At 70.0% G+C, this 57,671-nt stretch carries 44 protein-coding genes and 3 pseudogenes (2 of these 47 running past the window's edge); 27 read left to right on the top strand and 20 right to left on the bottom strand.

The features are described from left to right. Together OG798_RS24930 and OG798_RS24925 are read right to left on the bottom strand one after the other, a co-directional pair. Window positions 1-183: the 5' portion of a hypothetical protein gene (locus tag OG798_RS24930; RefSeq protein ID WP_328757704.1), read on the bottom strand. The gene continues 30 nt to the left of window position 1, outside the view; 183 of the gene's 213 nt are visible here — the first part of the coding sequence; the start codon lies at window positions 181-183; its stop codon lies beyond the left edge, outside the window. A gap of 62 nt (window positions 184-245) precedes the next feature. Further along, window positions 246-863 (bottom strand): helix-turn-helix domain-containing protein, encoded by a 618-nt coding sequence (locus tag OG798_RS24925; RefSeq protein ID WP_267062149.1) that lies wholly within the window; start codon window positions 861-863, stop codon window positions 246-248. 85 nt (window positions 864-948) lie between these two features. Here OG798_RS24925 and OG798_RS24920 point away from each other — a divergent pair, with 85 nt between their 5' ends. From OG798_RS24920 to OG798_RS24900, 5 genes are all read left to right on the top strand, one after another. Continuing rightward, window positions 949-1,794 (top strand): alpha/beta fold hydrolase, encoded by an 846-nt coding sequence (locus tag OG798_RS24920; RefSeq protein WP_095854072.1) that lies wholly within the window; start codon window positions 949-951, stop codon window positions 1,792-1,794. A gap of 95 nt (window positions 1,795-1,889) precedes the next feature. Further along, a complete protein-coding gene (locus OG798_RS24915) occupies window positions 1,890-2,648 on the top strand; it encodes an SDR family oxidoreductase (RefSeq protein ID WP_267062148.1) in 759 nt (252 codons plus the stop codon). A gap of 43 nt (window positions 2,649-2,691) precedes the next feature. Further along, window positions 2,692-3,609, top strand: a complete 918-nt coding sequence (locus tag OG798_RS24910) for an SDR family NAD(P)-dependent oxidoreductase (RefSeq protein WP_267062147.1) — start codon at window positions 2,692-2,694, stop codon at window positions 3,607-3,609. A 29-nt stretch (window positions 3,610-3,638) separates the two neighbouring features. Further along, window positions 3,639-4,409 carry a TetR/AcrR family transcriptional regulator gene (locus tag OG798_RS24905; protein ID WP_267062146.1) on the top strand — a complete coding sequence of 257 codons (771 nt, stop codon included), beginning with the start codon at window positions 3,639-3,641 and terminating at the stop codon, window positions 4,407-4,409. Between the two features lie 81 nt (window positions 4,410-4,490). Further along, window positions 4,491-4,817, top strand: coding sequence for a hypothetical protein (locus tag OG798_RS24900; RefSeq protein WP_257017436.1), 327 nt, complete (start codon window positions 4,491-4,493; stop codon window positions 4,815-4,817). 21 nt (window positions 4,818-4,838) lie between these two features. On the opposite strand, the pseudogene OG798_RS24895 reads toward OG798_RS24900, so the two are convergent. Both OG798_RS24895 and OG798_RS24890 read right to left on the bottom strand, forming a co-directional pair. Continuing rightward, window positions 4,839-5,153: pseudogene (locus OG798_RS24895) on the bottom strand (winged helix-turn-helix transcriptional regulator); the annotation flags it as partial. 211 nt (window positions 5,154-5,364) lie between these two features. Beyond that, entirely contained in the window at window positions 5,365-6,495 is a 1,131-nt protein-coding gene (locus OG798_RS24890) for an ABC transporter permease (RefSeq protein WP_328757703.1), read from the bottom strand. Between the two features lie 124 nt (window positions 6,496-6,619). Between OG798_RS24890 and OG798_RS24885 the strand changes: the two genes are divergently transcribed. Then, the gene (locus OG798_RS24885) at window positions 6,620-7,225 is read left to right on the top strand and encodes a TetR/AcrR family transcriptional regulator (protein ID WP_328757702.1); all 606 of its coding nucleotides are present in this window, start codon (window positions 6,620-6,622) and stop codon (window positions 7,223-7,225) included. Window positions 7,226-7,296: 71 nt separating this feature from the next. Here the strand turns inward: OG798_RS24885 and OG798_RS24880 are convergent, their stop codons facing one another. Then, window positions 7,297-8,844, bottom strand: coding sequence for a CehA/McbA family metallohydrolase (locus OG798_RS24880; protein WP_095854078.1), 1,548 nt, complete (start codon window positions 8,842-8,844; stop codon window positions 7,297-7,299). Between the two features lie 240 nt (window positions 8,845-9,084). Here OG798_RS24880 and OG798_RS24875 point away from each other — a divergent pair, with 240 nt between their 5' ends. The 5 genes from OG798_RS24875 to OG798_RS24855 all read left to right on the top strand — a co-directional run bounded on the left by OG798_RS24875 (window position 9,085) and on the right by OG798_RS24855 (window position 18,568). After that, window positions 9,085-11,670, top strand: a complete 2,586-nt coding sequence (locus OG798_RS24875) for a bifunctional FO biosynthesis protein CofGH (protein WP_267062145.1) — start codon at window positions 9,085-9,087, stop codon at window positions 11,668-11,670. A gap of 92 nt (window positions 11,671-11,762) precedes the next feature. Further along, window positions 11,763-12,338 carry a hypothetical protein gene (locus tag OG798_RS24870; RefSeq protein WP_095854080.1) on the top strand — a complete coding sequence of 192 codons (576 nt, stop codon included), beginning with the start codon at window positions 11,763-11,765 and terminating at the stop codon, window positions 12,336-12,338. A gap of 91 nt (window positions 12,339-12,429) precedes the next feature. Next, complete coding sequence (locus tag OG798_RS24865) at window positions 12,430-14,550, top strand: LamG domain-containing protein (RefSeq protein WP_328757701.1); 2,121 nt, start codon at window positions 12,430-12,432, stop codon at window positions 14,548-14,550. A 145-nt stretch (window positions 14,551-14,695) separates the two neighbouring features. Continuing rightward, window positions 14,696-17,332, top strand: coding sequence for a tetratricopeptide repeat protein (locus OG798_RS24860; protein WP_328757700.1), 2,637 nt, complete (start codon window positions 14,696-14,698; stop codon window positions 17,330-17,332). A gap of 120 nt (window positions 17,333-17,452) precedes the next feature. After that, entirely contained in the window at window positions 17,453-18,568 is a 1,116-nt protein-coding gene (locus OG798_RS24855; RefSeq protein WP_095854082.1) for an ADP-ribosylglycohydrolase family protein, read from the top strand. 189 nt (window positions 18,569-18,757) lie between these two features. On the opposite strand, the gene OG798_RS24850 is transcribed toward OG798_RS24855, so the two are convergent. Both OG798_RS24850 and OG798_RS24845 read right to left on the bottom strand, forming a co-directional pair. After that, the gene (locus tag OG798_RS24850; RefSeq protein ID WP_328757699.1) at window positions 18,758-20,338 is read right to left on the bottom strand and encodes a sodium:solute symporter family protein; all 1,581 of its coding nucleotides are present in this window, start codon (window positions 20,336-20,338) and stop codon (window positions 18,758-18,760) included. A 358-nt stretch (window positions 20,339-20,696) separates the two neighbouring features. After that, window positions 20,697-21,482 (bottom strand): SDR family oxidoreductase, encoded by a 786-nt coding sequence (locus tag OG798_RS24845; protein ID WP_095854084.1) that lies wholly within the window; start codon window positions 21,480-21,482, stop codon window positions 20,697-20,699. Between the two features lie 91 nt (window positions 21,483-21,573). On the opposite strand from OG798_RS24845, the gene OG798_RS24840 reads away from it, so the two are divergent. Then, a complete protein-coding gene (locus OG798_RS24840; protein WP_054234377.1) occupies window positions 21,574-22,413 on the top strand; it encodes a hypothetical protein in 840 nt (279 codons plus the stop codon). Window positions 22,414-22,670: 257 nt separating this feature from the next. On the opposite strand, the gene OG798_RS24835 is transcribed toward OG798_RS24840, so the two are convergent. The 3 genes from OG798_RS24835 to OG798_RS24825 form a co-directional block, all read right to left on the bottom strand. After that, a complete protein-coding gene (locus OG798_RS24835; protein WP_054234376.1) occupies window positions 22,671-22,880 on the bottom strand; it encodes a DUF397 domain-containing protein in 210 nt (69 codons plus the stop codon). A 248-nt stretch (window positions 22,881-23,128) separates the two neighbouring features. Continuing rightward, the gene (locus OG798_RS24830) at window positions 23,129-23,986 is read right to left on the bottom strand and encodes a helix-turn-helix domain-containing protein (RefSeq protein ID WP_067372209.1); all 858 of its coding nucleotides are present in this window, start codon (window positions 23,984-23,986) and stop codon (window positions 23,129-23,131) included. Window positions 23,987-24,388: 402 nt separating this feature from the next. Then, window positions 24,389-25,144: a GOLPH3/VPS74 family protein gene (locus OG798_RS24825; RefSeq protein WP_054234374.1), complete on the bottom strand. Its 756-nt coding sequence runs from the start codon at window positions 25,142-25,144 to the stop codon at window positions 24,389-24,391. A gap of 230 nt (window positions 25,145-25,374) precedes the next feature. On the opposite strand from OG798_RS24825, the gene OG798_RS24820 reads away from it, so the two are divergent. Next, window positions 25,375-28,122, top strand: a complete 2,748-nt coding sequence (locus OG798_RS24820; protein ID WP_328757698.1) for a D-alanyl-D-alanine carboxypeptidase — start codon at window positions 25,375-25,377, stop codon at window positions 28,120-28,122. Window positions 28,123-28,428: 306 nt separating this feature from the next. Continuing rightward, the gene (locus tag OG798_RS24815) at window positions 28,429-30,384 is read left to right on the top strand and encodes an MFS transporter (protein WP_328757697.1); all 1,956 of its coding nucleotides are present in this window, start codon (window positions 28,429-28,431) and stop codon (window positions 30,382-30,384) included. A gap of 214 nt (window positions 30,385-30,598) precedes the next feature. Here OG798_RS24815 and OG798_RS24810 read toward each other — a convergent pair whose 3' ends face one another. Continuing rightward, the gene (locus OG798_RS24810) at window positions 30,599-31,447 is read right to left on the bottom strand and encodes a MerR family transcriptional regulator (protein WP_413253551.1); all 849 of its coding nucleotides are present in this window, start codon (window positions 31,445-31,447) and stop codon (window positions 30,599-30,601) included. A gap of 81 nt (window positions 31,448-31,528) precedes the next feature. Further along, on the bottom strand, window positions 31,529-32,038 hold the full coding sequence (locus OG798_RS24805) for a glutathione peroxidase (protein ID WP_121415823.1): 510 nt from the start codon (window positions 32,036-32,038) through the stop codon (window positions 31,529-31,531). Window positions 32,039-32,105: 67 nt separating this feature from the next. On the opposite strand from OG798_RS24805, the gene OG798_RS24800 reads away from it, so the two are divergent. After that, window positions 32,106-33,038, top strand: a complete 933-nt coding sequence (locus OG798_RS24800) for an SMP-30/gluconolactonase/LRE family protein (RefSeq protein ID WP_257016737.1) — start codon at window positions 32,106-32,108, stop codon at window positions 33,036-33,038. 48 nt (window positions 33,039-33,086) lie between these two features. Here the strand turns inward: OG798_RS24800 and OG798_RS24795 are convergent, their stop codons facing one another. Next, entirely contained in the window at window positions 33,087-34,052 is a 966-nt protein-coding gene (locus tag OG798_RS24795; RefSeq protein ID WP_121415825.1) for an ArsR/SmtB family transcription factor, read from the bottom strand. Window positions 34,053-34,155: 103 nt separating this feature from the next. Here OG798_RS24795 and OG798_RS24790 point away from each other — a divergent pair, with 103 nt between their 5' ends. Further along, on the top strand, window positions 34,156-35,358 hold the full coding sequence (locus OG798_RS24790; RefSeq protein ID WP_328757695.1) for an MFS transporter: 1,203 nt from the start codon (window positions 34,156-34,158) through the stop codon (window positions 35,356-35,358). A 149-nt stretch (window positions 35,359-35,507) separates the two neighbouring features. After that, window positions 35,508-36,350 (top strand): calcium-binding protein, encoded by an 843-nt coding sequence (locus OG798_RS24785; protein ID WP_328757694.1) that lies wholly within the window; start codon window positions 35,508-35,510, stop codon window positions 36,348-36,350. Window positions 36,351-36,445: 95 nt separating this feature from the next. Here the strand turns inward: OG798_RS24785 and OG798_RS24780 are convergent, their stop codons facing one another. After that, on the bottom strand, window positions 36,446-37,129 hold the full coding sequence (locus tag OG798_RS24780; RefSeq protein WP_257016739.1) for a GntR family transcriptional regulator: 684 nt from the start codon (window positions 37,127-37,129) through the stop codon (window positions 36,446-36,448). A gap of 211 nt (window positions 37,130-37,340) precedes the next feature. Between OG798_RS24780 and OG798_RS24775 the strand changes: the two genes are divergently transcribed. The 10 genes from OG798_RS24775 to OG798_RS24730 all read left to right on the top strand — a co-directional run bounded on the left by OG798_RS24775 (window position 37,341) and on the right by OG798_RS24730 (window position 50,304). Continuing rightward, window positions 37,341-38,075, top strand: a complete 735-nt coding sequence (locus OG798_RS24775; protein WP_218902150.1) for a rhomboid family intramembrane serine protease — start codon at window positions 37,341-37,343, stop codon at window positions 38,073-38,075. A gap of 316 nt (window positions 38,076-38,391) precedes the next feature. After that, window positions 38,392-39,603, top strand: a complete 1,212-nt coding sequence (locus tag OG798_RS24770) for an acyltransferase family protein (protein ID WP_121415828.1) — start codon at window positions 38,392-38,394, stop codon at window positions 39,601-39,603. Between the two features lie 221 nt (window positions 39,604-39,824). Next, complete coding sequence (locus OG798_RS24765; RefSeq protein ID WP_121415829.1) at window positions 39,825-41,213, top strand: S53 family peptidase; 1,389 nt, start codon at window positions 39,825-39,827, stop codon at window positions 41,211-41,213. Between the two features lie 389 nt (window positions 41,214-41,602). Beyond that, the gene (locus tag OG798_RS24760; RefSeq protein ID WP_121415830.1) at window positions 41,603-43,099 is read left to right on the top strand and encodes an FAD-binding oxidoreductase; all 1,497 of its coding nucleotides are present in this window, start codon (window positions 41,603-41,605) and stop codon (window positions 43,097-43,099) included. 1,098 nt (window positions 43,100-44,197) lie between these two features. Next, window positions 44,198-44,818: a DUF6230 family protein gene (locus OG798_RS24755; protein ID WP_121415831.1), complete on the top strand. Its 621-nt coding sequence runs from the start codon at window positions 44,198-44,200 to the stop codon at window positions 44,816-44,818. 77 nt (window positions 44,819-44,895) lie between these two features. After that, complete coding sequence (locus OG798_RS24750; RefSeq protein ID WP_267062134.1) at window positions 44,896-45,378, top strand: DUF6114 domain-containing protein; 483 nt, start codon at window positions 44,896-44,898, stop codon at window positions 45,376-45,378. Beyond that, the gene (locus OG798_RS24745) at window positions 45,368-46,081 is read left to right on the top strand and encodes a hypothetical protein (RefSeq protein WP_120985316.1); all 714 of its coding nucleotides are present in this window, start codon (window positions 45,368-45,370) and stop codon (window positions 46,079-46,081) included. Before OG798_RS24750 ends, OG798_RS24745 begins: the two co-directional genes overlap by 11 nt. Window positions 46,082-46,210: 129 nt before the next feature. Continuing rightward, window positions 46,211-48,424: an MMPL family transporter gene (locus tag OG798_RS24740; RefSeq protein WP_267062133.1), complete on the top strand. Its 2,214-nt coding sequence runs from the start codon at window positions 46,211-46,213 to the stop codon at window positions 48,422-48,424. Window positions 48,425-48,428: 4 nt separating this feature from the next. Then, complete coding sequence (locus tag OG798_RS24735; RefSeq protein ID WP_328757693.1) at window positions 48,429-49,613, top strand: sensor histidine kinase; 1,185 nt, start codon at window positions 48,429-48,431, stop codon at window positions 49,611-49,613. A gap of 1 nt (window position 49,614) precedes the next feature. Then, a complete protein-coding gene (locus OG798_RS24730; RefSeq protein ID WP_095854103.1) occupies window positions 49,615-50,304 on the top strand; it encodes a response regulator in 690 nt (229 codons plus the stop codon). A 121-nt stretch (window positions 50,305-50,425) separates the two neighbouring features. Here OG798_RS24730 and OG798_RS24725 read toward each other — a convergent pair whose 3' ends face one another. The 6 genes and pseudogenes from OG798_RS24725 to OG798_RS24700 all read right to left on the bottom strand — a co-directional run. After that, a complete protein-coding gene (locus OG798_RS24725) occupies window positions 50,426-51,049 on the bottom strand; it encodes a DUF4232 domain-containing protein (RefSeq protein ID WP_121415835.1) in 624 nt (207 codons plus the stop codon). A 190-nt stretch (window positions 51,050-51,239) separates the two neighbouring features. Further along, window positions 51,240-52,835, bottom strand: coding sequence for a trypsin-like serine peptidase (locus OG798_RS24720; RefSeq protein ID WP_328757692.1), 1,596 nt, complete (start codon window positions 52,833-52,835; stop codon window positions 51,240-51,242). A 1,249-nt stretch (window positions 52,836-54,084) separates the two neighbouring features. Next, window positions 54,085-54,294: pseudogene (locus OG798_RS24715) on the bottom strand (chaplin); the annotation flags it as partial. Continuing rightward, a pseudogene (locus tag OG798_RS24710) lies at window positions 54,292-54,684 on the bottom strand (DUF7933 domain-containing protein); the annotation flags it as partial. The pseudogenes OG798_RS24715 and OG798_RS24710, both read right to left, overlap by 3 nt. 1,277 nt (window positions 54,685-55,961) lie before the next feature. Then, entirely contained in the window at window positions 55,962-56,351 is a 390-nt protein-coding gene (locus OG798_RS24705) for a hypothetical protein (protein ID WP_267062129.1), read from the bottom strand. Window positions 56,352-57,115: 764 nt separating this feature from the next. Further along, window positions 57,116-57,671, bottom strand: partial view of a SpoIIE family protein phosphatase gene (locus OG798_RS24700; protein WP_328757691.1) — the 3' end only. 1,943 nt of this gene lie beyond the right edge of the window; 556 of the gene's 2,499 nt are visible here — the last part of the coding sequence; the start codon falls outside the window, past its right edge — the gene reads right to left on this strand; it ends in the stop codon at window positions 57,116-57,118.

The following is a 57,671-nucleotide window of genomic DNA, read 5'->3' as shown; positions in this document are numbered from 1 at the left end:
CAGGGTGGCGTCCTCGCTCTCGGCGGGTTCCGAGGCCGTGGTCACGATTCCGGCCTCGGCCCGCATCCGCGCGGACTTCTCCCATTCCTCGGCGAAGTTCTGCCGCCGCAGGATCCGGGCGGTGTACGGGGAGGCGTTCCCCTTGGCCTTCACGAATGCGTCCATATCCTCGGGCAGGTTCATGGTGTTGAGTGTGGCGGCTGCAGGAACACCGGCCCTGGTGCGGCGGGTGAGCGAGCGTCGGCTCAGGCCTCGTCCCTGAGGCGGGCGCGCTGGATCTGGCGGGCGAGGGTGCGGCGTACGGAGGCCGATTCGGTGGTGGCTCCCGGGGGGACGGGAAGGTCGAGGGCGCGGCTGATCTCGTCGTAGGCGTGCCGGTGGCCGTCGGGCAGAGCGGTCCGGTGCAGCCGCAGGTCCTCCTCGACCAGGCGTCGGAGCTCGTCGACGTTCTGGGGTGTGAAGTGTTTCCGGCCCCGGGCGACGGCGTTGACGTAACGCGTGCAGTGGGCGGCGTCGTGGAGGGTCTCGGAGATCTCCTCGGCGAGGCCCCAGAGGCGTCCCTCGAGCCAGGGGGTGTCGTGCCGGTCGAGTGCGAGGCGTGGCGGGGGCGACGGGTCGTCCCCCTTGTGCTTGGTGACCTGCTTGGACACGGCGGGCTGACTCATGCCGGTGAGGCGGGCGATCCTGTCCTGGGTCCAGCCGAGGTCGGCGAAGAGCCTGATCATCTCGGCGCGCAGCCCGCGCATCTCCTCGCCCGCGCGGATGACGTCGTTCATGTCGGCGAACATCCGCTCGGCCTGCGCCTCCGTCAGGGGCTCGGTCGGGGGCTCGGGGGTTCGACGCGTGTCCTCTTCGACTGCCATAGCTCGGTTATATACCCAGGCCGAGTGCCCCAACGTCACCATAACCCGGTTGTATAACCCGGTTATTACTGTCAGGATCCACGTCATGCCCACCTTCACCGCACCTGACGGAACCCGCCTCGCCTACCGCCTGATGGGAGGCGGGAGCGGAGACGGCGGCGGCGATCCGGTCCTCTGTGTCCCCGGCGGCCCCACGGACTCCCGCTACCTCGGCGACCTCGGAGGCCTCTCCCGGCACCGTCGGCTGGCCGTCCTGGACCTGCGCGGTACCGGCCGGTCCGCACTCCCGCACGACACCGCCGGCTACCGCTGCGACCGCCTGGTCGACGACGTCGAGGCGCTGCGCGCGCACCTCGGGCCGGCCCGGCTCGACCTGCTCGGCCACTCCGCCGGAGCGAACGTCGCGACGCAGTACGCGGCCCGGTATCCGGAGCGCGTCGGCAGGCTCGCCCTGATCGGCCCCGGCACCCGGGCCGTCGGCATCGAGGTCACGGGGGAGGCGCGGCGCGCGCTCGCGCGGCTCAGGGAGGGTGAGCCATGGTTCCCGGCGGCGTTCGCCGCGCTGGAGGCGATCGGTGCGGGGACGGGCAGCGACTGGGAGGCCGTCGCCCCCTTCTTCTGGGGCCGTTGGGACGCCGTGGCGCGGCAGCATCATGCGGCCGCCCGGCCGGGCAACGAGGAGGCCGTGGCCTTCTTCGGGGCCGAGGGTGCCTTCGACCCGCCCGCCACCCGCGCGGCGCTCGCCGCCTGCCGAGCCCCCGTCCTGCTGCTCACCGGGGAGTTCGACCTGAACAGCCCGCCCGGGGCGACGGCCGAGTTCGCGGGGCTGTTCCCCGACGCGCGGCTCGTCGTGCAGCCGGGCGCCGGTCACTACCCCTGGCTCGACGACGCCGGGCGGTTCGTGGCGACCGTAGCGGCGTTCCTGGGCTGAGCGCGGTTGCCCGTAGCGCTGCTACCGCGATGGTGTTAGCGTTGCTTCGTCGGGTGGTGAACACCGCTACCCCCGCCCCATCGAGGAGCATCGTCATGACCGAGCACTCCAGCACGTCTCGAACGCCCCGCCGAGTGGCCGTCGTCACCGGCGGATCCCGCGGAATCGGCCGGGAGAGCGCCGAGCGCCTCGCGGCCGACGGTCACGCCGTCGTCGTGAACTACGCCGGCAACGAAGCCGAGGCCGACAAGACCGTCGCCGCGATCACCGAGGCGGGCGGAGTGGCGATCGCCGTCCGCGCCGACGTGGCCGACGAGACCGAGGTGGCCGCCCTCTTCGACGCCACCGAATCCGCGTTCGGCGGGGTGGACGTCGTCGTCCACGCGGCCGGTGTCATGGCGCTCGCGCCCCTGGTCGACCTCGACCTCGACGCGCTGGACCGCATGCACCGCACCAACATCCGCGGCACGTTCGTCGTCGACCAGCAGGCGGCACGACGGCTGCGCGCGGGCGGCGCGCTCATCAACTTCTCCAGCTCCGTGCTCGCGCTCGCGATCCCCGGGTACAGCGCGTACGCCGCCACCAAGGGTGCCGTCGAGGCCATGACCCTGATCGTCGCGCGTGAGCTGCGCGGCCGGGACGTCACCGTCAACGCCGTGGCCCCCGGCCCGACCGCCACCGCCCTCTTCCTGGACGGCAAGGACGAGGAGACCATCGCGCGGATGGCGGCCCAGCCGCCGCTGGAGCGCCTCGGCACCCCCCGGGACATCGCCGAGGTGGTGTCCTTCCTCGCCGGTCCCGCAGGCCGCTGGGTCAACGGCCAGGTGCTCCGGGCCAACGGCGGCATCGCGTAACTCGCCCGGATTCAACTCGCCTCGATTCAAAAGGAGTTCAGTCATGGATGCTGCCGCGCGCAGGACGATCGTCATCACGGGGGCCGGATCCGGCTTCGGCGCGCTGTCCGCCCGTGCCCTCGCCCGCGCCGGGCACACGGTGTACGCCGCGATGCGGGACACCGGCGGGCGCAACGCGGCCCGGGTCGCGGAGGCCGAGGCGTACGCCGCCGAGCACGCGGTGGACCTCCGTACGGTCGAACTCGACGTCCTGTCCCAGGAGTCGGCGGACGCGGCGATCGCCACGGTGCTGGCGCGGGCCGGTGGGCTGGACGTGCTCGTCCACAACGCCGGGCACATGGTGACCGGCCCGACGGAGGCCTTCACGCCCGCCGAACTGGCCGCGGTGTACGACACGAACGTGCTGGGCACCCAGCGGGTCAACCGGGCCGCGCTGCCGCACCTGCGGGCCCAGGGCCACGGTCTGCTGCTCTGGGTCGGCTCCACCTCCACGCGCGGTGGCACCCCGCCGTACCTGGCGCCGTACTTCGCCGCCAAGGCCGCGATGGACGCGCTCGCCGTGTCGTACGCCGCCGAACTGGCCCGCTTCGGCATCGAGACGACGATCGTGGTGCCGGGCGCGTTCACCTCGGGCACGAACCACTTCGCGAGCGGCGGCCACCCCTCCGAACAGACCGTGCTCCCCGCCTACGAGGAGCACTACGCGGGCCTGATGGACCAGGTCGCGGGACGCCTGGCGGCCCTCACCCCGCCCGATGTCGACGTGTCGCTCGTCGCCGACGCGATCGTCGACGTGGTGGACACCCCGTACGGGAAGCGCCCCTTGCGGGTGCACGTCGACCCGGCGGACGACGGTTCGCAGGAGGTCAGCCTGGTCGCGGACCGTGTCCGCGCCGAGTTCCTGACCCGGATCGGCCTGGCGGACCTGTTGTCCCCCGTGGCGCGGAAGGGGGCGGCGTGACCTCGGACGACTCGGATAACGTCGCTACCGTGAGCACGTCCGTGAGCAGTACGAAAGCGCGCATCCTCGAAGTGGCGGCCGAGCTGGTGGCGAACTCCCCCGACGGGGATGTCTCCACCCGGGCGGTCTGCGAGGCGGCGGGGGTCGGCGCCCCGGCCCTCTACCGCCACTTCGGGGACAAGGAGGGCCTGCTGTCGGCGGTGGTCGACCACGGATACGAGCAGTACCTGACGACCAAGCGCAGCCGCAGGCCCGGCACGGACCCCATCCAGGACCTGCGCGACGGCTGGGACACCCACACCGACTTCGCCCTGCGCAACCCCAACCTCTACCGCCTCATGAACTCCCCGGCGATGCGTACGCCACCGGCCGCCGCCCTGGAGTCCCACCGCATCCTCACCGCGGACCTCCGGCGCGCGGCCGAACAGGGCAAGCTGCGCCTGGCACCCGAACTCGCCGCCCAGATGATCATGTCCGCCAACGTCGGCGTCTCCCTGATGCTGGTCTCCCGCCCGACGACCTTCACGGACGAGACCCTGTCGCGCCGCATCCGGGACGCGGTGCACGCGGTGGTCTTCACCCCGGAGGCGAGGGGGCCGGAGACCACGTCCGCCGGCGACGAGGAAGCGCGAGCGGGAGAAGCGGGGGCGGAGGAAGCGGGAGCGGAAGAAGTACTCCCCGCCACCGCCACTCACCTCGCCGCCCTCCTGCGCCGGACCCCGAGGCCGGACTTCACCCCGGGCGAGTCCGCCCTCCTGGGCGAGTGGCTGGACCGCCTCTCCAACACGACATCGGAGTAGCCGTACTCAGGCCACGGCCTCACGGCGACCTGAGTACGACATCGGATGCCGACCGGTCGACACCTTCGTAACGTCGGCCGCATGGCGAACACCCACACCACCCGCTCCCGGCGCACTCCCCTCGACTGGGCCGGCCTGACCGCCCTCGCGATGCTGGTGCTCGTCACCGGAGGCCTGGTCGCCACCTTCGGCCCGCTCCTCGCCATCGCGTGCGACACCTGCCAGGACGGCGTCCGCACGCCCCACTTCGAGAACGCGCTCATCCTGGTCGCCTGGCTGGGCGTACCGCTCACCACGCTGCTGACGGTCGCCGGGATCTTCCTCCCCCGGGGTGGCGCGAAGGCGGGCGGAATCGGCCTGGGCGTCCTGACGGTCCTCATGGTGACGCTGCTGGTCCTCGGTCGGTGAGCCGCTCGCCGGGAGGTGGTCCTCCGCCCACACGAGCAAGGCGGCCAGGGGGATGAGGAAGGCGTTGCCGTGCGGAGAGAGTGCGTAATGGGATCGCGAGGACGGGCCGGTTCGGACGTCTCGAGCGACGAGGCCGACCGCGGTCAGTTCCTGGAGGCGCTGGGCGAGCATGCGGTCGCTGATGCCGGGGACGCGCTCGCGCACCTGCGCGAAGTGGGCCGGGCCTTTGGCCAGGGCCACAAGGATCAGGGCGTTCCAGCGTCTGCCCAGCAGGGCGAAGGCCCGAGTGGCGGCCGGAGGGGGCCCGGCCGGCCGCGGGCGCTGTGAGGTGGTCATGGTGGGTGTCCGTTCCGGTACGGCGCGAGGCATCGCGGTTCCACGCCTCGCGCCGTAGGCCGTACGCGTGGCGATGGCGGGAGTCGGCCCGTGTGTCGTCCGGGCCGCGCCTCCCAGGTGGCGGTGCGGCCCGCTGGGAAGGGGCCGCCCCCCTTGCGAGGTCAGCTCGTGTGGACGGCCGCGATTGCCGTCCCGCATGAAGCGTTCGGCATCAGTAGTCATCGTCGCTGCGACGTGCGTGAGCGTGTGCGTGCGCGTGCGCGTGACGCCGGTCCGGCGAAGCGGCGCCGGACGTCGGCAAGGACGAGAGCGACGCTCCGGAAGCCGTCGCACCGGTCTTCGCGCCGGGTGCTCGCCCGGTGATCCGCCGGCCGAACATGACCGCTGTGAACCCGCAGACGCTCCACAGGGCGAGGACGGCAAGGTGGCCGGAGCCGCCGTTGCCGTCGAAGTGCGCGGTGTCGCGAAGCAGGCTGGCTCCGGCGCCGGGGGGCAGCCACTGGCCGACGTAGTCCACTCCCTTGGGGAGCATCTCCGGAGCGGAGCCGGCGCCGGAGAAGGGGTTCCCGACGAAGACCATGAGCGCGGCGCTGAGCCCGAGGCCCGCCTGCCCGAGGAGTCGGACCAGCCCGGCGGCGGTGGTGCTGATGGAGATCAGGACGAGCGACAGGACCGCCCACGTGGCCACGTGATCGTGGGGCAGCGCCCCGAGGAAACCCTGGGCCACGAGGTAGGCGCCGAGCCCCGCGACGGCGCATGCGACGAGCAGTGTCAGCAGTCGGTGCCATGGGCGTCGCAGGCCGCGAGCGGTCGAGACGAACGCCCCGATCAGGATGCCGCAGATCGTGAGCGGGAAGACCGCCGAGCTGAACACCACCCCCCTGGGGTCCTCCGCGGCGACGGGCACCACGTCGAGTGCCGTCACGTGGATCTTGGCCGAGGGCCGAGTACCGGTGGTCCCCTGCTGGGCGGCCCGCTCGGCCAGCTGCTGTCCGACCTCACCCAGAAGCTGGGCCACGGAGGTGCTGGCGGCAGGGGCCGTCAGCACGGTGATGTCGTGGGCCGAGATGGCGAGGGCGCCGTAGACGTCCCGGTTCTCGATCGCCGACCGCGCGGCCTGCTGGTCGGGGTAGAGGTGGAAATCGAACGCGCCGGGCTTCTCATGGACCAGGCCCTCCACCGCGCGCTGGCTGGCCGCTCCGGTGCCCACGATTCCGACCGGGACATCACGCGGCGCGGTCCGTCCCGCCGGCCAGGCGAACGACAGCACCACCAGGGTGATCACCAGGGGCAACACCAGGACGGCAACGGCCGCTTCCCGCCCTGCCGGGTGTCCTGACAACGGGCTCCTCACGGTCAGCCCCTCTCATAAAAAAAGAAATGATCGTTCTATTAATTCCCCAGCCTGACCCGCTGCACGAGCAAACGTCAACACGAATGTTCGTTTTTCTTGATAGGGTGAGCCCATGCCCAAGGTCACCCAGCAGTACATGGACGCCCGCCGTGAGCAGATCTTGGACGCGGCGCGACGCTGCTTCCTCCGCGACGGTTTCCACTCCGCGTCCATGCAGGACCTGTTCACGGAGGCGGGGCTGTCCGCGGGAGCGGTGTACCGGCACTTCACCAGCAAGGACGAGATGATCCTCGCGATCGCCGAGGAGAACATGCGTGAGGTCCTCGACATCACGCTCACCGTCGCCACGAACCGGCAGGGCCAGTCCATGGGGGCGGTCATGGCGGAACTTCTCGACGTGATCCGGGTCAAGTCCGCCGAGGGGAACCTGGCCGGGCTCGCGGTTCTGGTCTGGGGAGAGGCCATGCGCAACCGCTCGGTGGCTCACAAGCTCGACCAGCTCATGGGCCGCATGCGCGCCGACCTGGTCATCATGGTCCGTGACCACCAGGACCACGGCGACTTGCCCACGACCGTGACCGCCGAGGCGATCGCTTCGGCGATGCTCTCCGTCCTCCCGGGCTACATCCTCCAACTGGCCGTGCTCGACCCGGCTGTCGTGGCCGAGGTGCCTGAAGCGGTGCGGGCGTTGTGGCCGGAGCCGACCGGTGAGCGCTGAGCGGTCCCGCCGCTTCTCGCTCAGCAGTACCCATCGGCCGACGGCCCCATCAGGACGTCAAACCAGCCGACTCAAGTCCCGAGGAAAATCGGGTTCGTGAACGCCGCCAACGCCCCCGGTACCGGACCCGCCGCCGTCTCGTGGCGCAACTCCGCGCGTACGTAGGCCGCGTACTGCGCCGTCGTGTTCCACTCCACCGTCCCGGAACCCGACACCGGCAAGGGGGCGCTCGTGAAGAGGACGCCCTGGTCGGTGACGAAGCGGACCGTGCAGCGGGGGACACCGGTGGCCTCCAGGCGGACGGTGACCGGGGTGTCGGGGGCGACCCGCAGGCGTTCGCCGATGCCCGCGTGCTGGCCCTTCGCACCGGCTGCCGAAAACGTCAGGGACACCAGCTTCGACTCCGCCACGTACGAGCGGCCCGCGCGCAGACCCTCCTGGATGGCCTCGCGGGTCAGGTCGTCGGCGAGGACGACCGTCTGCGGGCTGCCGACCGGGTCGGGGTCGCGGTGGGCGTCGCTGTTGCCCATCGCCGGGAGCCAGGAGCGGTCGGCGTTGCCCGAACGGACGGCCGCCACCAGCGTGTTGTCCCAGTCCGCGAGCGTCACCTCGTCGTCGGGGGTGTACGGGCCGTTCCACACCTCCACCGCGTCCGCCTCCCCGAAGCCGAACTTCCAGCCGCAGCCGACGCAGGTGGCGTGCGGGTGGGCGGGGACGACGAGGCCGCCCGCGCGGCGGATCTGGCGGGCGAAACGGCCGAAACGGTTGTCGCGGGCCCGGTAGCGCCAGTCGACGAACGTGCCGGGGTCCGTGCCGAGGGCCACCACGTGGCCGTTGCGGGTCGTGACCTCCTCGCCCAGCAGGATCAGCAGTTCGCCGTCGGGATGGGGGCCTGCCTGGTCCGCCCAGTGGGGGTGCGAGCTGTGCGTGTTGTGGTCCGAGCTGTTGATGAAGTCCAGACCCGCGGCGCGCGCCAGCGCGGCGATCTCCGCGGGGGTGCGGCGACCGTCCGAATACCAGGAGTGGAGATGGCAGTCACCCCGGTACCAGGCGCGGCCCCGGCCCTTCGCACGGGACGGCGGGTACGCCGGGACCGGGGCGGCGTCCTGCTCCCCGTACGTCAGCGTGATCGTGACCTCGTACGGCAGGCCCTGCGGCGCCACCGTGTAGGGGCCGAGCGCGATGTGCCAGGTGCCGGGGCGGATCCGGCCGGGGATGTACCCCGGCGTCGCGTCGTCCGCGCGGACGAAGAACTCGGTGCGCGCGCCGCCCGACCAGCCGCGGAAGCCCTCGCCGCCCAGTGCAGTGCCGCGTTCGTCGAAGAGGCCGATGTCGAGCGCGTTGCCCGCGGTGCCGGCCGGGACGGACGGCTTCTCGTAGGTGTACGCGACGTGGATCTCCCGCACCCCGCGCGGGATCTCCACCGGGAGGTACACGAAGTCCGGTGAACCGGTGGGCAGGGTGCCGGACACCGTACGGGTCTCGGTACGGTCGGTCGCGTCGGAGCCGCTCGCGAAGGTCACGCTTCCCAACGTAAGGGCGGCTGCCGCCCCCGTCACGAACAGCGCGCGTCTGCCGATGCCGTCGAAGCTTTCGATGCCGTGCTCGTCCTCGCACATGCTGCTGCTCCCAGGGTGTCGTGAGAGTGACATGGGTGGTGCACGTTGGCACGTACAACCCTGGTAGTCGGCTGTGAACTGCGGGGCAAGAGAAGGAAATCGCCAGCTTTCGGGGAGGCGGCGCGCCTGCCGGGGCCCGGCCCGCGCGGGGCGCCAGTGGCACCCTGTAACGATCTGCGGCCCCGGAGGAATACGGCCACGCCCTGTAACGCCTGATCACCGCGATCGTATGCTCGAAGGATGACGACCACCGCGACCTCCGGAACCGGCCCGACCGAGAACTCCATGCGTCGCGCCCTCAAACGCGCCCGTGACGGCGTCGCCCTCGACGTGACCGAGGCCGCGGTGCTGCTCCAGGCGCGCGGCGAGGCCCTCGATGACCTCGCCTCGTCCGCCGCCCGGGTGCGGGACGCGGGGCTGGAGGCGGCCGGCCGCCCCGGCGTGATCACGTACTCCAAGAGCGTCTTCATCCCCCTCACCCGCCTCTGCCGCGACAAGTGCCACTACTGCACCTTCGTCACCGTGCCGGGCAAGCTGCGCCGCGCCGGGCACGGGATGTTCATGTCGCCGGACGAGGTCCTCGACGTCGCCCGGCGCGGCGCGGAACTCGGCTGCAAGGAAGCCCTCATCACGCTCGGCGACAAGCCCGAGGAGCGCTGGCCCGAGGCCCGGGAGTGGCTGGACGCGCACGGGTACGACGACACGATCGCGTACGTCCGTGCCATCTCCATCCGGATCCTGGAGGAGACGGGACTGCTGCCCCACCTCAACCCGGGGGTGATGTCCTGGACCGACTTCCAGCGGCTCAAGCCCGTCGCGCCGAGCATGGGCATGATGCTGGAGACGACGGCGACGCGGCTGTGGAGCGAGCCCGGCGGTCCGCACCACGGCTCTCCGGACAAGGAGCCCGCCGTACGGCTGCGGGTCCTGGAGGACGCGGGGCGGTCGTCCGTTCCCTTCACCAGCGGGCTGCTGATCGGGATCGGGGAGACGTACGAGGAGCGCGCCGAGTCGCTGTTCGCGCTGCGGCGCGTGTCCCGCTCGTACCACGGCATCCAGGAACTGATCATCCAGAACTTCCGCGCCAAGCCGGACACGGCGATGCGCGGGATGCCGGACGCCGAACTGGACGAACTGGTCGCCACGGTGGCCGTCGCCCGGCACATCATGGGACCGGCCGCCTGCCTCCAGGCCCCGCCGAACCTCGTCGACTCCGAGTACGGGCGGCTGATCGGCGCGGGCATCGACGACTGGGGCGGGGTCTCGCCGCTCACCATCGACCACGTCAACCCCGAGCGGCCCTGGCCGCAGATCGAGCAGCTGGCCGAGCAGTCGCGCGCCGTCGGCTTCGAACTGCGCGAGCGGCTGTGTGTGTACCCCGAGTTCGTGCAGCGCGGGGAGCCCTGGCTCGACCCGCGGCTGCTGCCGCACGTACGGGCGCTGGCCGACCCGGAGACGGGGCTCGCCCGCGAGGACGCCGTCGTCGAGGGACACCCATGGCAGGAGCCGGAGGAGGCGTTCACGGCGTCGGGGCGCACCGATCTGCACCGCACCATCGACACGGAGGGACGCACCGGCGACCGCCGGGACGACTTCGACCTCGTGTACGGCGACTGGGAGGCGCTGCGGGAGGCGGCGGCGCCCGGGATGCTGCCCTCCCGCATCGACACCGACGTCAGGGCGGCCCTCGCGACCGCCGCCGACGACCCGACGAAGCTCACCGACGACGAGGCGCTCGCGCTGCTGCACGCGGACGGTCCGGCGCTCGACGCCCTCTGCCGGATCGCGGACGACGTGCGCAGGTCCGCCGTCGGCGACGACGTCACGTACATCGTCACCCGGAACATCAACTTCACCAACGTCTGCTACACCGGCTGCCGTTTCTGCGCCTTCGCCCAGCGCCGCACGGACGCCGACGCGTACACGCTGTCGCTGGACCAGGTGGCCGACCGCGCCCAGCAGGCCTGGGAGCTCGGGGCCGTCGAGGTCTGCATGCAGGGCGGCATCCACCCGGACCTGCCGGGTACGGCGTACTTCGACATCGCGAAGGCGGTGAAGGAGCGCGTCCCTGGCATGCACGTGCACGCCTTCTCCCCGATGGAGGTCGTCAACGGCGCGACGCGTACGGGGATGTCCATCCGTGAGTGGCTGACCGCCGCGAAGGAGGCGGGCCTCGACACCATCCCCGGCACGGCGGCGGAGATCCTCGACGACGAGGTCCGCTGGGTCCTGACGAAGGGCAAGCTGCCCGCGGCGACCTGGATCGACGTCGTCACGACCGCGCACGAACTCGGCATCCGCTCCTCGTCCACGATGATGTACGGGCATGTGGACCAGCCCCGACACTGGCTCGGCCACTTCCGCACGCTCTCTCGCATCCAGCAGCAGACCGGCGGCTTCACCGAGTTCGTGACGCTCCCGTTCATCCACACCAACGCGCCGGTGTACCTGGCGGGCATCTCCCGCCCGGGCCCGACCACCCGCGACAACCGCGCGGTGGTGGCCATGGCCCGCCTCCTGCTCCACCCGCACATCCCGAACATCCAGACCAGCTGGGTGAAGCTGGGCGCCGAGGGCGCGGCGGAGATGCTCCGCTCCGGCGCCAACGACCTCGGCGGCACGCTGATGGAGGAGACCATCTCCCGGATGGCGGGCTCCTCGTACGGCTCGTACAAGTCCGTCAAGGACCTCATCGCCGTCGCGGAGGCGGCCGGGCGTCCGGCGAGGCCGCGGACGACCCTGTACGGGGAGGTCTCCGAGGAGCGGCAGCGGGCGGCGGAGGTGTCGGACGGGCACCTGCCGGAGCTGCTGCCGGTTCTGGAGTGACGGCCGAAGCGTGCGGTGGCCCCGGGCGTGTCGGAGTACGATGATCCGACCCTCGGTGGAGGGCCCGAAGCCCGGTGAATCCGAGGAGTTGCGTGTCCGTGCCTGCCCGACGGCTTCCCTCCTGGATCTGGGTCACCGGACTGACCACGGCGGCGATCGTGGGCGTCACCGCCCTCGCCGCGCAGGCCGACCAGGGGGCGCACCCGACCGCCGCCCACGCCGCCGGGGCGAAGCCGTCCGCGTCGGCGAGCCCGCGGCCCTCCGCCTCGTCCAAGAAGGCCGAGCCGGTCGCCGTGCCCGACGCCTCGGGCACGGGACGGCGGATCGTCTACTCGCTCGCCCAGCGACGCGTGTGGCTCGTCGACACCGGCGAGGCCGTCCGCCGCACCTTCGCGGTGTGGCCGGGCACGGTGAGCCCGGCGCCGGGCCGGTACGCGGTGTCGACCACCGTCCCCTCCACCACGGGAACGGACGGCACGAAGGTCGAGAACATCGTCTACTTCACCGTCGCGTCCGGCGTGAACATCGCCTTCTCCAACGCCCAGGACGGCTCCTCGCCACAGCCCGCGGCGGGCGTGAAGACCGGCGGGATCCGTATGCACAGCGCGGACGGGGACGCGGTCTGGGCATTCGGCACCAAGGGTACGAAGGTCTCCGTGGTGAAGTAGCTCAAAACTCGCTACGGCGTTGCCAGTTGCCCCTGTTAGCCTCCAGCGGCCCGTGTGATCCACGGGCTCGGGGATCACAGGGGAGGATCAAATGGCCTACGAGAAATGGGTAGTTGGAGGAAGACGGCTGGCGGTGGGGTGTTGTGTCGCGGCCGTCGTGGCGGGCGCGTCCGGCACGTCGTACGCCGCGGGCAACCTGCCGCCGAGGCAGCCGCTCGTGCAGGATCTGCGGACCGGGACCGAGCCGTGTGCGACGGGTGACGACACGGCGTACGTCGCGCAGTCGCCGAAGCTGAGCGCGGTGCTGTCCGACCCTGACGGCACCCAGGTCAGCGGTGAGTTCGAGGCCGGATGGACGGACACCGCGGGCGCCGAGCAGCACAGGACGTACACGACCACCGCGAAGGCGTCGGGCAGCCCGTTCAGTGTGCAACTGCCCTCGGACATCCCGTCGGACACCGTCGTCTCGTGGCGGGTTCGTGCCAACGACGGCAAGGCCACCTCTCCTTGGAGCTCCGAGGGCGACAGCGGCTCGCTCTGCGCGTTCGTGTACGACGCCGTGAACCCGGAGAAGGCGACGATCACCTCCCCCGAATACCCGCGGCCGGAGGACGTGTTCTGGGTGGACGGGGTGGGCTTGTACGGCCACTTCACCATGGACTCGCCCTCCGACGACGTGGTGGCCTACACGTACGGTTTCATCGGCGGCCCCTACGGAACAGTCCGGGCGGAACAGCCCGGCGGTGCCGTGACCATCCCCTACCTGCCGCTCCGTCGGGGCGTCCAGATACTGACGGTCCACGCGATCGACCGCGCCGGACGCAGCAGCGGCCAGTCGACGTACGACTTCAACGTGAAGGAGGGTCACGCCCCTGCCGCCCAGTGGAAGCTCGCCGACGCGGCCGGCGCCACGAGTGCGGTCGCCGAGACGGGAACCGACGCTCGCGCCGGCTCCGGAGTGACCTTCGCGGGAGCCGCGCCGGAGGGCACCGGCCTCACCACCACGGCCCACCTCGACGGCGGTGACCAGGCGTTCCTCACCCCCGACGCACCGGCCGTCAACACGGGCGGGACCTTCGCGGTCGGCGCCTGGGTGCGCCCCGAGCGCACCGACCGCGACATGGCGGTCGCGAGCCAGGGCGCGAACGGCTCCAGCGGCCTCGCACTCGGACTGCGCGCCGGGGACGCGCACCCCGTCTGGTCGTTCACGGTCGGCGGCCAGGAGATCTCGGGCGGCGTACCGGAGACCGGCGAGTGGGCCCATGTCCTGGGCCTGTACGACGCCGAGACCGGACTGGCGCAGCTGTACGTCAACGGCCACGAGACCGGTACGAAGACACGGGTCACGCCCGCGGCGACCACCGACGCCTTCCGCATCGGCCAGGGCCCCGGGGTGTCGGCCTGGCAGGGCGACATCGGCGACGTCCGCGCCTACGACCGGGTCGTGGTACCGACCGAGGCCGCTGAACTCGGCTACCGCACACCGCGGTTGCTCGGACACTGGTCCCTGGAGACGGCGTCGGACGGTGTCAGCCCCGAACAGGGCGGCGGCGCTCCGCTGAAGCTCGGCTCGGGCGCGACGATCCACCGCGGCCCCGACGGCTCCTGCATCCCGGACCTCGACCCGGACTGCCCCGACGTGCCCTACGCCCTGGTCGGTGACGGTCACCTCCAGCTGGACGGTGAGACGGCCTACGCGGCCACCCAGCAGCCGGTCGTGGACACCGGGGACAGCTTCACCATCGGCGCCGTCGTACGGCTGGCGGACTCCGAGCCCGCCCACCCGATGACCGTGCTGTCGCAGGCCGGTGAGCACACGGACACCTTCAAGGTGCGCTACGAGCCGTCGCAGCACGCGTGGCAGCTGGTCATGCCGGTCGCGGACGAGGAAGGTGCGGCCGAGACCGTGGTCTCGCAGATCGAGGCGGCCGACGGCGGCGAGGGCCAGGGCCACCGGCTCGCCGTCGTCTACGACGACGCCACCGACACGATCAAGCTCTACTTGGACGGTTACACCAACGCGGCGGCCACCGCGGCCTTCCCGAACGGCCTGCACAGCTTTGGCCCGTTGCAGGTGGGCCGGGGGCACACGGCGGACGGCTGGGGCGAGTACCTGCACGGCGACGTCGACGAGGTACAGGCGTACGCGGGGGCGCTGAGGGACAGAGACATCATCGGGCTGGGCCACGGCACCGACCCTTGCCTGTGCTGAGCCCGACCGTGCGCCGCACCTGACCGATCGTCCCCGCCGGCATGCACGACGGCGGGGACAACCGAGGTCGACTCCCTGATGGTTCAGGGCAAGTTGGGCCAGACTGGGAGCCGGACCCGGTCGGGAGCGGCGAGGAGGTGGGCGGATGGCGCGGACGCGGCCGTCCATGCAGGACCTGATCAGGGACCGCAGACGTCGCGGCTTCGTCGGCCGCGGTGCCGAACGCGCCGCGTTCCGGCAGAATTTCGATCTGCCGCCGGAGGACGAGCGACATCGCTTCCTCTTCCACGTCCACGGCAACGCGGGCGTCGGAAAGACCTTTCTCGTACGGGAGTTGGAGCAGATCGCCCGGGCCTGTGGGGCGCTGACGGCGTACGTCGACGACGGCGTCGGCAGCCTGCCCGAGGCGATGGCGGCGATCAGCGCGCGGTTCGCCCGGCAGGGGCACCGGTTCAAGGACCTCGACCGTCTGCTGGCCACCCACCGGGAGCGGAGCCACGAGGCCGAGTCGGCGGCAGCGGCGGCGGCAACACAGACATCCGAACTCCAGCCGTCGGCACCGTCGGCCGCGAGCCTGACCGCCGCCCGGGCGAGTCTGGTCGGGCTCGGTCTCGTACCCGGCGTCGGCGCCTTCGCCGGTGCCGTCGACCCGGCCCAACTGGCCCACGGGGCCGACCGGTTGAGGGCCGGAATCGGGGCACGCCTGGGCAGCCGGGAGGACGCGCAGCTCGTCCTGTCGCCCGAGCGGGTGCTCACCCCCGTGCTGCTCGACGAGCTGGCCGGGGTCGCCGCCGAAGCCCCCTGGCTCGTCCTGATCTTCGACACCTACGAGCGGACCGCGCCCCTCCTCGACGGCTGGCTGCACGATGTGATGACGACCGACCGGCACGGCGCCCTGCCCGCGAACGTCGTGGTCGTGACGGCGGGGCAGCGCCCCCTCGACACCGCCCGCTGGGGCGGCCTCGCCGACTTCGTGGCGGACGTGCTGCTGGCGCCCTTCACGGCGGCCGAGACACGCGGCCTGCTCGCCGACAGGGGAGTCGTGGCCGAACCCGTCGTCGAGGAAGTGCTGCGGCTGACCGGCGGACTGCCCGTCCTCGTCTCCACCCTCGCCGAGTCCCGGCCCGGCGCCCCGGACGACATCGGCGACCCGAGCGCCACGGCCGTCGAACGCTTCCTCAAATGGGAACGGGACCCCGTCCGCCGCGCCGCCGCCCTCGCCTGCGCCCTGCCCCGCCGACTCGACGCGGACGTCTTCCGTGCCGCCGTGGACTGCCCGGAGACCGAGGCCGACGCCCTCTTCGGCTGGCTCCGAAGCCTCCCCTTCGTCACCGACCGCGGACACCGGATCCAGTACCACGACGTCGTACGGGCCCCGATGCTGCGCCTGCAGCGGCTGCGCTCCCCGCGCGGCTGGGCGGGGCGGCACACCCGGCTCGCGGAGACGTTCGGGCGCTGGCGCACGGAGGCCGAAGCCGGTCTGGACGCGGCCGAGGTGTGGGCGGACGGCGGCTGGCGTGAGCTACGGCTCGCGGAGTCGTACCACCGGCTGTGCGCGAACGCCCGCACCGCGCTGCCCCTGGTGCTGCGGGACTTCGTGGACGCCTGCGACAGCGTCGACGGCGGCGTCTTCGCCGAACGCTGGGCACGGGTCCTGGCGGAGGCGGGCGAGGACGCGGACACCGAGCTCGTACGGACCTGGGGGCGCGACCTGCTGGCGGCGCTCGCGGGCGGCGGAGTGGCCGCCGCGCTGGGGCTGCTGCTGAACCGGACCGGGTTCGAGGAGCGCTGGCAGGCCCGGGCCCGGGTGGCCCGGGGACGGGCCCTGCGGCACGCCGGCGCGTACGCTCCCGCGCTCGCGGAGTTCGACCGGGCCCTCGCGCTCGATCCGGAACTGGCACGGGCGTACCGCGGCAGGGGCTTCAGCCACGGCGGCCTCGGCGACCACGAGGCGGGCCTCGCCGATCTGGACCGGGCCGACGCCCTCGAACCGGACCACGCCCCGACCGTCTCCGTACGCGGCGAGTACCACCGCATCCTCGGCCACTACGACAGGGCGCTCGAAGACCTGGACCGCGGGATCGCGCTCGACCCCTCCCACCACTTCGCCTGGGCCTCCCGGGGAGCCGTCCGCCAGCTGCTGGGGCAACCGGACGAAGCCCTCGCGGACCTGAACCACGCGCTGGAACTCAAACCGGAGTACCCCTGGGCGCTGATCCGCCGGGCCCGCGTGTGGCGCACCCGCGGCGAGCACGGGCGTCAACTGGCCGACCTCGACGAGGCGGTCCGCCTGTACCCCGACGGGATCTGGGGCCTGTGCGAACGCGGAGACGCCCTGCGCGCCGCGGGCCGCCCGGAGCAGGCCCTCGCCGACTACGACCGGGCCCTCGCCCTCGACGACGGCTACGCCTCGGCGTACGCGAGCCGAGGCGTCTGCCGCGGGGCGCTGGGCCGCCCCGAGGAGGCGCTCGCCGACCTCGACCGGGCCCTCGCCCTCCAACCGGACTACCCCTGGGCACTGCGCCGACGTGCCGAGCTCCACCTCGAACGCGCATCCCACGACCGCGCCCTGGCCGACCTCGACCGGGCGCGCGCCCTGCGCCCCGACGAGGCACCGATCCTCGTCTGCCGCGTGCGGGCCCTGCTCGGGCTCGGGCGGTTCGAGGAGGCACGCGCTGACCTGGACCGAGCCCTCGAACTGAGTTCCGACACCGAGCGGGCCCGGCTGGCCCCGCTCGGGGAGTGGATCGCCGCGGAAAACACGGCCGAACGCCGTTCATAAGCGAGCACTTGGTTCACTCGGGTCACAGTTCGCATACCGTTCCGGGCCCTGAACGGACCGTTCCCGGTCGATTACAGTGCTGAGCTGTCGGACGTACGGACAGTGCCTGGGGAGGTCTCGGTGGGTGCGACAGCCGGTGCCGTCTGGGGCCGTGCGGAGCAGCAGGACTTCCGTAGCCGGGTACGGGGGACCCTGCTGGGCGCGGCCGTCGGGGACGCCCTCGGGGCGCCGGTCGACGGGCTCACCCTGGAGGGGATCCGGGAGGCCCACGGTGCGGAGGGGCTGGTCGACCTCGCCTTCGGGCACGGCCGGCGTGGCTCCGTCACCCACCTCACCCAGCTGACCCTCTTCTCCCTCGACGGTCTGATACGCGCCCAGGTGCGCCGTGACACCGGCGCCTGGCATCCGCCCACCGACCTCCACCGGGCGTACCGCCGCTGGGCGGCCACACAGAGCGACTGGGGCCCCGACGAGCGCCGCAAGGACGACGGCTGGCTGGCCCGCGAGGAGTGGCTGTACGCCCGCCGGGACCCGGCCCGCGCCTGCCTGATCGGCTTCGGCGACGACATCATGGGCACGCTGGACGCGCCCAAGAACCCCGGCGAGCTCGGTCCCGAGGCCGCCGCCCGCTCGGCGCCCTTCGGGCTGCTCGTCGGCTGGGAGCCGCAGCTCGTGATGCAGCTAGCCGTCGAGTGCGCCGCGCAGACGCACGGGCACCCCACGGCGTACCTCGCGGCGGGCGCGTACGCCGTCATCGTGCACGCGCTGGCCCGCGGCGAGAGCCTCGACGGGGCCGTGCAGCGGGCGCTCGCGATCCTCGCGGCGCGGCCGGGGCAGCAGCCCGTCGCGGACGCGCTCCAGTACGCGCTGGGGGCCGTGCGGCAGGGGATGCCGACGCCGGGGCGGGTGGAGGAACTCGCCGGGGACGGTACGGCGGAGGGGTTGCTCGCGGTGGCCGTGTACTGCGCGCTGGTGGGCGACGACATCCGGCACGGCCTGTGCCTCGCGGTGAACCAGGGTGGGCCCTCAGGGGCGGCCGGCGCCCTCACCGGGGGGCTGCTCGGGGCCCTGCACGGCGAGACGGCCCTCCCGCCCGCCTGGCTGGCCGAGCTGGAGGGCCGTCCCACGATGCTGGCCCTCGCGGACGACTTCGCCATGGAGATGACCCAGGGCCCGGCCCTCCACGGCCCAGCCGGCTCAGCCCCGGGCTGGCTGGCCCGCTACCCCCGGGCCTAAGACGTTCCTCGCCCCCGCCGCCCCTACCCGTCCCATCCCCAAGCCGGGGGCTGGGGGATGCGGGGCGAAGCCCCGCCCGAGGGGCGCGGGGAACTGCGCGCCCAGCCCCCACCGCCCCGCAGCCGAACGACGGTCCCGCCCAAGGCACCGGCGGCCGGCAGCCGTACGACTGCCGGCCGCCGGGGGTTCTCAGACGCCGGACGGGCTGGCGGTGCCCGCCCCGTCCACGGCCTCCGCCGGAGCCGGGACCGCCGCGGCAGCGGCCCCGTCCCCGTCTCCATCCGTGTTGATCTTCTCGATGATCGCGTCCCGCTCCGGCGTGTCCTCGGGCTTCAGGAAGCCGATGAGGATGTACAGGACGAGGGAGATGACCATCGGAACGGCGACCTGGTACTCCAGCTTCACATCGGTGCGCTGGGAGAAGTCCAGGTTGTAGTTGACGAAGAAGAACGCGAGCAGACCACAGGCCCAACTGGTGAGCGCCGCCGTCGGACCGGACTTACGGAACGGTCGCAGCAGACCCAGGATGAACGGGATCGCGATCGGCCCCATGAGCCCCGCCACCCACTTGATGACGACCGTGATGATGTCCTTGAAGGTGGGGGAGTTGACCTGCGTCGCCACCGCCATCGAGAACCCGAGGAAGGCGACGGTCGTGATCCGCCCCGCGATGAGGCCGGCCCGGGTGTCCCAGGCACGCGCGGCCTTGGAGAGAACCGGCGCCACGTCCCGGGTGAACACCGCGGCGATCGCGTTCGCGTCCGACGAGCACATGGCCATCGTGTGCGAGAAGAAACCGACCACGACCAGACCCAGCAGCCCGTGGGGAAGGAGCTGTTCGGTCATCAGACCGTACGCGTCCGAGCCGTCCGGCTTCTTCGCCGTGACGAGGAGCGGCGACAGCCACATCGGGATGAACAGGATCACCGGCCACACGAACCAGAGCCCGGCGGACAGGAAGGCCGACTTCGTGGCCTGCTTGGCGCTGCCCGTCGCCATGTAGCGCTGAGCCTGGTTCCACATCCCGCCGTTGTACTCGAACAGCTTGATGAACAGGTACGCGATGAAGAACACCGTCAGATACGGGCCCGCGAATCCGTTCGCGTGACCGTGCAGCTTCGGCGAGTCGAGAGCCTTGGACAGGCCACCCTGGTCGGAGATCTTGTTCAGCACGATGATCAGCATCGAGAGCCCCGCCAGCAACTGGATCACGAACTGACCCAGTTCCGTCAGCGCGTCCGCCCACAGACCGCCGATCGTGCAGTACACGGCCGTGATGCCACCGGTGATGAGGATGCCCTGGGTGAGCGTGACCCCGGTGAAGACGCTCAGCAGGGTCGCGATCGCCGCCCACTTCGCACCGACGTCCACGATCTTCAGCAGGATGCCCGACCAGGCGAGCGCCTGCTGCGTCGGCACGTTGTAGCGGTCCTTGAGGTATTCGAGCGGTGAGGCCACGTGCAGCCGGGAGCGGAGCCGGTTGAGCCGGGGCGCGAACAGTTTCGCGCCGAGCAGCACGCCGATGGCGATGGGCAGCGCCCAGGTGACGTACGAGGTGATGCCGTACGTGTACGCGATACCGGCGTACCCGGTGAACATCACCGCGCTGTAGCCCGACATGTGGTGCGAGATACCGGACAGCCACCAGGGCATCTTGCCGCCCGCGGTGAAGAAGTCGCTGACGTCGTCCACACGCTTGTGGGACCAGACACCGATCGCGGTCATGACACCGAAGTACGCGACCAGGACGGCCCAGTCGAAGCCGTTCATGTGCCCCCTCCAGGGGTCCGCCTTGTGAACTTGCAGATACCGGACGGCACTTCGCCAGTACGCACATGGGCGGCGCCCCCGTGCGGGAGCGGGGACTTCGGGGATTGAACCGCCGTTCGGAGGGGGCGGTCAAGACCTTTCCCGGTCACAGATATGAACACAGATCAGAAAGCAGAACGATTTTGCCTCCACTTTACTCGTAGGGCTGTTGTCGTGCTCGTGACGTGGACCACACCATGAGCGGGCACTTCGTCAGACCACACAGACAGGTTCACACCGACAAGTCGATCAGGCGTACGGGATGCGGGTCCCGCGCGGCTGGGAGGGGACGGCCGACCGGAATCCACCATCGGTCCCGCTAGCGCATGAGTTCGCCGGCGTTCACGAGCAGCGACTGCCCCGTGATCGCCCGCGCCCGGTCGGACGCCAGGAACACCGCGGCGTCCGCCACGTCCCCGTCCGTGGCCAGTTCGGGCAGCGCCATCCGCTCGGTGAGCCGCTGCAGGACGTCCGCCTCCGGTACGCCCTCGGTGTGCGCCGTGAACTGGACGTACGCCTCGACGGGCGGCCCCCACATCCACCCCGGCAGCACGGTGTTCACGCGGACGCGATGGGGGCCCAGCTCCCTCGCCAGCGAGTACATCGCGCTCGTCAGCGCGCCCTTGGACGCCGCGTACGCCGCCTGGCGCACCTGGCTCGGCGCGGCCACCGACGACTGCGTCCCGATGATGACGACCGAGCCGCCGCACACCTTCAGCGCGGGCAGGCAGGCCCGGGTCATCCGCAGGGTGCCCAGCAGATTCACGTCGATGACCGACTGCCAGGTGGTGAAATCCGCGTCCTCCAGGCCGCCGAAGTAGCTGTCCCAGGCCGCCACGTGCACCACCGCGTCGATCCGCCCGAACCGCTCCGTCGCGAGCTCCGCGAGCGCCTCGCACTGCTTCTCGTCCGTGATGTCCGTAGCTCGGTACGCGGTGTGCGCGCCGTCCGGGTCGAGCTCGGCCGCGGACGAGGCGAGATTGGCCTCCGTACGCGCCCCCAGTACCGCGTTGCCCCCGTCCCGTACGACGGCCGCCGCGACCTGATGGCCGAGCCCGGCCCCGACCCCCGAGACGACGACAGTCTTCCCCGCGAGCAGTGACATCCGAGGCCTCCCCGACTCTGGCGCATTGTCTGACGGAGCGTCAGAGTATGGGCGTCCGACGGAGGAAGGAAGAGCGAGGAAGGGGATCGTCATGTCGGAGGAGACCCGTAGCGAGGTGTACGCGGAACTGGCCGCCCTCGGCCCGTACGGCGTCCACCCGGGCCACGCCCTGATCACCATGGTCGAGCCGCACCCGGGCCACGAGTACGCGTACAACCGCTGGTACGAGGACGATCACTACTACGCCGGCGCGATGGCCATGCCCTGGATGTACGCGGGCCGTCGCTGGGTCGCCACCCGCGATCTCCAACTCCTGCGGTACCCCGAGAAGTCGGCGGTCGCCCAGCCGGTCACCGCCGGCTGCTACCTCTCGACGTACTGGGTCACCGAGGGCCGCTACGACGACCACATGAGGTGGACCGTCGGCATCAACAAGCGGCTGAATCGCGACGGCCGTGTGTACCAGGACCGGACACATGTCTTCACGGCCTTCCAGGACCACGCGGCCACGGTGTACCGCGACGGCGCCGCCGGCCCCCGCGACTTCCACGCCCTGGACCACCCCTACGCGGGCCTCGTCCTCCAAGTCGTCGACGCCGACTCCGCCGACCGGCGCGCCGAACTGCTGGAGTGGCTGCGCGCCCGCCACCTTCCCCGGCGCCTGGCGGGCTCCCCAGCCGCGATGGTGACCGTCTTCCGCCCCACCCCACTCCCCGGCGACCGTATGACGTATGTGAAGCAGGTCGAGGGCGTCGACACCCGGCTGACCCTCCTGTGGTTCCTGGAGACGGACCCGCGGGAGTGCTGGGAGGACCACTTCGGCGGACTGGAGGAAGCGGTGGCGGAAGGGGGATTGGGGAAGGTGGAGCTGGTGGCCCCCTTCATTCCGACGGTGCCGGGAACAGATCGCTACGTGGACACCTTGCGCTGAACAGACGGCGCCCTACGGCGAGTGAGCCGAAGGGGCGCGCCTGTGTCGAGAGCGCGAGCGCGCGGAGGCCCCGACGAAGGAGGGGTCGAGCACGGTCGCGCTCTCGACACAGGCTTCTGCGCCCCGGAGGCGAACCGAGCCACAAAAAAAGGGATAGCCCCCTCGGCCAGGACGGCGGGCCAGTCGAGAGGGCTATTTCGGTGGTGCATATGCGGTTGGTCGGTGCAGTTGTGGTGGTGGATGCAAGCGTCGACGCATCAGGCGAGGTCGAAAGCCCCTCGGCTGACCTCGGCCACGAAGGCGTTCCACGAGTTCGCGGGGAACGCCAGCGTGGGGCCCGCGGGGACCTTGGAGTCCCGTACGGCCATCGCCGCGAGAACCGGGGACTTGACCTCGACACATGCGCCGTTGCCGGTGGAGTAGGAGGACTTGGTCCACGTGTCCGTGGCGCCTTGCTGGATTGCCATGTTCGCTCCGGATAGCCAGTTGTTGAGAGTTGCTGTCACCGCACGGCGGGTTCGCTACGGAACTCGCCGCGCGGTTTGCGCCAACGTTGTTGCTCGATGGCGTGATCGACGCTACTCGCCAACATCGGCGGGCGAAGGGGTCGTTCACTCGACCGGGTGGCATATACCAGTGGAGTCTTCCGTCCAAGCGTGGTGAGGGTGTACTCTGTGGCACTTTCCCGCCGGAGGCCCGTTCTCAGGGGTGCGCGTCAGCGCGCGTACTCCTTGGCGATGTCCGCGATGAACTGCCGCGACTGCTCCACGTTCAGGGCCTGTGCCCGCAAATGCTCGTACATCACACTGTATTTCTGGACGTCGTTCGCCTTCTCCAGATACAGGTCGCTGGTGACGCCCTCGATGTAGACCACGCTGGAGTCCGCCGCGTCGGGGAACTCCAGGATTGCGTACTGCCCGTTGAGTCCCGGGTGCGCGCCCATGTCGAAGGGGATCACCTGCACGGTGACGTGCGGGAGCTGGGACTGTTCGACGAGGTGTTCCAGCTGGTCGCGCATGAGGGAGCGGTTGCCGACGACGCGGCGCAGGGCGGCCTCGTCGAGGACGGTCCACAGCCGGAGCGGGTTCTCCGGGGCGGAGATACGTTCCTGTCGGCGCAGCCGAACCTGGACGCGCTTGTCGATGTCGCCGGAAGCGGTCTCCGGCAGCGCGCCCGCGATCAGAGCCTCCGCGTACGGCCGGGTCTGCAGGAGACCGGGGACGACCTGGGGATCGTAGACGCGAAGTGACGCGGCGTCGGTCTCCAGTCCGATGTAGACGCTGTACGGGATGTCCCCGAAGGAGTGCCACCAGCCCTGCTGGCGCGAGTCCTTGGCCATCTGCATCAGGGAGTCGACGATCCGGTGGTCCTCGACCTCGTAGACCCCGCACAGATCGCGGACGTCACGCTGGCTGATACTGCGCCGTCCGTTCTCCAGCCGGCTGATCTTCGACTGCGAGACCAGCAGACGCTCGGCGACCTCTTCGGCCGTCATGCCCTTGAGCTCGCGGAGCCGGCGCAGCTCCTGGCCCAGCCGGCGCCGCCGGACGGTGGGATTGACACTTGACGCCACGGGACGTGCACCTCCGGCTGCGGGCCTCTACTTTGCGTATCTGCTGTTGAGCAGACTGCCACCAAGGTGCGTTCTACCGCTGGAAAACACCGGATATGCGCTGGGTACACGACAGTTCGGAGGTCTGGCACGGATATCGCGCGGATCGCGTAAGCGTACGTCGCCTTCACTCGTACCGTCCGCATATGCGCGGCACCCGCGAAATGCGGCCGCGCGGGGCGGTGGGGCCGTGTCGTCGTCCGGACGTACGGCCCCACCGCCCCGCGCGAGCCAGCGGCTCCCGAACCGGGTCTTGGGGACTGCGGTGCGGCGCTGGGGTCGTGCAGGCGGTGCGTGGCGGTGCTGTGGTGCGTGGTGGTGCTGTGGTGCGTACGGTGCCTGGTGGCGCCGTGGGACTGCGGCTCAGTGGACCACGGCGCGCGCCATGGAACCGTGGCGCGGTTGCATCGGAACACCGCGGGCGGGTTCCGGTGCGGACCTGACGCCGGCGGTGGCCGGACGGCCTGCCGGTGCCGGGTTGCGGCGTGGCTGTGCACCCACGCCGTTCTGAACGTCCATGACCGCGTGGGCCACGAGGCCGCCCATGGGGTCATGCCTGATCAGGTCCCGTAGCCGGGAGCGGGACGAGCGTCCCTCGTTGCCCGGATACAGGTGCTTGCCGAGTCCGACCGCATGGGCCAGCGCGGCGAGCGCCGCGGTCCGCGGGTCCGGCGGTACGCCGGTGCGGATCGCGCTGTCCAACCGGGACTTGATCTCCCGGCTGATTTCCGTGTCCGTCGCTTGGTAGCGAGTCGTCGGAAGCACCCCGCACATCTGGCCGGCCACGGCATGGACCATGCCGCACCTCTCCAGATGCGAGAGGTAGGTCTGGCGCAGCCCCAGTCGGGGTCCGCCAATCCAGTTGACCGCGCGTACGGGTGCTCCGCGTCGGCGAAGCAGTTCCAACGCACAGTCCAGTGTTGGATCTCCAGTCGGCCGTGGCTGCACCACGGCGATACGATCCCCGTCTGGGGCTATCCGTCCGGCCAGCGCCAGCTCTACTAGCTGTGCTCCGGCCAGACCGAGGTCGAGCGACTGCGGCTGTGCAGTGGTACCCGTGGTCGGGTCCAACGCCAGCAGCAGAAGCTCTTCCGGAAGAGTTCTGCGGCTCCTGCCCATCCATGCCTCCCCGCGTGGATGAATGACAGGGTGACCCCTCTCACATTGGTCTGTCGAGAGTGCCTGACCGGTTCGTGATGGAACCAGCAGGTATGTCGTTCTCGTCTACCGCAGGGGTTAAGCCCGCACACAGGACACTGGTACATGGTTCGGACAGCGATGTCCGGGCGGCGGGACAAGGGTTCACGGTTCGTTGGGCGCCCGGTGAGTGGCGCACGGAGGAGGCATCGGTGGCGGGCGAGTCCCCCGACAGGTCGAAGCAGCATGAGTCGTCGGCGTCGTCGGCACAAGCGACGCCGGGGACCCCGGCCGCGGTTCCGGGCCCGAACCGGGCCGCCGCGGCGGCGGCCGACCCCCGTCTGGCGGTGGCCCGCGAACGGGCCGCCACGGTGAGGGTGGATCAGGCGACGGCGGTGTTCTCGACGCGGGCGTTGACGGAAGGTTCCGCCGGGTCCGGAGGGAAGGGCCCCGCGGAGGACGCGCGACTGCGCGAAGCCGTGGCCGCCTGGGTCGCTGGGACGGACGAGGAGGCCCCTGAGGGGGAGTCCGAGGTTCCGGAAGCCTCCAAGGGCCCGGAGGGCCCTGACAAGGCCTCCAAGGGCGCGGAGAAGGCCGGTACGGCGGCGGAGGCCGGGACCGGGGCTGAGGCTGAGGCTGAGACCGAGGTGGAGACCGACGCTGGGGCCGAGGTTGAGGCTGCGGCTGGGGTTGAGGGCGAGGCTGACGGGGAGTCGGCTTCGAGGTCCGACGTCGACGCCGGTGCTGACATCGATGCCGCCGCTGATGCAGACTCCGACTCCGACGCGGACTCTGACGCCAAGTCCGAGTCCGAGTCCGAGGATGAAGTTGAGGCCGAGGGCACGGCGGCGGATGACGCCGGCACCGATGCCGACGCCGAGCCGAAGACGGATGCGGAGTCCACGTCGGACGCCGAGTCCGAGACGGCGCCCGAGACCGAGTCCGAGACCGAGGACGCGAAGCCGGCGGAGGCGAAGGACTCTCCGGAGAAGGCGTCCGAGACGTCTGAGATTTCGGAGAAGGCCTCTGAGTCCTCCGAGGATTCCGAGACCGCCGAGACCTCCGAGGACTCCGAAGGTCCCGAAGATTCCGCGAGCCCCGAGGCCCCTTCGGACGTCGAGGACTCCAAGGACTCCAAGGACTCCAAGGACTCCAAGGGCTCCCAGGACGCGGCGGCGCAGAAGGACCCCAAGGGCACGCCGCCCGCCGACGGTTCGACGTCCGCCGACGACGCGCCGTCCGCGAAGGACGCCCCGGACGCCGATGACGCGCCCGAGACCCCCGTCGACCAGCCCACCGCCATCTTCAAGGCGCCGAAGCGCCCGGCGGTGGACCAGCCCACCACCATGCTCAAGCTGGGCGGTGCCAAGCCGGCCACCGACAAGCCCGCGGATGAGTCGAAGGCCGACCAGCCGAAGGCCGAGCAGTCCAAGGCCGACGAGTCCAAGGCCGACCAGCCCAAGACGGACCGGCCGAAGTCCGAGACCCCGTCCGAGCGCACCAGCAAATTCGTGGCTCTCAAGCCCCTCGACGAACCCGTGTCGAGGGTGAAGCCGAAGGCCACCTCGACCCCGTCCGTTCCCTCCGCCTCCTCCGCGCCCACCAAGGTGGCCCCCGCCGACGCCACCGCCGCCCTCCCGCAGGTCGGCCCCGAGCGCACCACCCAGCAGCCGTTGCCGCCGAAGCCGCCGCTGGACCTGCTGGCCGAGCTGACGAACACGCCGCCGCCCCCGCAGACCCCGGTGCGGACACTCGCGCGCCGGGTGAAGATCTGGACGCCGCTTGTCCTGCTGCTCGCGGTCGTCTTTGCGGTCGCACAGTCGCTCCGGCCGCTGCCGACCCCCACGCTCGACCTCACCGCCGAGTCCAGCTACACCTTCGGCGGCGGCGACGCCTCCATCCCGTGGCCGTCCTCCGGCCAGGGCGCGCTCGACGTCCAGGGCATCGGTTCGTTCGGCACGTCCGGCGCCCAGAAGGCGGCGCCGATCGCGAGCGTCGCCAAGGTGATGACGGCGTACCTGATCCTGCGCGACCACCCGATCAAGTCCGGCGACGGCGCGAAGATCCAGGTGGACCAGAAGGCCCAGGACCAGTCGGACGCCGGCGACGAGTCGACGGTGAACGTGCACGCGGGCGACACCATCACGCAGAAGGAGGCCCTGGAGGGTGTCCTGATCGCGTCGGCGAACAATGTGGCCCGGCTGCTGGCCCGCTGGGACGCCGGTTCCGAGACGGCCTTCGTCGCCAAGATGAACGCCGCCGCCAAGGACCTCGGGATGACGAACACGACGTACACCGACCCGTCCGGCCTCCAGAAGACGACCGTGAGCACGGCCGCGGACCAGGTGAAGCTGGCGAAGGCCGCGATGAAGGACGCCTCCTTCCGCGAGGTCGCCCGGATGATGGAGTACACCGACTACAAGGGCACCAAGCACAGCAACTGGAACCACCTCGTCGGCTCGAACAACGTCATCGGCATCAAGACCGGCACCACCACCGCGGCCGGCGGCAACCTCGTCTTCGCGGCGACCAAGGAGATCGGCGGCGAGGTGCGGACCATCGTCGGCGCGGTGATCAGCCAGGGCCCCGGCGGCAGTGACAACACCATCCTCGGCGGCGCCCTGGCCGCGGGTGACAAGCTGATCCGCGCCGCGCAGGCCTCGTTGAAGTCCGCGACGATCCTGAAGAAGGGCGATGTCGTCGGTTACGTCGACGACGGGCTCGGCGGCCGTACGCCGGTCGTGATCACCAAGGACGTCACGGCGGTCGGCTGGGCCGGACTCAAGGTCAAGCTGTCCTTCGTCTCCTCGGAGCTGCCGCACTCCGCGAAGGCCGGCACCAAGGTGGGCTCGCTCACCGTGGGTGACGGCGGCAGCAGCAGTGCCGTGCAGGTTCCCGTCGAGCTCCAGAAGGACCTCGCCGAGCCGGGCTTCGGCGCCAAGCTGACTCGCGTGAGCTAGCGGCCGTACACAGTGGGACGAGCGGACGTACGCAGGAGGGTCCGGGCGTACGGGTACGGGTACGGGCGTACGAGTGGGGCGCGCTTCCGGCAGGGGGCGTATCCCCCGTACGCCGGAAGCGCCCCGAACGCCATGTGAACGCGCCGTGAGCTCGCCGTGAGCGCGGTACGAACGCACCGCACCCCGTCGGGGCGCCCCGCCCGGGAGCTCCCCGGCGGGGCGCGTGCTAGCGTCGCGAGATCGGGGCAGGTCGCGGGCCGCGGGTCCCGGGCCGAACACGAGAAAACGGGACACGGGAGCCTTGCAGTGGCGACAGCGGAGCCGACACACGCCGACGACGCCGATCCTGGCCCTGGCCCTGGACCGGGTCCTGAGCCGGATCGCGGACCGGGCTCGCGAATACGGCTGCCCGCACACGCCACCGACGACCCCGCTGACGACGGCCTGACGGACGACGAGCCGCGGGAGCCCGTGACACCGGAGTCCAAGACGTCGGAGTCCGAGACGTCGGAGTGCGAGACGTCGGAGTCCGAGACGCAGGGCCGACGTACCCGCCTCAAGGCCTTCGCCGGCCGCCACCCCGTCGCCTTCGTCACCGTCGTGGCGGGCCTCCTGCACGTCGTCTGGTTCTTCACCTTCGCGAACAGCGGCGGAGACCTCGCGGCGCAGGACGCGTGGGCGGAGTTCGTCGGACGGCACCCGGACTCGGCGTACAACCTCGCCTGGTACGGCGGTATGCACCCGGTGTCGTACAGCGTGGTGTCGCCGTATCTGATGTCGGTCCTCGGCGTCCGTACGACGATGATGATCGCCGGGACGATCTCGGCGGGCCTGCTGACGATGATCCTCATCCGCAGCCGTGCGATACGGCAGCCGCTGACCCCCGCCTTCGCGGGTGTGTTCGCGCTCATCTGCAACGCGATTTCGGGGCGGGTGACGTACGGCCTCGGCATGGTCTTCGGGCTCGCCGCGGCCGCCGTGGTCTTCTGCTGGCCGTACCGCTGGCGCTACAAGCGCTGGGCGAAGGCCCTGTGCGCGGCGCCGCTCGCCGCGCTGGCGACCGCCGCGTCGCCGGTGGCCGGACTGTTCGTGGGCCTGGTCGCGGTCGCCCTCTTCCTCCAGAAGCGCCGTCCCGGCGCGTACGCGCTCGGCATCGCGCCGACCGTCGTCGTCGCGGTCTCGGCCTGGCTGTTCCCCTTCTCCGGCACCCAGCCGATGTCCTTCGGCTCGGCCTCGCTGCCGCTGATCTCCGCCGGGCTGGTCTTCGCGCTCGTTCCCAAGGAGTGGAAGACGGTCCGGATCACGGCGGCGGTGTACGGACTCGCCGTGCTCCTCGTGTGGCTGATCAGCTCGCAGATCGGCTCGAACATCACCCGCCTTGCGATGCTGCTCGAGGGCGTCGTGCTGCTCGCCGCGCTCCCCTTCACCGTGCCGAAGTCACGCAAGTGGTACGTGACCGTCCTCGCCTTCACCGGATTCGTCGGATGGATCGGCTTCAAGTCGGTCGACGACATCATCCATACGACACCGGCGGCGTCCTGGGCCCGCGAGCTCGCTCCGCTGGTGAACCAGCTCCAGGTCGTCGGTGCCGAGAAGGGCCGCGTGGAGGTGGTCCCCGCCCGCTCGCACCGCGAGGCGTCCGCGCTCGCGCCGTACGTGAACCTCGCCCGCGGCTGGAACCGCCAGGCCGACATGGAGCGCAACCCGCTCTTCTACGACGACACCCTCAACTCCGCGAACTACCACGAGTGGCTGCAGCGCTGGGCCGTCCACTACGTGGTGCTGCCCAAGGGCGAACCGGACGGGGACGGCGGCGAGCGCGAGCGTCAGCTGGTCCAGCGCGGCATGCCCTACCTTCGCCAGATCTGGGGCGACGCGAACTGGCAGCTCTTCTCGGTCACGGATCCCACGCCGCTGGCCGATCCGCCGGCCGTCGTCGACCGGGCGGAGCAGGGCGAGCTGACCATCGAGGTGAAGAAGGCGGGCCGCGTTCTCATCCGCATTCCGTACTCGCCGTGGCTCGGGCTCGTCGACGCCGAGGGCAAGAGCGTGAAGGCTCCGCAGGAGACGCAGAAGTCCAAGCACCGTGCGGAGGGTACGCCGAAGACGTACGACAACCTCAACGGCTGCCTCATGGAAACCGCGGAGAACGCCTCCGGCGACAAGTGGACGGAACTCCTGGCCCCCGCCCCCGGCACCTACCGCCTGGCGGCCCCCTACCAACTCCCCCGGGGAACCCCGTGCCCCGAGGAACTGCGCTGACCTGACGGGATGCGCCGGAGGCTCTTCGGCTGACGGCCGGTGGGGGCTGGTCGCGCAGTTCCCCGCGCCCCTAAAGGCCTTCAGCCCGTCCGGCGTTTGAGGACGAGGCCGTTCAGGCCGATGGGGGGTCTGGGGGCGCAGCCCCCAGGGATGGGACGGGTAGGGGCGGCGGGGGCGAGAACCCTCCGGTGCCCGCCCCCGCCCGCGTCTCACCTCACCTCACCGGAAACGCCACGTCACACACCGCGTCCTCCGGCCCCGCCGCATCCCAGTCCGCGAAGTACACCTCCCGGCAGGGACCGTCGTACGACAGCCCCCGCTCCCCGATCCACGCCTCGACCGCCTCGAACGCGGCGATGATCTGCGGATGAGCCACCTGCGCCTTGGTGATCCGCGCGTACGCGAGCCGTCGCGCCGGCTCCACCCGCACCCCGATCCCCGACGCCCGCCCCCGCTTCTCGGCCCACGCCCGCGCAGCCTCCTCGTCGGCGACCGGCACGCACGACTCGGCGGGCCCGTCGCTCTCCATGCTGACCTCGGCGTAATAGACGACGAAGGGCGAGCCGGTCGTCCCACCGCACTCCCGCGCCCCGTCCTCCAGCCGCGCCAGCGAGGCCGGAATCCAGACCGGCAGCTCATCCGCCAGCGTGTGCCGCTTCTCCGTCAGCACCACCCGCTCCGGCACATCCACCGTCTCGACCACGAACTTCCCGTACATCTCGGTACTCCTCCCGGACAGCCGTCCACGGAGGTACTCGGCGAGCGTCCGCTGCGAAGCGAACCGCGCCTCGGCATCCGCCCAGTACGTGGCGAGGAGCACGGAGCCCTGCGCCGCCCCTACCTCCACCACCTCGGCGATCCGCGCGAGCGGCATGTCGAGCTGCCGCAGCAGCGCGACCAGCCGGGCGCGCTCGACCTGGTCGGCGCGGTAGTAGCGGTATCCGCTGACCTCGTCGACATGGGCCGGAGCGAGCAGTCCGAGCCGGTCGTACAGCCGAAGCGCCTTCGGCGAGAGCCGCGCGCGGGCGGCGAACGCGCCGATCGTGAGCAGTTCCTGTCGCACGAGCCCATCCTCCGTCACCGGGCGCCTTCCGCCCGGTGACAAGGGACGCTGCTCCCTGCCCCAGGGGCAAGGTCAAACAGTTCAGGCGCCCAGGTGCTTCTCCACCGCCGCCACGACCTCCGCCGACTCCGGCTCGGTCTGCGGCGAGAACCGCGCCACCACGTCTCCACCCGGCCCGATCAGGAACTTCTCGAAGTTCCAGCGGATGTCACCGGTGTGGCCCTCGCCGTCGGCGGTGTCCACGAGACGCTCGTACAGCTCGTGCCGCGCGTCCCCGTTGACCTCGACCTTCTCGGTCATCGGGAAGGTGACGCCGTAGGTCGCGGAGCAGAACTCGGCGATCTCCTCGGAGGTGCCGGGCTCCTGCCCCATGAACTGGTTGCAGGGCACACCGAGCACGGTGAAGCCCTGCCCCGCGTACCGCTCGTGCAGCCGCTCCAGGCCCGCGTACTGCGGGGTCAGCCCGCACTTGGAGGCCACGTTCACGATGAGCACGGTCTTGCCGCGGTACTGCCCGAGGTCCGCGGTGCCGCCCTGGAGGGAGTCGATCTGGACGTCGAGCACGGAACTGCTTGAACTGTCAGTAGTCATAAACGGATGCTAACTCCGCTTGATGGCGCCCCGGCCACGTCCCCGTTCGCTCGGTAAGGTCGCGAACGTGACCACCGCGAACACGATCAAGGGCATCTACGAGGTACTCGACGACCGCTTCGTCACCGGCCGCTGCACGAACGGCGACGGCAGGCTGGAGGTCCTCCACGACGGCTCCCGCTGGGCCGAGGGCCCGCTCTACGTGCCCGCCTGGCGCCAGCTGATCTGGAGCGACATCCCCAACGACCGCATCCTGCGCTGGGACGAGCCCACCGGCACGGTCGGCGTCCTGCGCACCCCCGCGGGCAACAGCAACGGCAACACCCTGGACCGTGAGGGCCGCCTGATCAGCTGCGAGCAGGGCAACCGCCGGGTGACCCGGACGGAGCACGACGGATCGGTCACCGTCCTCGCCGACCGTTACGACGGCAAGCGGCTCAACAGCCCGAACGACGCGGTCGTACGGTCGGACGGTTCGGTCTGGTTCTCCGACCCGGACTTCGGGATCCTGAGCGACTACGAGGGTCATCGGGCCGAGTCGGAGATCGGCGCGTGCCACGTCTACCGCCTCGACCCGGGGACCGGCGAGGTGCGGCTCGCGGCGGACGGCTTCGACGGGCCGAACGGCGTCGTCTTCTCGCCCGACGAACGGCAGCTGTACGTCTCCGACTCCCGCGCCGCCCGCATCCGCGTCTTCGACGTCCGCGACGACGGCACCCTCACGGACGGGAGAACATTCGCGGAAGCAAAGAATGGTGTTCACTTCGACAACATTCGCTTCGACGACGAGGGCAGGCTGTGGGCGGCCGCCCTGGACGACGGGGTGCACTGCTACGACCCCGACGGCACCCTCATCGGCCGGCTTCTGGTCCCCGAGAGGGTCTCCAACATCACCTTCGGCGGCCCCAAGAACAACCGCCTCTTCATCACGGCGTCCACGTCCTTGTACGCGCTGATGATGTCGGTGACCGGCGCCCCGCGCATCCAGCGGCACCGGTAGTCCGGTAGTCCGGGAAACCGGTAACCCGGGGCACCCGCTCCTCCCGGCCTACTCCCGTTGGGCCTTCACGAGCACCTCCCCGGCGGGCGTACGGGAGTACAGCACCGACCGCCCGGCCCGCCCCCTCCGTACCAGCCGGGCGTCCAGCAGCACCTTCAGATGGCGTCCGACCGAGCCGAGACCCTGCCCGGTCAGGGCCACCAACTGGGTCGTGCTCATCGGGGAGTCGAGGAGGACGAGGACCCCGGCGCGGGCGGGTCCGAGCAGCGCGCCCAGGCTCTCCGGCACGGCCTCGGGAGCGGTGTCGGCGAGCACGCCCGAGCAGGGGTAGACGACGGCGTACCGGTCCGGCTCCTCCCACGCCACCCAGCCGTGCCGCTGCGGCGTGATCGGCACGAACACCAGCTCGGCGCCGGAGATCTCGCGTGGCGGGTACTCGTGGAGATTGACCTGCAGCCGGTTGTCGCCGAGCCAGCGCGTGCCCGGCCGCAGCGCGTCGAGGGCCGCCGCCCAGCCGCCCTGGCTCAACTGCGCCGTCCGGGCGACGACATCGGCCTCCAGGACGCGCCGCCGCCGGTCCCAGTAGGGGCGTACGGCCTCGGTCCAGACGTGGGTGAGCAGGTCGGCGGCGCGCTCCGGGAGGTCGTCGCGGTGCAGGGCGGCGGGCAGCGGCCCGGCAAGGGAGACGGTGAGATGGGCCCGCGCGTCCGCGGCCGACGCCTCCCGCACCCGGGCGACCTCCTCCTCGAAGTCGGCCTCGCCGCGCGGCGTCGGCGTCAGGAAGTCGGCGATCCAGTTCCGCCCGAGCCCGGACCGTATGAGCAGCGCGGTGACGGGGTCACCGGCCAGCCGCTTCTTGTACGCGGGCAGATGGGCGTCGAGCCAGGCCCGCTCCCCGGGGTGCGCCGCCGTCCCCGCGTGCAACAGCTTGACGGCGGCGAAGGTCTCGGCGAGCGGGGAGAGCGCGAAACGGGTGCGGGCGAGGGTGTCGGCGTTGATCTGCCACCAGCCCATCCGCACCTCCCGCCGCTTCTCTCCCGCCGGCCATGGCCCTGCGTGGTTTCGCTTCTCCGCGAAACAATAACGACCACGCCGGGCGCCGTCCGAGACTCCGGGCATGCGCAGCTACTCCGACCTTTTCCGCACCCGGGAGTTCACCCCCCTCTTCCTGTCCTCCGCGCTCAACTCGGCGGCCTCGACGATCGCCGGCCTGGCCGTCGGGACGCTGGTGTACAGGGCGACGGACTCGCCACTGCTGTCGGCGGTGAGCATGTTCGGGCCGCAGCTCGCCCAGGTGATCGGCGCGACCACCCTGCTGTCGGCGGCGGACCGGCTGGCGCCGCGCGCCACGATGACGGGCATCGCCCTGTCCTTCGCCGTCGGTACGGCGGTGATGGCGACGCCGGGCCTTCCGGTCTGGGGGCTGTTCCTCCTGATCTCCGTCCTCGGTCTGGTCGCGTCCCTCGGCGGCGGTGTCCGCTGGGGTCTGCTGAACGAGATCCTGTCCAAGGACGGCTATCTGCTGGGCCGTTCGGTCCTCAACATGGCGAACGGCCTCACGCAGATCACGGGTTACGCGACGGGCGGCGTCCTGGTGGCGGTGCTCTCGCCGAGGATCACGCTGGCGGGAGCCGCGGCCCTGTATCTCGCGGCGGCCCTGATCACCCGCTTCGGCATGACCCGCCGGGCGCCGAGGGCCACCGGCCGCCCCTCGATCGCGCAGACCTGGCGTACCAACGCGCTGCTGTGGTCCTCGCGCCCGCGCCGGACGACGTACCTGCTCCTGTGGATCCCGAACGGTCTGATCGTCGGCTGCGAGTCCCTGTACGTGTCGTACGCCCCGGACCGGGCGGGTCTGCTCTTCGCCTTCGCGGCGTTCGGCATGTTCGTGGGCGATGTGACGACGGGCCGATTCATCCCGCCCGCGGTCCGCGGGCGCCTGGGCATCCCGTTCCTGCTGCTCCTGGCGACGCCCTATCTGCTGTTCGCGCTGCGGCCGGGGGTGGCGGTGGCGGCGGGCGCGGTCGCCCTCGCCTCGGTCGGCTTCGGGGCGAGTCTGATCCAGCAGGAACGCCTGATGGCCCTGACGCCGGACGAGTTGAGCGGGCACGCCCTGGGGCTGCACTCCTCGGGCATGCTCACGATGCAGGGGGTGAGCGCGGCGCTTGCGGGGTCGGTCGCCCAACTCTCCTCGCCCGGAACGGCGATGACGGTGATGGCGATCGCATCGGTCGCCGCGACGCTGCTGATTTCGGGCTCCCGTCAACGCCCGGAGGTGTCCACACCACAACAGAAGCAACCAGAAGTGAACGCCCTCTGAACGCCGAAAAGTTGTACGACCGGAGCCACAACTCCCCTGCGGAGGATGCCGTCGAACGGGATGACCACACGCGCACAGACCTACGCGCGGACCTCATCGGCCCTCAGGGCCCCGTTGGGCCCATCGGGCCCCGTGGAGGAGAACCAACCATGTTCAGTCGCCGCATCACCGCGCTGCCGAGGGCGCTGGCGCTCGCCACCGCCGCCGTGGCCGTCACCCTCGCCGCCCCCGCGGCACAGGCCGCGCCCGCCAAGAGCGCGACCGCGGTCGTCGTAGGCCAGAAGCTGTTCTACACGGCGGCCGCCGGTCAGACGAACCACCTGTCCGTCTCCTGGGCGCTCGGCGCGTTCGACCCGGATTCCCAGCTGAGCGACTTCATCTACACCTTCGACGACACCGTCAAGATCTCCCTCGGCGCGGGCTGTGTCCGCCCGGCCGGCGGCGACGACACCAAGGCCGTCTGCACGGTGACCGAGCCCAACACCTCGGCGTCCGACCTCGACTCCCTGATCGTCGACCTCGGCGACGGCAACGACACCGCGACGACCAGCAACACCAGCGGCGGGTACACGAGGATCTACGGCGGTCCTGGCAACGACACCCTGACCGGCCACGGCGTCGACGTCCTCTACGGCCAGGGCGGCAACGACCGTCTCTCCGGCGGCGGCGGGGTCTACGACGAGGGCGCGAACGGCGGCGCGGGCAACGACACCCTCGTCAACTGCAGCGCCGAGTGCCACGGTGGCGCGGGCAACGACAGCCTGTCGGGCACGAGCGGCGACAACTCGCTGTTCGGCGACGACGGCAACGACAAGCTGTACGGCAACGCGGGCCACGACCTGCTCCAGGGCGGCCGGGGCAACGACACCCTGTACGGCGGCGCGGGCGACGACAAGCTGTACGGCAACAGCGGCGACGACGTCCTGCACGGAGGCGCCGGCAAGGACTCCCTGTCCGGCGGCCCCGGGCGCAACAAGACGTACCAGAACTGACCCGTTCGCGGGGTGGTCGGGCGCGGGCGTGCGGAACGCCGGCCCGACAGGCTCTCGGTCTCCCTGAGGCCGAGAGCCTGATCGTCCCCCCGAGGTCAGGCCTTGCCCGTCCCGGCCCCCTCGACGGCGCGCAGGGCCTCGATGACGCTGGCCACATGAGCACGGGCGGCCGCCTCGGCGCGCTGCGGATCACGCGCGGCGATGGCCTCGACGAGGGCGAGGTGTTCGCCCAGGGAGACCTGGGGGCGCCCGGACTGCAGGGCCAGCCGGAACTGGTGGCGGACGATCTGCGCGTTCAGACGGGTGAGGAGTTCGGCGGCGGTGTCCTGGCCGGAGATGTCCCGGACGAAGTCGTGCAGTTGGCGGTTGAGCTCGGAGTACTTCAGGGGCTCGGCGGCCTGGACGGCGGCACGCAACTGCTCGCCGAGTGCGAGGAGTTGCGTGATCTGCGCATCGGTGACCCGTTCGGCGGCCTTGGCCGCGCACAGCCCCTCGAGCACCATGCGGCACTCGTAGATCTCCACCGCCTCGCTCACGGACACGGTCCGGACCCGGGCCCCGCGGTTGCGGATCCGCTCCACGAGGCCGTCGGCGGCGAGATCGACCAGCGCGGCCCGCACGCTGGCCCGGGTGACGTCGAACTGCTCGGCCAACTCGGCCTCGACCAGGCGCTGTCCTGGCACCATGTCACCGGCGAGGATGGCCCCGCGCAGCGCGACGAGGGCCTGCTCCTTGGCCGCGGCGCCGCTGCCTTTGGCACTGCCGGTAGCTGGGGACACGTACGTACTCCTTCGGTCTCGAGCTCCTGGAGCGCCTCGGGCTTCCTCGAGCTCTCCGCTCTCCTGGGAGATGGTTACCGACCGTAGGATGGGTACACAAAATCGTCAACAATCTGGCCCCGACCGTGGGGATCCGGGCCCGGTGGCTGCTGGCATTCTGGGGGGGGTGGTCGTGGAGCGGATGAGGATCCGCCGAGGAGGGGAGCGTGCCATGGGCGGGGCGGAACGGGAACGGGTCGCTACGGGGCCGATGAGTCCCGAGCAGATGATCGCGGAGGCGCGGAAGGCGTTCTTCGTGATGTTCGGGTTCCTGGCGCTGGTCTGGCTGGCGCAGCTCGCGAACTTCGCCGACCACTACGCACTCTCGCGGGACTACGGAGTGGTGTCCGGCGACATCGGCACGCTGCCCAACATCCTCACCGCACCCTTCCTGCACTGGAACTGGGCACACATCGAGAGCAACTCGGGACCGCTGTTCGTCTTCGGATTCCTCGCCGCCTACCGAGGGGTGGTCCGTTTCCTCGGGCTGAGCCTGCTCATCGTGGTGACCAGCGGTTTCACGGTCTGGTTCCTCGAGCGGGGCGACGTGGACACGGTCGGCGCCAGCGGCCTGATCTTCGGGTACTTCGGCTATGTCGTGGTGCGCGGGCTCTTCGACCGGCATCTGATCGACACGCTGATCGGTGTCGTCATGGCTGCCTCCTTCGCCTACATGCTCACCGTGGCGGTGCCCGGGACGCCGGGGGTGAGCTGGCTGGGACACCTCGGCGGCCTGATCGGCGGCCTGGTCGGGGCCTGGCTCTTCCGGGACCGACGCCCCCGGCCCGCCAAGGACACCCACGCCGGCGGCAGCACCGGCCCGACCACCCGCGGCACCCTTCAGCCCCGCCCCGACAACCCCCGCGCCGACCTCCACAAGGAACTCGGCGACCTGGGCCTGCTCTAGAAGCTCCGCTCCAGAACCCGCCGCCCGTCGGTTCACTCCCGGCCCGCGGAGCCCCGCCGTCGCCCACGCTCAGGGTCGGTGAAGCAGGTGCACGCCAGTGTGTACCTGCGTTGGTGCCGTGTGCGGCCTGGCTCACACCAATAGGCCCGTATCGCACGGTGGACAGTGGGTACGCGCCATCCGTGGGCTTCAGCGGCGCCGTCATCCACCCTGAAGGGTGCATATCCGGCAACCTTGTCATTTGACCGTCGGGCATGTGATCGGGGGCTTCCGTGGCCTGTCCGAAAAAGAAGGACGACCCTGGAACGGGGGACGCATGACCCAGGCGGACGATCGCAGGGGACTGGCCGGCGTGGCCACGAGACAGGGGCTCGAGGGGGCGCTCGCAGAGGAGGCGCCGTTGCCACAGGCGGCCCCCGCGCCACGGGTGATCCCGGTCAGGCGGGGCGCCCGCGCGGACCGGCTCGCCGCGTTGGACGGGCTGCGATTCCTGGCGGCGCTGTCGGTGGTCCTCTTCCACTTCGTCGGCCAGACCCCCGGGGCGATGGTCGTCGTCTGGGGCCGCCCGTACCAGAGCACCTTCCCGCAGGCGCACGCCTACTTCGCCTTCGGACGGCTCGGCGTCGACCTGTTCTTCCTGATCAGCGGCTTCGTCATCTGCATGAGCGCGTGGGGGCGCACCCCGCGTGACTTCTTCATCTCACGCGTCACCCGCCTGTACCCGATGTACTGGATCGCGATCGTGCTGTCGGCGTGCGTCATCTACTTCGCCGACACCCCGTTCGGGCACCCCAACCCGCGGGTGCTCTTCGCGAACTTCACGATGTTGCAGACCCCGCTCGGTGTGTCCAACCTGGACCCGGTCTACTGGACGCTCTGGCCGGAACTCTGCTTCTACCTCACGTTCGCGGTCGTGGTGTGGAAGGGCCTCACCCATCAGCGGGTGGTGATCTTCTGCGGGTTGTGGACGGTCGCCGCGGTGCTGGCGCCCAGCGCCCACATCCCGCTGCTCACGCTGATCGTGAACCCGACGTCCGCCCCGTACTTCATCGCGGGCATGGCCTTCTACCTCATGCACCGCTTCCGGCCGACGCCGCTGCTGTGGGGGATCGTCGCCATGTCGTGGCTGCTGGCGCTGCACTTCCTGCTGGCACCCCACGGCGGCCGCGTCAACTGGGCCACATGGGCGCCATGGCGCGGCTGGCTGATCCTCCTGACCACGCTGTTCTTCCTGGCGATGGGCGCCATCGCGCTCGGCGGCACCCGTCGGATCCGCTGGCGCGGGCTGACCGTCGCGGGTGCGATGACCTTCCCGCTGTACCTGTTGCACGACACGATCGGAATGACCGTCGCCCACCACTACGGCGACCGGATCGACCCCTCGGCGCTGGTCGTGGCCACGGTGATCGCTTTGATCGTCCTGTCGTACTTCGTGCACCGCTTCGTCGAGCGGCCGATCGCGCTCGCCATGCGGCGCTCGCTGAACACGGCCGCGTTCGACCGGCAGCCGCCGACGCCGCGCTCTTGACGGATGGTGGTACGACGGCGCCCCCGGCAATCGCCGCCCGGCTGCCTGTCCGGAGAGTCCGCGCGCCATGAACGTGCTGGCCAAGCAGGCTGTTCCGCCGCGGGTGCTGTTTGGGTAAAGGGTTCGGCATCGAGTGTTCAATGGTCTTGTCCTGTGCATGTCTCACTCGATGGGATGCACGGAGACCACTCCGTGCAACTCAGGACCATCCAGGGGGATTCATGCACATATCCCGTACCGGGCGCGGCGTCGCGGCCTCCACGGCCGCCACCGCCGCCCTCGCGGTCGCCGCGCTGGCGACCGCTCCGCTGGCCGGCGTCACCGCCGCCGCGCCTGCCGCCGTACCGCACACCAAGGCCGTCCCGGCCATTGCCGGGCACACCCTGGTCCGCGACGTGGCCAGCCCGCTCTCCAGCGAGCAGTGCCAGGCCAAGTGGCACATCGCCTGTTACAACCCGCTCCAGTACCGCACCGCGTACGACCTCAACGCGCTGTACCGGAAGGGCATCACGGGCAAGGGGCGCACCATCGTCATCGTCGACTCGTACGGCTCCCCGACCGTCCAGCACGATCTCGACGTCTACAGCAAGCAGTTCGGCCTGCGCAGCACCAAGGTCAACGTGGTCAAGTGGGGCAAGGTTCCCGTCTTCGATCCCAAGAACGCCGACATGACCGGCTGGGCGGGGGAGACCACCCTGGACGTCGAGATGGCCCACGCCGTGGCGCCCGACGCCAAGATCGTCCTGGTGGAGACGGCGGTCGCCGAGACCGAGGGCACCACCGGTCTGCCGGAGATGATGGACGCCGAGAAGCACCTGATCGACCACGGCGTCGGCGACGTCATCAGCCAGAGCTTCGGCGCCACCGAGGACACCTTCCCCGGATTCGACAAGGGCGACTTCTCCAGCATCAAGAAGCTGCGCTACGCCTTCGAGGCCGCGAACCGCAAGCACGTGACCGTCCTCGCCTCCTCCGGTGACGGCGGCGCCACCGACCTGAAGGCGGACGGCAAGACCTACTACGACAAGCGCGTCAACTCCTGGCCCTCCTCGGACCCGCTGGTCACCTCCATCGGCGGCACCCAGCTCCACCTGAACGACAAGGGCCAGCGCGTCAAGCCCGACAGCGTCTACAACGACTACGGCTCGGGCGGCGGCGGCCAGTCCCACGTCTTCTCCCGCCCGGCCTTCCAGAACGGCGTGAAGAACGTCGTCGGCGCCCGCCGCGGCACCCCGGACGTGTCGCTGGCCGCCGCGGTCAACGGCGGTGCCTGGATCTACTCGAGCTTCGACCCGACCGCCACCGGTTGGGACGTCACCGGCGGGACCAGTGAGGCCAGCCCGCTCTTCTCGGGCATCGTCGCCCTCGCCGACCAGGCGGCCGGCCACCGGGTGGGCAACATCAACGAGGCGCTGTACGCCCTCTCCAAGCGTTCCGCCCACCACGACAGGAGCGCCGGCGTCGTCGACGTGAACGACGGCACGAACAACAGCTACGAAGGCGTCACCGGCTACAAGGCCGTCAACGGCTACGACATGGCCACCGGCGTGGGCACCGTCGACGCCCTCCGCTTCGTGCCCGCACTCGCCCGAGCGAGCCACCGCGGCTGAGTCGCCGCTGCGAGTCGGCCCCTGAGAGGTGCCCCTGAGACGGCCCGGGTTCCACACCCGGGCCGTCCGTCTGTTCATCTGCAGAAATCAAGTCGGTGGATTCCGTCCGCCGCCTCGGTTCAGGCTGAGAGGATCGAAATACTCGAAATCGACGGCAGGCATGATTCATGCGCGCTTGCACATGTCCTCCTTCGGTATGCCGCCCTCTTCCTCGATTAGCGTGTCGGACAAAGGGCCACGTTCACCCTTGTTACTGTGCGGGCCCCAAGGGCTGCTCATGCAAGGGCCGTCCATACAGGGGCTGTCCACAAAAGATGTCACGCGCCGCCCTGCGGACAAGATTCGCCTTGGTCGAATACTGGCGCAGTCCGGTCGAGAGGAAACGGACCATGCACGATTATTCTCGTCGCGGCCTGTTCAAGGCGACGGCGGCCGCCGGTGCCGGGGCGGTGGTTCTCCCGGGTGTCGCGGCAGGGGAGGCCCCGGGCGCGAGCGCCGCGACCGAAGGGGCCGAACACGCGAAATGCAAGCCGGCGAAGCTGACCGGCCGCATCGTCCGTCCCGACGACTCCGGGTACGCGAGTGCGAGCCTGGGCTGGGACGAGCTCTTCGCTCACTATCCGCTGGTCATCGTCTTCGCCCAGAACACCCAGGACGTGGTCAACGCCCTGACGTGGGCGCGGCAGAACGACGTCGCGTTGCGGGTGCGCAGCGGCCGCCACAGCCTCGAGGGCTGGTCGAACGTGGACAACGGCATCGTGATCGACGTCAGCGAGTTGAAGTCGGTCCACATCGACACCGACTCTCGTGTCGCGACGGTCGGCGCCGGGCTCAGCCAGCTGGAGGCCGTGACCACCCTCGCGAAGAAGGACCTCGCGGTGACGACCGGGACGGAGGGCACCGTGGGTCTGTCCGGTGCGACGCTCGGCGGCGGTTTCGGCTTCCTCACCCGCTACCTCGGCATGGCCTGCGACAGCCTGGTGGGGGCTGAGGTCGTCGTCGCGTCGGGTGCCGAGTGCGCCAAGGTGGTCAAGACGGACTTGAACCACCACTCGGACCTGCTCTGGGCGCTGCGCGGGGCGGGGAACGGCAACTTCGGGATCGTCACGTCACTCACCTACAAAACGGCTCGGCTGAAGAGCGTCACTTATGTGCAGGCGACGTGGGCGGGAATCGGGGACCTGCACGGGGTCTTCGACGCGTGGCAGCGTACGGCGCCGACCGCCGACAACCGCCTCGGAACCCAGGTCGAGATCCACAAAAACCAGATCCTGCTGTTCGCGGTTCTCGCTGAAGGATCGCCGGAAGAGGCGAACGCGTTGCTGGCCCCGATTCTGTCGGTCGGCAACCCCCAGCTCTCGGTGCAGGTGGGTAACTGGGGCGACGTGTACGCCGGATTCCAGATTCCGACCGGGGACGAGCCCGCGAACTGGAAGTTCTTTTCGCAGTTCACCAGAAAGCCGTTCCCGAAGGAAGCGATCAGCCTGATCGCCTCATTCATGCAGGACGCCCCCACGGATGACAGCAACTTCTTCACCCAGGCCTTCGGCGGTGCGGTCAGGAAGAGTCCCCGCGGCGGCGCGGCGTTCGCGCATCGCGACGCGCTCTTCTACTCCGAACCCGGCGCCGGCTGGGGGAAGCGCACAGGGCAGCCAGGTGTCTGCGACCCTCTCACCCCGCAGGCCCAGGCCTGGATCGCCGAGTTCAGCCAGGCACTGCGGCCGTACGTGAACGGCGCCTACGTCAACGTGCCGAACATCGGAATGCAGGATTGGGAGACCGCCTACTGGGGATCCAACTTCGACCGGCTGCGCAAGATCAAGGCGAAGTACGACCCCCGCAACGTCTTCCAGTACGAGCAGAGCATCCCGCCCGCGTTCTGCTGACCGAACCAACGCAAAGGGCCGGCTCGGGAGGGAAGCCCCTCCCGAGCCGGCCCTTCTCGGACGTCGTACGTGCCATGTCGCCGCACTGAGTCATCTACCTGTCCGCGGGCGTCTCTTCAGAAGGCGCACTGCCACCAACGATGTGGTGGATCGCCGTACGGCACAGCGTCAGGACGCTCGAGGATCTTCAGATCGAGAGACTGCACGATGCTGTGGAGCTCGCGCGAGCTCTTCTTGGGGAGAGCACAGATCGCCAGCTCCAGTAGATCTCGTTCGTCCGCCGGTTCGGGGCAACAGTCCGGGATGCCGCACCGGTCGCTGAACGGGGAAGGGAGTTGATCTCTCGGTGCCCTTGCGATGGCAGCCCACCGGGTGAGCGCCTGCTCGATCAGACCGGGCTGGAGCCGCGTCCGTTCCAGCAGAATGATCTGTGCTTGAGCTGGGCCGGAGAGCCGACCGATCTTTGAGTAGCTTCGATGTGCAGGAAAGTGCCTGTTGTCCGCCCTGAGGCGTGAGGGGCGCCTACGCGGCATAGCCCTTTCGGCTGTGAGTCATGGGCAGCAGTCTGACACGCGGCTGGACTGGTGCGAAGGTAGCCCGTCGGCGCTGAGCGGGTCCGGCGCGCGCCTGGCGCGAGGCCACACGAAGTGGCGTACGCAGGTCACTCCAGGAATGGCGGGCTCCCCGGTCATGAAGTAATGGCCTGCGACAAGCCGTCGTCGGCCGTGACCGACCGCACGATGCGGCACGGCAGCGGCAGCCGGTCCTTGCCCAAAGACGCAGGCCTGCTGGACGCAGGCCTGTCAGTGTCCCAGCGAGGGATTGCGACCCCGAACCGCCGGCTCGAAGCGGCGCGGCATCCGCCGTAGAAGCCCGGCCCGCGTCCACTCGGCGGTGGTCGGCATCGGAGACACCGACGGCGTCACTGGCGCCGCGTGTCATCCGTATGCCGCAACGGAAACCGATTCACCCGTCCGGCCGACCTGGCGTGCCGTCGGCTGACGTGCCGGGAAGCCTAGGATCCGCCACTAGAGAGAGGGGCGTCGCCCACCCCTGTCTGGCATCGGCGAGCCCACGTCATGACCGGAAGGAGACGGGATGCTGCACCGCGGCAGAACCTCCTGGAAGCGCTTTGCCGCCGTCCTCGCGCCGAGTGTCATGGCCGCCGCTGCCCTCGGAGTCGGTATGGCCCAAGGAGCACTGGCCGCGTCGTTCCTCATCTCCGGCCAGAAGTTCCAGGTGGCCCTGGACACGCTGGACGTCCGTGGTCTGAGCATCTACGGCATGGTGGACGTGACCAGGAAGGGCACCCTGGTGCCCGTCTTCGTCACCGGGGCCAGCCGTGCGGAGATCAGCGGGCTGTGCCAGTCCGTGGTGGTTTCGGTCCCGGTTCTGGGCCCGTACACGCTGAGGATCACCGGCGGCGACCGCAGGCGGGTCGAGGCGAAGAACCTGTTCCTCGACGCGACATCCTTGTCGAGCACGCAGGCGAACTTCGACGACCTCGACATCGGTGTGGCGGCGGGAGCGGTCAGCAAGGGCCCGATCAACCGGGGGGACAGGAACTCCCGGTTCTTCGACCCCAACGGCTTCGCCCAGCAGGCGGATTCTGCCTTCCTGACCAACGTGCACTTCACCACGGTCGCGGTCTCGGCCGCCACGTTCAACGTCCCGGACCTCGATGTGCGGCTCAGACAGGGCCACCACGAGTGCTTCTGACCCATCGTCACGAAACACCCATCCTTCGCGCCCGCTCGCCCCGTACTCCCGCCCGCCGAACATCACGGAAAGCCCACGTGTTCTTCGAACGATTCGGCAGGCGCCAGAACGTGCGCGTCGCCGCCACCGCCGCCCGACGAGGATTCAAGACCTGGCGGGACGAACGCCCCTTCTGGGCAGGCCTGTTCACCCTCGCGGCGGGCTTGCCCATCATCTACTTCCCGTACGCGCACCTGAAGTTCGGCGCCATCACGCTGGCACTGTCGACCTCGGCCGGCGCGGGGTCGCTGATCATCGGAGTCCTCCTCGTGGCCCTGGCCATCTCCCTCTGGTTCCACCAGCAGGTGCGCGTGTTCGCAGGGATCGCGGTCATTCTGCTCGCCCTCGTCTCCTTTCCCGTCGCCAACTTCGGGGGCCTCCTCATCGGGTTGACCTCCGGCCTGATCGGCGGATCCCTGGCCTGTGCCTGGATTCCTCCGCCGCCCGCCACCGAGCCGCAGCCCGCAGCGAACCCCGCGTCAACGACCATCCCCGCGGGTGAGGACCACGGTGGCACGTGACGCCCTGACCGGCTGTGCGGCAAGCGGGCCGGAGTCCGATCCCCGCCATCCGAGCAGTGCGGTGAGGAGCCGCCCGGCCGGCCAACTGCTGTGGCCCCTCGCCTGCGCGCTGGCCGTGGCCGGCCTGCCCTTGGTCCTGCAGCTCGCCACACCAGCGGCCTCGAAGGCGTTGCTCGCCCCCGGCGGCATCCGTACATCCAAGGCACCAGCAGATGCCGGCACGCCGGTCGCCCGACTGCCGGGCCGTCCGGCGAACGTCCCCTGGGTGCTGCGCGCCGACAGACTCGTACTCCACGGCAGTGCCTTCCGCGGCGTGGTCACCGTCCGGACCGCGGCCGGGTCCACGCGGGCGCTGAAGTTCACCGCACGGTCGCTGGACTTCGGCGACCTCGATCTGACGGCGGGCCGCGGCCGCGCGGCGATGCGTCTGCGGACCAAGCCCGCGAGCACATCCACGGTCAAGGGCAAGGACGTGGTGACTCTGTACACCCAGAAGCTGTCCGGCACGCTCGTCGGACTGGGCGGCGCTCCGCTCCCGGCGGACCGCAGCGTCACCGTCACCCCCGACACACTGCCCCCGTGGCTCTCCCACCCCGCTGTTCCCACCCGCACCATCACCTTCGAGAACGTGACCGTTTCACAGGTCGCCCAGCTCAGCGGCGACCTGTCCATCGCCGGGCCGGCCCTCAGCGCGAGGCCATGAGTCCGGCCGCACCCCTGTCCCGCGATCCCGCCGACGGACCCCTTCCAGCGGGGTCCACCACTTGGTGGACCCGAAGTTCAACCTGTCGAGGCTGTCGGCACGAACCCCCCGCCGACCAGCATGAACGGCATGAAGAATCTCCCCGTTCGCATGGCTCGTTGGAGCGCCGGGCACCCCTGGCGCGCGATTGTCTCCTGGCTGCTGTTCGTGGTCCTCTGCTTAGGCGTGGGCATCACGGTCGGCGGCAACCCGGCCACCACGGAGGACTTCCGTATCGGTGAGGCGGGCCGGGCGGAAGCGCTGGCCGCCGAGGGCGGGCTGCAGCAGCGCCCCGTCGAACGCGTTCTGATCACCGCGCGGCCCGGGTCCGGCCGCCTGGACCTGACCGCCGCCGACGCCGCCGCGAAGGACGTGGCCGACCGGATGCGCGGGCTTGACGAGGTCCGCTCGGTGGCCGACCCCGTGCACGCGGCGAACGGCACCGCCGTCCGCGTCGACGTCACCATGAACGGCCCCGAGCTGGAAGGGAAGAAGCACGTCGCCCCGCTGCTCGCGCAGACCGCCGCCGTGCGGAAGGCCAACCCGGATCTGCGGGTGGAGGAGACCGGATCCCCCTCCATCAGCGAGGGCGTCGACAAACTGCGCGGCGACGACCTCTCCCGCACCGAGGTGATCGCCCTGCCGGTCACCCTGATCACCCTGTTGCTGGTCTTCAGCTCCATCGTGATGGCGCTCGTACCGCTGCTGCTCGCGCTCTCCTCGATCGCCGCGGCCATCGGCCTGTCGATGCTGGCCTCGCACGTCTTCCCGGACGCCGGCGTCGGCACCAACGTCATCCTGCTCATCGGCCTGGCCGTCGGCGTCGACTACACGCTCTTCTACCTCAAGCGCGAACGGGAGGAGCGGGCCCGGGCCGGCGGCCGGCTCAGCCCGCAGGCCGTCGTCGAACTCGCCGCGGCCACGTCGGGACGGGCCGTCATACTCTCCGGTCTCGCCGTCGCCGTCTCCAGCGCCACGCTGTTCCTCGCGGACGACGTGATCTTCTCCTCGATCGCGACCGGCGCGATCGTCGTCACCCTGGTCGCCGTGCTCAGCTCGCTGACCGTCCTGCCGGCCCTGCTCGCCAAGCTCGGCGAGCGAGCCGAGCGCCGCGCCGTGCGCAGGGAGGCCCGGGCCGTGAAGCGCGGTAGGACGCCCCGGCCGCGGAAGCAGCCCAAGACCGGTGCGGGCCGCCTCACCACGGCGGTGCTGAGTCTCGTCGGGAAGCGCCCCGCCGCCGCGCTGACCGTCACCGTCATCGCCATGCTCGCCCTCGCCGCCCCGGTGCTCGGCCTGAAACTGACCGACATGGGCCGTGAGACACACTCACGCTCCATCGCGGCCATGCAGGTGTACGACCGCCTCAACGCGTCCTTCCCCGAGCTGAAGTCCATGCACCAGGTCGTCGTACGAGCCGACGCCAACCGCTCGTCCGAGGTGACCGCCGCCCTGCGCGAGCTCGCGGCGGACGTCAAGGACGATGCCCGACTGAGCGGCACCTCACAGCTGTTCACCTCGCCGGACAAACGCATCAGCATGCTCCAGCTCCAGGTGCCGTACTACGTGAGCACCGACCAGGCCCAGTCGTCCCTCAAGGACATCCGCAGGACCTACGTCCCCGAGACCGTCGGCAAGGTCGCCGGCACCGAGACCGCGGTGACCGGAGACGTCGCCCGCTACACCGACTACCCCACGCATCAGCAGCAGAAGCTGCCGCTGATCATCGGAGCCCTGCTGCTCGTCACCTTCGTCATGACGGTGTGGGCGTTCCGCTCGCTGGTCCTCGCACTGGTCGGCGTACTGCTCAACCTTTTGTCGGCCGCCGCCTCGCTCGGCGTGCTGGTCCTCGTCTTCCAGGACACGTGGGCCGAGGGGCTGCTCGACTTCGACTCCACCGGTTCGATCGGCTCCCGGGTGCCGCTGTTCCTCTTCGTCATCCTCTTCGGGCTGTCCATGGACTACCAGGTGTTCGTGATCAGCCGGGTGCGTGAGGCCGCTCTGAACGGGGTTCCGACCCGCAAGGCCGTGATCGACGGCATCGGCAGCTCGGCCGGTGTGGTCACCAGCGCCGCCGTCGTGATGGTGACCGTGTTCGCGAGCTTCGCCGCACTGCATCTGATCGAGATGAAGCAGATCGGATTCAGTCTGGCGGTCGCCGTACTCCTCGACGCCTTCGTCATTCGGATGCTGATGCTGCCCGCGCTCATGCTGCTGCTGGGCGAGGCCAACTGGTGGCCCTCACACGGGATCCGCAAGGCCCGCGACACGACCCCCGCCCCCCGCACCCTCGAAAAAGTAAGCTGAACCCATGAAGCAGCGGCCGCAGCCCGACGACCGTCACTCCCTGGGCCCGCTCCACCTCTGGAACACCATCTCCTGGGTCGTCCTTGGCCTGTTGCCCACGGCCGTCGCCGTACTCGACGCGGCCGAGGCGAAGAAGTACGGGTCGTTGGGTCTGCTGGCGCTGATCACCCTGTGCTACGTGCTCGTCCTGGCTCCGCCGCGCAAGCCGGTGCTGCGCCCCGAGGTCTTCCTGGGACTGCTCGCGCTGGTGGAGGGCGGCGTCTCCTACCAGCTGGGCGGCGCGGCGGCGTTCTACATCGTGTCCCTGCCGCACTTCTGGATCTTTGCCCGCAACCCGAGGTCCTCTCTCGTGCTGAGCGGCTTCGGCGCGGCGACCACCGTCTTCGGCGGCACCCTGCGTCAGGGCTGGAGCCCCCAGTTCCTCACCGGGAACGTCGTCTTCACCGTGGTCGCCTACGGCGCGGGCGTCGTCCTCGGCCTGTGGGTGCACCGCTTCATGAGTCAGAGCAACGCCCGCGCCGAGCAACTGGCCTCCGAACTGCACAGTGCACAGGAGCAGTTGGCGGAGGCCTACCAGCGGCAGGGAGCGGCGGCCGAACGCGAGCGCATCGCCCGCGAGATCCACGACACCCTCGCCCAGGGGTTCGCCTCCATCATCGTCCTCGCGGAGGCCGCCCGCGACGCGAACGGCACCGACGCCGACACGTGCGACCAGCAACTGCTGTCGATCGTGCGGACAGCGCGCGAGAACTTCGCCGAGGCGCGCGTGCTGGTCGGCTCCGCCCCGCAGAGCGGAGTCGCCCCGGGCTCGGTGGCCACCACGCTGCGTCGGACCCTGGACCGCTTCATCCAGGACACGGGGCTCACCGTCACCGCGGACTTGGCCGACGTCGACTGCGACCAGACGACCCGCATCGCACTGTTGCGCTGCACCCAGGAGTCTCTTGCCAATGTGCGCAAGCATGCGGCCGCCACCACGGTGGGCGTCGTCCTGGCCCGGCCTCCGCACGGCATCGAACTGGAAATCACCGACGACGGCCGCGGTTTCGTGCCGGACGAGGCCCAGGGCTTCGGCCTCGCCGGCATGCGCAAGCGGCTGGCCGAACTCGACGGCGACTTCACGGTCACCAGCTCCCTCGGAGACGGAACGCGCATCCTCGCCACGATCCCCACGAACAGTCAGGACTGACATGGCCCGACCGACGACCGACCAGGCGGCCGCGCCGCGGGCAACGGACAGGATCCGTGTGATCGTGGTGGACGACCACACCGTGATGCGGGCGGGAGTCGTCGCCCTCCTGGCGTCCGAGCCCGGAATCGCCATCGTCGGAGAGGCGGGCAACGGCAGGGAGGCCGTCGAACTCGTCCAGAGCCTCGCGCCCGACCTGGCCCTCATCGACCTGCGTATGCCCGTCCTTGACGGCGTCGCCGCGACCGCGGAGATCGTCGCCGGCAGGACATCGACCCGGGTGCTGATCCTCACCACCTACGACACGGATGTGGAGATCGAGCGCGCCGTCGAGGCCGGAGCCATCGGCTACCTCCTGAAAGACACCACGCGCGAGCAACTGGTCGACGCCATCAGAGCCGCGGCCCGCGGTGAGACGGTTCTGGCCCCGAAGGTGGCCGAACGCCTCGTCGCCCGCATGCGCCGCCCGGCCCCCGTGGCGCTGACCGGCCGAGAACTGGACGTCCTGAACGCGGTGGCCGACGGTCTCTCCAACGCCGAGATCGGCAAACGCCTGGTCATCGGCGAGGCGACGGTGAAGACCCACCTCCTGCGCGTCTTCGCCAAACTGGACGTCAGCGACCGTACCCACGCGGTGGTCGTGGCCCTGGAACGCGGACTGCTCGTACGCCCGGACCGGGAGGCGCTCTGAGGGCCGGGCCCCCAACGCGCAGCTGACTTGGACGTGGAGTCGGCGGCCGAGGCGGAGCGCGCGCTGGGCGCGCCGGTGCGGACTGGGGGGCACGGGCGCATGACGGGGGTGACGGTGGGACTCATCTCGTGGTGGTTGCGGGTGCCGTCGTGTCATGCGGTAGTGACAGGGAGATGGAGTCACCGCAGGCATCGATCTGTGCCGCTGCATGATGTGTGTCCATGACTGGGACGTTCGTGCGCTCACGGTCGGGGTTGTGCGGTGCCGAGACCAGCGCTTCGCCCTCCTTGACGCAGTAATCGCCGGCGCCTTTCGCACCGCTGGGCGTGTATTGAAGGTCGACCGTCACTTTTGCCCCCTTGTGCAGAGTGACCGGCTTGGGGTGTCCGTGGCCGACGCCCTCAATGCTGTTCGCCTTGCCGTTGTGGACGCTGAATCCCGGGTAACCGGCGAACACGCAGGTCTTGGGCCCCTTGTTGGCAGCGGTCAAGAGCGCGTTGCGCCGACTACTGCTTTGCGTGGGGAGCAGTACCAGCGTCCACGTCAAAGAACCGGTTCGGCACTCGGTGGGGTTCGGCGCCTCGGAGGACGTGGCGGATGAAGTGACGGACGGAACGGACGGACTCGCCACGCCACTCGCGGGAGTGGCGGTCCCGTTCTCTCCGGCTTCGTGGCCACAGGCCGTTACGGCCAGGCCCACCAGGAGCACACCCAACCCGGCGGTGAGACGTGTGGTCGCTCGCATCGTTCCCCCTGAATGCATGGTCTATCCCGTTTGACGAACGGTTGGGCGCCGCGGTCGCAGGCCGCGGCCGGAAAAATCTGCGTACTCAGTACGCGCGAGCCGCCTCGCACGACAGCGACCACCTGGCCGTGGCGCACGCAACCGGCGTGGTGCGAGGCTGCTGTTGGGTTCCACGGAACTGCTGTGCGTGTCAAGTGCCGGGGTAGACCAGCGTGTTCTCGGTACCGAGGGACGTGTGAGCAGTATCGGCGTACAGGGTGGTCTCGCCGTCGGACCAACGGACGATCAGGTCGTCGTTGACGCCATTGGGCGTGTAGTTGCCCGCCGTCATGACCAGGTCGTGCTTCCACAGGTCGTTGGGGTCGCGCATGCGGGCCTCGGCGCCGAGGCCCGCGGTCGAGGTGGCCACGTAGGTGTCGAGCTCGCCGTCCACCCAGCGTACGAGTACGTCCCAGTTGGCCTTGCCGCTGAAGTTCCCGCTGGTCAGCAAGGTGGCGTTCTTCCAGGTGTCGTTCGGAGCCAGAAGGCGCTTCTCGGTCCCGAAGGTGCCGGCACCGACATAGGTGTAGAGGGTCAGTTCGCCGTCGACCCAGCGCACCATCAGATCCGTGGCGTACTTTCCGTTGTGGAACTGCCCGGCCGAGATCTGAATCGCGTTCTTCCAGACGGAGCCGGAGGGCGCCATCCGGACTTCGTTGCTCATGCCCGAAGCGCTGACGTCCGGGTAGAGAGTGACCTCACCGTCGGACCAGCGCACCATGAGGTCGGAAAGATCGGAGCCGGTGAAGTCGCCGCCTGTGATGGTCTCCGCGTGTGTCCAGGTGGAGTTGGGCGCCTGAAGCCGTTTCTCCGGCAGGAACGCGCCCTTGCCGTCACCGGGGTACAAGGTGACTTCGCCGTCGGACCAGACCACGATCATGTCGCTGCGGCGGTTGCCCGTGTAGTCGCCCGAGGCCAGCAGTTTCGCGTGCTGCCACAGTGCCGCTCCTCCGGGGAGCTTCGCCTGGATGCCCTGGTACGGGGGCAGGTTGGACGGTGGCTGCCGGTCAGCTATGGCGTCGGCTAGGAGGTTGGCGGCGTCGGAACCGAACGCCGGGGCGTAGCTGATGTAGTCGACGTTCGCGTCGTTGCCGCCGCCGTTGTAGCCACCGAGGTTGCCGATGACATGGCCGGAGCGTGCGTCGTCCTGATAGTCGGTGATCCACGGGCTGCCGGAAACGCCACCGTAGTAGCCGCCGCAGGTCATCGACATCTGACGGAACCCAGGCAACTGCTCCGTCGGTACGGTGCACTTGATGGCCTGTCCGGCCCCGTTGTGGTCCTTGCCCGGATAGCCCACGACCGTGATGTCTTTGTGGTTGTAGCCGGCCGGCCGGGTGAAGGTCAGCCCTCCACCCACGGCGTCCTGGAGCTGCTGGCCGCGCTGATTCGCCGAGACGCGCGCGAACGCGGTGTCCAGATCGGACCAGGGCTTCTTGGTCGACGAATGGCCCTTGTCAGGTATGTAGCGGGGGTCGATGAAGATGTGCTGGATGTGGAAGATGCCGTAGGGCTGCTGGTCGGGTCCCGCGCCCTTGATGAACTTCGGTACGAAGATGTAGTTGTTGCTGTAGCCAAGTCCGCAGTGTGCTGCGGTGAGGATCACGTTCCTGGCCGGGGTATCGATCACGCTGCCAGTGCACGACCAGTTCGTACCGGTGGGGCTGCTGGAGCCGAAGAACGTCCCTACGAGGCGGGTTCCGCCGAACAGGGTGCCGTTCCGAGAGACGTTTCCCGCCGCCGGCATCGCATGTTTGTGGGCGGACGGTGCTGACCGTAGGGCGTTCAGCGGCTGGGCGTTTGCCATGCGCTCCGCGGTCCAGTACTTGGCAGCCTCTTGAGCCTCATGGCCCGCAACTGCCCCCGGAGACGCAGACGGAGACGGAGGCGGGGACGGGGACGAGGTCGCGGACGGGGATGAGACTGCGGGCGGAGAGACGACCGCGGAGGGGCTCCGCGTGGGCGCTGACGCTGACGCGGATGGCCGAGGCGTGTTCGTGGCGTTCGGCGTGGCAGCGTCCGCGGCGGAGGACGGACGCGGTGACGGTGACACAGCCCATGTGGTCGGGGCCGCGGTGCCGAGCACGGCCGCGCACAGCACGGCGACGACTGGCAGGTGTCTTCGATACGACAACGTTCCACTCCTGTGGGCTTCACGGATTCTGAGCACGAAAAATCGACCTTCCGCCGAATCGCGGGGGGCCGGAATCGGCCTACTGTCCCGAGTGGTTCCGCGGAAAGCCGGCGGTAACGTGAGGGATGAGGCGGTCAGTTGCACACAACGGCACGGGGCAGCACTACGGCCGCCATTCCCTTTGATGTCACGAGGTGGTACTGGTAGCGCGGCTCAGCCGCGCTACCGCCCTGGGAATGTGCCTGTCACGTACATCGCGCTCGCCGAAACTGGCCCCCACGGCGCAGAGTGGGGCCATATTTCGGGAGGCCTTCAGCGGTCTCGCTGATGAGAACCACCTGGGAAAATAGGCAGGTTCGATCAGACTTGACAGTGGTGTCCCAGCTGGGCCGGACGTTGCACCGCTTCATACGCTGGCGACTTCGGTGAAAAGAGCATGGAGATTCCCCCTGAATCATGCCCGCCACCTGGTCGGGGCAGCGGACCACGCGATGTTCGCATGAGTTCTGCAATCAGGACCAGGGAATTGAGCAAAGCTTGAGGGCAGGAGGCTGTGTCCTGAGACGTGGGACGCGAGACCCCGCACCCCCAGCGGCGCGACCCGAGCGCGAAACCCGCCTGTCCCTCGATCACCTGCCGCACATAAAGGAGTTGAGTACCTCGGACGACCGGCCGACCTTGTGCGAACACGGTTGACCCGGTTCGCACACCACTGTGGGTACGGGCTGTTCCACGCTGTCGATGTCATCGGAGCCGTAAGCGATCAGCCCTGCTGCCTCCCAGGCGGTGATGTCAGCCGGACGATCTGTGCCGGCCGGGACCTGCCCGGTCCCGGCGCGGCGAGTGACCTGGTCGGCTAGCCGTTGACGCAGACGTTGCCCGTCGCCGGGTTGAGCAGTCCGATGACGTTCACGGAGTTGCCGCAAGCGTTGACCGGGATGTCCACCGGTACCTGCACCACATTGCCGGACAGCAGACCGCCCGAGCCCGTCGCGGTGCCCACCGCTGTTGCTCCCTTTTTCTTGACGGTCAGGGTCGCGGGGTCCGGGGGATTCAGGCCAACCGTGGTGATCGCTTCGGGGCGGTTCACGTAGGTTCCCGCCTTGTCGGCGGTGACGTTCACCGTGACCGTGCAGGACTTCTCGCCGGCGGCCAGGTCGCCGCCGTTCAGAGCAACGGACGTGCCCCCCGTCGTCGCGGACACCGCGCCGTTGCCGCAGGTCGTCGACGCGTTCGCGGCCGAGGCCACCTTCACACCGGCGGGCAGGTCGTCGGCGAAGCTGAAGTCGTTCTTCGCCGCCAGTTCACTGGTGTTCGTCACCGTCATGGTGAGCGTCGACGTGGCGCCCTTGTCCACGGTGGCAGGACTGAACGCCTTGTCCAGTTGCGGAGTCGCATCCAGGATCCGGATGTTGTCGAATGCATGGTCATTACCGAACCATTCGCCTTGCCCATTGACCATCTTGATGCCCAACTGGCTGTCGTTGAACAGTACAGCTCTGTTGCCGGCGAATGCCCCGGCCCTCAACCCGCTTCCTCCGGGATAGGGCTTGGAGTTGGGATCGGTGCAGGGATTGATGGGGGTGGTGAAGGTAGGGATGTCCGCCCCGTTGCCGGTCAGATAGAACTTCAGCAGCGGAGGAGCCGCTGAGTCGCAATTCACGGCGGCCGCGTCCACTGCGAAGGTGATATAGCGGTTCGGCTTCGCGATCGGGATCGGTCGCTCGGTCCGGAACTCCACCCGGTCGGTACCAGGTGACACCCAGTTGGTGTAGGCCGCGACCACGTGGTTGGTCGGCGGATTCGTTCCGCCTACCTGTCCCAGCGCATTGGCCATGTTCTTCAGTACTGCCGGGCAGTCAGGCTGATCAGCACCGGTCTGATCGAGGATGATGCCGTTGCACTGTCCGTGGTCGAGCCACGAGGGGTCGGCTGTGTATGTCTCGTTGAGCGGTGGAGCGCCGACGTAGTCCTCCAGGAAGATCGGAGTCTCGCCTGCGGTTTCGAAGTCTTCGGCGAACACCGTGACCGGGGCCTGCGGGGCCCCCGGAGTGCCGGGCGCATGCCGGGCGTTCACACCCAGCGGCATCACCAGGGCCTGGGCTTGAGAGGCCAGCGGAGCACTCGCGATCGCAAGTGCTACCAGGGACACCGGCGCAGTGTGCGTGCGCCAGGAAAGCTTAACCGCGGAAATTTCCATCATCTCTTTTCCAATCACCACGGCGTACCAGCAACAGCGGGCATGGGAAGAAATGACGCAGCCCGGACTATTAGCCATGCACCCCGATAGGCAGGTCGCCGACATTCCAGCACGCGCCCTCAAAAGAAGACAACCAGCGAGCGCGGCGACTGCATGTTTCACCGCATTGGTCGCACTCGGACCAAAATCCGGTAGACGTATATCAGAATTTGATCCGGTGATATGACTCACGACGGCGGGGGAGGCCCCTCGGACAACAACAAGGACGACACTCGGGCGTAGTGGCATGGCACCGGAAACGGCCAAGGGCCAGCCCCGGAGGAAACCCCTCCTGAGCCGGCCCTTCTTGCTGTGCCCCTGGCAGGATTCGAACCTGCGACATCCGCTCTAGAAAGCCTTCTGACCCTCGCCGGCCGGACGGCCGAAGACTGCAAGGAACGGTCTTCGGCCCTCCGGCTGGGTATGGCGGCCGTGCCCGCTATGACGACGGGTGGGAGAGGGCGTGGCCCTCCGCGTCACAGCACAGCCTCCAAGGCGGGCTAGCGGTGGCCGAGGTAGCGGTCCAGATCCCGGTGCCGGTCGCCGTACCAGCCGTGGCGCCCGCCCCGGTCCTGGTTCCAGCCCCGACCCCGGTCCCAGCCCCGACCCCGGTCCCGGTCGTGGCCCCGGTCCCAGCCCCGGTCGTGGCCCCGGTCGTGGCCCCGGTCCCAGCCCCAGCCCCAGCCCCGGTCCCGGTCGTGGCCCCGGCCCCGGTCGCCGAAGTGGCCGTCGCGGTCGTGGTCGCTCCTGTGACTGTGCGAGTAACCCCTCCCGTTGTCGCGGTCGTGGCCGCCTCCGGCTGCCAGGGCCGGCATGGCGGCCGCGCCGACGAGTACGCCCGAGGCCACACAGGTGGCGATCAGGCGGACCGCCGTACGAGAAACAGACATGAATCTGTCACCTCACGTTCGTGCACACCGACCCTGGTCGGGGCCGGGCGTGCAATCCGAAGTTCCCGGCTCGGTGCCGAGGTCCCACACTGTGGCCCTCCATGGCGACACCAGACCAAGGAAACGATTCGCGTTACAAAGTGCAGATATATCCGTAACTCTCCCTTGTATGGGCCATTGACGTGGGGGAGGGACCTGGGTGTCGGCTCTGTCCTGGCTCGGAATCACGCTGAGAGCAGGAAAATGAGCAGCTGACGGTCCGTGACACTCTTGGCTGTCTCGCCGCCTCAACTCCTTCGAACGGCCCAACGGCTTCAGTAACGACGGGGAGCCTCTGTTCGGGGGACCGTTGCGGTCCGCGGCGATCCGGTCGATCGGTAGCAGGGTGTCGTCGCGATTCGGGGACGCCTTGGTGAAAGCAGCCTTCGCGGCCTGGAGGCCGGGGTCGGGGCGAGGGTCGCCGGTACCTCCACGGCGTCGGCGAGGCAGTCGGACCCGGGGCGACATCCGCTGGGCCCTGGCGCCCGTGTCGTATCCACCGGGTGAGCCGGTCGCCGCACCCGGATGCAAAAGGGCACCTACGGCGATCCGCAGGTGCCCTTCTTGCTGTGCCCCGGCAGGATTCGAACCTGCGACACCCGCTTTAGGAGTTCGGCTTCGACTCCCTGCGAACTGCCGGAACAATGAGCGACGGCGGCTCCCCGATCCGACCGAGACCACATGCTGTCCGCACTCGAGGTACACGGCAGCAGAGCCGGCCAGGCTCACCTACGGATCCCTCCTCGTCCAGGCGCGCCGGAGGCCCGTACGTGTGAGGGTGCGGAGTCCAGGTTTTGTTCGGCCCAGATGACTTTGCCGCCCGATGTCGTGCGGCAGCCCCATCTGCGGGACAGCTGGGAGACCAGGAAGAGGCCGCGGCCGCTCTCGTCGTTGGCGCGTGCGCGACGTAGACGTGGAGAGCAGTCGTCGGTGTCGAACACCTCGCAGGTCAGGACTTGATGCTGGATCAGGCGCAGACGGATCGGGCCGGTGCTGTGGCGGACGGCGTTGGTGACCAGTTCACTGACGATCAGTTTCGTGGAGTCCTCAAGACCTTCCAGGCCCCATTCGGTCAGCCGGCGGGCCGCCAGGTGCCGGGCGCTGGGGACAGCGGTCGGGTCGTTCGGCAGCGTCCAGGAGGCGACCTGGGTGGGGCTGAGTGAGAGCGTCCGTGCCAGGAGCAGGGTGATGTCGTCGGATGGTGCCTGGCCCTGGAAGGTCTCCGTGGCTCGGGTGCACAGGTCTTCCAGGGAGCGACCGGGTTGGGCCAGGGCGGTGCCC

Source organism: Streptomyces sp. NBC_00271, from assembly GCF_036178845.1.
Classification (GTDB): domain Bacteria; phylum Actinomycetota; class Actinomycetes; order Streptomycetales; family Streptomycetaceae; genus Streptomyces.
The sequence above is the reverse complement of the archived record's forward strand: the minus strand, read 5'-3'. Positions and strand labels throughout refer to the sequence as shown.

Excerpts from the sequence above, each read along its gene's own strand:
- OG798_RS24920 (WP_095854072.1), top strand. The coding sequence starts at position 949 with ATGCCCACCTTCACCGCACCTGACGGAACCCGCCTCGCCTACCGCCTG.
- OG798_RS24725 (WP_121415835.1), bottom strand. The coding sequence starts at position 51,049 with ATGCGAGCGACCACACGTCTCACCGCCGGGTTGGGTGTGCTCCTGGTG.
- OG798_RS24735 (WP_328757693.1), top strand. The coding sequence starts at position 48,429 with ATGAAGCAGCGGCCGCAGCCCGACGACCGTCACTCCCTGGGCCCGCTC.
- OG798_RS24795 (WP_121415825.1), bottom strand. The coding sequence starts at position 34,052 with ATGGGCTGGTGGCAGATCAACGCCGACACCCTCGCCCGCACCCGTTTC.
- OG798_RS24755 (WP_121415831.1), top strand. The coding sequence starts at position 44,198 with ATGCTGCACCGCGGCAGAACCTCCTGGAAGCGCTTTGCCGCCGTCCTC.
- OG798_RS24775 (WP_218902150.1), top strand. The coding sequence starts at position 37,341 with ATGGGCGGGGCGGAACGGGAACGGGTCGCTACGGGGCCGATGAGTCCC.
- OG798_RS24840 (WP_054234377.1), top strand. The coding sequence starts at position 21,574 with ATGTCGGAGGAGACCCGTAGCGAGGTGTACGCGGAACTGGCCGCCCTC.
- OG798_RS24900 (WP_257017436.1), top strand. The coding sequence starts at position 4,491 with ATGGCGAACACCCACACCACCCGCTCCCGGCGCACTCCCCTCGACTGG.
- OG798_RS24880 (WP_095854078.1), bottom strand. The coding sequence starts at position 8,844 with ATGTGCGAGGACGAGCACGGCATCGAAAGCTTCGACGGCATCGGCAGA.
- OG798_RS24910 (WP_267062147.1), top strand. The coding sequence starts at position 2,692 with ATGGATGCTGCCGCGCGCAGGACGATCGTCATCACGGGGGCCGGATCC.
- OG798_RS24765 (WP_121415829.1), top strand. The coding sequence starts at position 39,825 with ATGCACATATCCCGTACCGGGCGCGGCGTCGCGGCCTCCACGGCCGCC.
- OG798_RS24730 (WP_095854103.1), top strand. The coding sequence starts at position 49,615 with ATGGCCCGACCGACGACCGACCAGGCGGCCGCGCCGCGGGCAACGGAC.
- OG798_RS24785 (WP_328757694.1), top strand. The coding sequence starts at position 35,508 with ATGTTCAGTCGCCGCATCACCGCGCTGCCGAGGGCGCTGGCGCTCGCC.
- OG798_RS24845 (WP_095854084.1), bottom strand. The coding sequence starts at position 21,482 with ATGTCACTGCTCGCGGGGAAGACTGTCGTCGTCTCGGGGGTCGGGGCC.
- OG798_RS24805 (WP_121415823.1), bottom strand. The coding sequence starts at position 32,038 with ATGACTACTGACAGTTCAAGCAGTTCCGTGCTCGACGTCCAGATCGAC.
- OG798_RS24865 (WP_328757701.1), top strand. The coding sequence starts at position 12,430 with ATGGCCTACGAGAAATGGGTAGTTGGAGGAAGACGGCTGGCGGTGGGG.
- OG798_RS24705 (WP_267062129.1), bottom strand. The coding sequence starts at position 56,351 with ATGTCTGTTTCTCGTACGGCGGTCCGCCTGATCGCCACCTGTGTGGCC.
- OG798_RS24825 (WP_054234374.1), bottom strand. The coding sequence starts at position 25,144 with ATGGGCAGGAGCCGCAGAACTCTTCCGGAAGAGCTTCTGCTGCTGGCG.
- OG798_RS24835 (WP_054234376.1), bottom strand. The coding sequence starts at position 22,880 with ATGGCAATCCAGCAAGGCGCCACGGACACGTGGACCAAGTCCTCCTAC.
- OG798_RS24720 (WP_328757692.1), bottom strand. The coding sequence starts at position 52,835 with ATGCCGGCGGCGGGAAACGTCTCTCGGAACGGCACCCTGTTCGGCGGA.
- OG798_RS24860 (WP_328757700.1), top strand. The coding sequence starts at position 14,696 with ATGGCGCGGACGCGGCCGTCCATGCAGGACCTGATCAGGGACCGCAGA.
- OG798_RS24790 (WP_328757695.1), top strand. The coding sequence starts at position 34,156 with ATGCGCAGCTACTCCGACCTTTTCCGCACCCGGGAGTTCACCCCCCTC.
- OG798_RS24915 (WP_267062148.1), top strand. The coding sequence starts at position 1,890 with ATGACCGAGCACTCCAGCACGTCTCGAACGCCCCGCCGAGTGGCCGTC.
- OG798_RS24925 (WP_267062149.1), bottom strand. The coding sequence starts at position 863 with ATGGCAGTCGAAGAGGACACGCGTCGAACCCCCGAGCCCCCGACCGAG.
- OG798_RS24740 (WP_267062133.1), top strand. The coding sequence starts at position 46,211 with ATGAAGAATCTCCCCGTTCGCATGGCTCGTTGGAGCGCCGGGCACCCC.
- OG798_RS24850 (WP_328757699.1), bottom strand. The coding sequence starts at position 20,338 with ATGAACGGCTTCGACTGGGCCGTCCTGGTCGCGTACTTCGGTGTCATG.
- OG798_RS24875 (WP_267062145.1), top strand. The coding sequence starts at position 9,085 with ATGACGACCACCGCGACCTCCGGAACCGGCCCGACCGAGAACTCCATG.
- OG798_RS24885 (WP_328757702.1), top strand. The coding sequence starts at position 6,620 with ATGCCCAAGGTCACCCAGCAGTACATGGACGCCCGCCGTGAGCAGATC.
- OG798_RS24760 (WP_121415830.1), top strand. The coding sequence starts at position 41,603 with ATGCACGATTATTCTCGTCGCGGCCTGTTCAAGGCGACGGCGGCCGCC.
- OG798_RS24770 (WP_121415828.1), top strand. The coding sequence starts at position 38,392 with ATGACCCAGGCGGACGATCGCAGGGGACTGGCCGGCGTGGCCACGAGA.